Source organism: Pseudomonas sp. 43A, from assembly GCF_013363935.1.
GTDB classification, from domain to species: domain Bacteria; phylum Pseudomonadota; class Gammaproteobacteria; order Pseudomonadales; family Pseudomonadaceae; genus Aquipseudomonas; species Aquipseudomonas crudilactis.
Map to the genome: position 1 here is coordinate 5,501,798 of NZ_CP054880.1, position 56,341 is coordinate 5,558,138.

Consider the following 56,341-nt stretch of genomic DNA (forward strand, 5'->3'; position numbering starts at 1 on the left):
GCTCAACTGCGTGCCCGTCGCCGTGGAACTGGTCGAGGGCGCCCGCCCGCTGCCGGAATACACTCATCCGGATCGTGCCCTGTACATCTTCGGCCCCGAAGACGGCTCGCTGGACAAAGAGATCCGCGACTGGTGCGAAGACGTCGTGTACATCCCGACCACCGGCTGCATGAACCTAGCCGCGACCGTCAACGTCGTACTCTACGACCGCATGGCCAAGGGCTTGAACACCCGCTCCGGGCCAAAATTCCGCTGAAACGCCGCATATTCGATGGAACGAGCTGACCGCTCCGGCAGTCAGCTTGTTTATCGATTACTCATTGCCTGGAGAAAGATCATGACCGAGCTCAAACGCGTCGAACGTATCGAATCCACCCCGTTCCAGAGCCATTCCGAGCAGAACGTCGAAGGCTGGGAGCGCATCGGCTCACTCGCGGGCGGCGTGATCATGGTCGGTAAAGGCCTGCGCCGTGGCGGCGTGTTCGGTTTGATTCAGGTGGCGATTGGCGGCGTGGCGATGGCGCGCGGGATTACCGGGCACAGTTCGGTGAAGAGCCTGTTCGAGAAAAGTCGCCAGGACATGAATAACGTGCGAGCAAAGATCGAGCGGGCCGGGGAAGAGTTGAGCAAGCTCAAAGCCAATGCCGAGGCGGCGACCAAAACCGCTACCGTGACCGGCAATGATTCGGTGAAGTCGCCGAAAGCCGGGGGTTGATAGCTTAAAAGCAAAAGATCGCAGCCTTCGGCAGCTCCTACAGGGAAAACGCATTCCACAGGTAGGAGCTGCCGAAGGCTGCGATCTTTTGATCTTTACTGTAGCAACGCGATATCAAGCACTTTGGACGACTCGCCAAGAACGCTCTCGGCCAGTTGCACAAACTCCTTGGTACTCACCGTCCCCAGATGCATCGCCCCACGCAACACGTCATCCAGCGAACGCTTGTTGCGCGTCTTCAAGCGAATCTCGCGATCCAGTTCCTGCAACACCACCACTGCTTTCGCCACCTGCGCCGGGCTGATCTGCTCGCCGCGCAACGTCGTGACTTTCTGGCTGTCCCTGGCCAGTTTCGTCTGCAAACTCTGATAACGCTCATCGCTCATGCCACCGGCACGGCGCACCAGTTCAATCGCGTAATACTCGGCAAAGCCTTCGCTGATCCAGTCACTGCGCTGCTCGTCGTTGATCCGCCCGAACACCTGCGCCAGCTCACGCACCAGCGCGCTGCTACCGTTTTCGCTGACCAGCGGCAATCGCGTATTCACGTAGATGGATTCATGCGCACCGAGGCTGCCGCGCCACATCGGGTCGTTGGCGCCGACGATCAATAGTTTGCTCGGATGGCGTGGATAAACGGCCTGCACCTGCGGCCAGACGAATGTCAGCAACGTCAGCACATCCATTCGGCGCATGCCCTGCCCTTGCGGCGAGGCCACGGTGACTTCGGTTTCGCCCAAGCGTGTGCGGCGGCTGCCGAGGTGGCCGGCAAGCATCCAGCCGGTCGGGCGGTCGAACAGGCGCGAAGGATTGTCGATGCGGAATTTGTTTTTGCCGATGCGTGGCCACGCGGTTTCGATGCTTTTCCAGCCGTCGGGCAGTTCGAATTGCAAGCGCGCAACCAGTTCAGTGCCGTCCTGCTGATCGAGTTTGGCTGGCGGTACCAATTCGTCGCCACGCATCAACGCCCAGGTCGGGGTCATGCGCGTGTCGAAGCTGCCGTTCTTGCGGCCGTGGCTGATGCGTACGCGGTAGGTCAGGCTGGACTTTTCGCTGGCGGGGTGCCAGACCCCGCGCGCCTGTTTGCCTGGGCTCAGCAGCCACTGACCGTCAGCCTTGAAGTCGCTGTAATGACTGCCGTCGCCAAGATCGAAATCGAGACTGCGCACCGCTTCACCCTTGGCCAGGGTCAGGCGTACTTCGGCCTGATCGCTCTGTGGCAACAGGCGCACGTGATAATCCAGATCGACTTTCTTCGCCGCCCAGACCGGCGCGCTCAACGCCAGCAGCGCGACCATCAACGCTTGCGGCAATCCGACAGCCATACGCACTCCTTGGTAAAGCCTGGAACAGCAGGTGTTTAACCTGCGCGGAAAATCAGGTGATCTTCCCAGTCATCTTCCGGCACGCTGCCTTCGGCAAGCATGCGCCCGGACTGGGAAATACGCTCATGGTGCACCGCGTCGCGATCGCCACACACCAGGTGGTGCCACAACGGCAAATCCTTGCCCTCACTGACCAATCGATAACCGCAGGTCGGCGGCAGCCATTTGAATTCCTCGGCCTGACCCGGGGTGAGCTGGATGCAGTCCGGGACAAATTTGAGGCGATCAGGATAGTCGCTGCACTGGCAGGTTTTCAGGTCCAGCAGTTTGCAGGCGATGCGCGTGTAATAGACGCTGTTGTCTTCTTCATCCTCGAGTTTTTGCAGGCAGCACAGACCACAGCCGTCGCACAGCGATTCCCATTCCTGGTGATCCAGTTGATCGAGGGTTTTGCGTATCCAGAACGGTTCGACTTTGGCGGCCATGATTCAAGCATCAACATCAGGTGGTGAAAAGGCCGCCAGTCTAGTGCCCAAGGCCTTGCGGGCCAAGCGTTGGCGACTGCCGGTTGTGCGGGACTTGTCAGTTTTTGTGGCGGCGCGTAGCTTTGCCTGTCGTCACGAGCCTTGTCCGGAAGCCATTAACGCTCGACCGCGTTGCATTCCGGTGAACAGTCATGGCTCGCCAAACCCCATTGTTCAGCGCACCTGATCCCGCCGGGTTTGCAATCGAATCTCTTACTCAAACGTAGCCAGGAATCTCTTGATGAGTGCCAACCCACGCGTTGCCGATTACGCTATTCACCCGCAATTCACCGACCGCTGGTCGCCGCGCGCCTTCACCGGTGAAGCGATCCCGGAAGAAACCCTGCTGAGCTTCTTCGAAGCCGCGCGCTGGGCGCCTTCGGCGTATAACTCGCAGCCGTGGCGTTTCCTCTATGCGCGTCGCGATACGCCGAACTGGGAGCGTTATCTGGGTCTGCTCAATGAATTCAACCGTAGCTGGGCGCAGCACGCCTCGGCGCTGGTGATCGTGATTTCGAAAACCACCTTCACTGCACCCGGCGCGACGGAAGAAACCCCAGCGTTGTGGCACACCTTCGACACCGGTTCGGCGTGGGGCCATTTGGCGTTGCAAGCAAGCATCAGCGGCTGGCACACCCACGGCATGGCCGGTTTCGATCAGGAGTTGACGCGCAAGGAGCTGAATATTCCTGAAGGCTACGCGCTGCACGCGGCCGTGGCGGTCGGCAAACTCGGTGACAAGGCAACGCTGGCTGAATACCTGCAGGCCCGTGAAGAGCCGAGCCCGCGCCGCCCGCTGAACGAACTGGCGGCAGAAGGCGACTTCACCCTCTAAACCACACCGTAAAACAACTGTAGGAGTGAGCCTGCTCGCGATGAGGCCGTGTCAGTCAACATAAATGCTGTCTGATACACCCCCATCGCGAGCAGGCTCACTCCTACATTTTTTACCGCCGTCAGTAGCCGCGATCGAAATCCACTTCCCCGCGCAACGCTTCGCTCGCCTGATACGCCCTCAGGTTCTCGACAAACAGCTGCACCATCAATGCCGGTGACGTTGGCGCCGAGCTGTGCCCGGTCAGCAGCAAGCCCCACGCGGTCCAGAACGGATGCCGCTGTGGCAGTGGCTCCTGACGGCAAACGTCGATCACCGCCCCCGCCAGATGCCCTTCTTTCAGCGCTTCGACCAGATCAGCGTCGACCACCGCGACACCCCGTCCAGCGTTGATGAACAACCCGGTCGGCTTGAATTGCTTGAACAGCGCCGCATCGTAGATATCGTGGGTGTGCTCGGTGTTCGGCAGCAGGTTTACAACGTAATCCACCTCGCCCACCAGGCGTGGCAGATCGGCCATCGAACCGACCTCGACAAACGGCGCTTGCTCGCGGGCAGTGCTGGCAATGCCGTACAACTCGATGCCGAATGGCAGCAGGAACTGCGCCACGCTCTGGCCGATGTCGCCCGTGCCGACGATCAGCACTTTGCGTCCGACCAGACTCTGGCCGCTGCGGTTGTCCCACTTGCGCTCGACCTGGCTGACCAGTCGCGCCAGCACTTCGCGCTCATGGCCAAGAATGTACGTCAGCACGTATTCAGCCATCACCTGACCGAAAATCCCTACCGCACGGGTCAAGCGATAATCGCGGCGCAAGCCGTCAGCGAGCAGCGGCGTGATGCCGGCCCAGGTCGATTGCAGCCATTGTGGCTGATGCCCTTGGCGCAACAGGGTCGCCAGCAGATCCGGCTGGCCCAGCCACACCGGGCAATCGGCGGCCTGACGGGCCAGTTCGGCGGAGTCGCCACTGGTCAGTACTTCCAGCTCGGGCGCTGCCTGACGCAGCAGCCGGGCGTATATCGCGTGGTCGTGTTCAGCAATCAGAACGCGCATCTTCAAACCTTTCGCAAACCGTGCAGACGGCCGCCGGATTTTGGCCGGCCATCGCGGTAAAAACAGTTCCAGGGTAAACCGAGACTCAGAACAGAGCCTCGCAGATCAGACCGGATCGTTGCGTCGCAGCAACTCTTCGGGCAAGTGCTCGATGTACTCGTCCTCGGCCGGCGGCATTTGCAGGTGGTAGCCCTGCTTGTCGAGGTTTTCCAGGACCACGACGATGTCCTCGCTGGCCAGTTTGCGCTCGGGCGACAGCACCAGATCGAAGGAATGCTTCGGCTTGCCGAACGCCAGCATCAGCGCTTCCGGCACACGCTCCAGCGCGTCGCTCTTGAGCACATAAAGGTACATGCCGCTGCGCTTGGAGCTTTGGTAGATGGAACAAATACGTTTCAAGGCTGTTCTCCGGCGGTGGCCAGGCTGTCGAGCAGCTTCTGGCCCATGAGTTCGCGGCGCCAGCCACGCAGCGACTCAGGCAATTGGTAAGGACCCTCGGGGTAGCCGCTTTTGACCAGGGCTTCGAGGGTTTTCTTGCGCAGCATCAGTTCCGGGGCGATGCCCAGACGCTCGGCCTCAGCCTGGCCCAATGCACGCAGTTGTTTGATCAACGCAGCCGCCTCGATCGGCAATGGCTCCGCTACAGCGGGCGGCCATTGATCAGGCCCCACACTGCCAGAGCGTTTGATCAGATCAAGCAGAAATTGACCGTCCTGACGCACGGTACGCGGGTGCATGTCTTCGATCTTGCCCAGCGCTGCAAGGTTGTCCGGTTGCGTGCGGGCCAGCGGCCATAGCGAATGCTCGCGAACAATGCGGTTGCGCGGCAGATCGCGGGCGCGAGCCTCTTTTTCACGCCAAGCACACAACTCGCGCAATACCGCCAGTTGCGCACGCGAGAGTTTCCACGCCAGTTTGGCCTCGCGATAGACCTCGTAAGGGTCGGTTTCGCGGCGCAGGTTGGCGACCAGTTCGGCACCGTCCTCCAGCACCCAGGCGAATTTGTCGTCAGACAGTTTCGGCCGCAGCTGTACGAAAACCTCCGCCAGATGCACGGCATCTTCGGCGGCGTAGCTGATTTGCGTGTCGGACAACGGGCGCTGCAACCAGTCGGAACGGGTCTCGCCCTTCGGCAGTTCGATGCCGAGCACTTCCTGCACCAGCCGCGAATAGCCCATAGAGAAACCGAGGTTCAGATAAGCCGCGCCCAATTGCGTGTCGAACATCGGTGCCGGCAGGCTGCCGGTCAGGCGCAACAGCACTTCGAGGTCTTCGCTGCAGGCGTGCAGGACTTTCAGCACCGTCGGGTTTTCCAGCAAGGCGGCCAGCGGTTGCCAGGCGTTGATGGTCAACGGGTCGATCAGGTAGGCGCGTTTGCCGTCGCCCACCTGCAGCAGGCCGGCAATCGGGTAGAAGGTGTCGACCCGCATGAATTCGGTGTCGAGGGCAACGAACGGCAGCTGCTGCCACTCGGCGCAAAACTGCGCGAGGCTTTCGTTGTCGCGAATCCAGTGAATATCGATGGCCACACGGCTCTCCCTTGAAGAATGGCGCGCAGTATATATCGCCACCGGCGATTTACGCGCCTGCGAAGGGCAAGAGCTGTGACGAAATGTCCTGCCAAAGAGAAAGAATAGTCTGACAGGTGGAGACGAAAGGCCTGTTATGTAGCGGATGAGGTTCAGTCTTTGGCCAAGACGCCGTCGATCACCGCGCCACGGCAACCGGCGAACATGTCCAGATCCGGCTGATAGACCGAACTCTTCACCTCCAGCAAACCAAGCATCGAGTGGAACAGGTTGTCTTGGCTCAGCGGTTTGTCGCGGCTCATTTGCAGGCAATGGGTATCGACCGAATAGGCCTTTTGATAGCTGTCGCTGAACCACGCCAGCATCGCCACGTGCTTCTGTTGTTCTGGCGCCAGCATGTAAGGCGTGCCATGCAGAAACAAGTTGTACTCACCCAGTGACTCGCCGTGGTCCGACAGATACAACATAGCGGTATCGACTTTGTCCTGATTGCTACGCAATACATCGATCAGGCTCGACAGCACATGGTCGGTGTACACCAGCGTGTTGTCGTAACCGTTGACGATACTTTCGCGGCTGCAATTATTCAGCGCATTACTTTCACACACGGGCGTGAAGTGCTCGTATGCCTTTGGATAACGCTTGAAGTATTCCGGGCCGTGGCTGCCCATCTGGTGCAGGACTAAAACGGTGTCCTTGTCCAAGTGGTCGATAAAACCTTGCAGGCCTTGCAGGAGGATTTCGTCGCGGCATTCGCTGTTGGCGCACAGCGCCGGGTCCTTCAGGTTGCTGACATCTTGCAGCGTGACTCGATCACAAGTGCCTTTGCAGCCCGACTGGTTGTCACGCCAGATCACGTCGATCCCGGCACGCTTGAGCACATCGAGTAAACCTTCTTCATTCTTCGCTTTGCTGGCGTCGTAATCCTTGCGGCCCATGTTGGAGAACATGCACGGAACCGATACGGCCGTTTCTGTCCCACAGGAATGCACATCAGTGAAGGCGATCAGCCCGGCTTCCTTGTCGAGTTGCGGCGTGGTATCGCGGTGGTAGCCAAGAATGCCGAAGTTCTCCGCTCGAGCACTTTCCCCCACCACCAGCACCGTCAGGGATTTACGCGGTTGAAGCTTCACCTCCGGATTGCGCTCGGCGTCCTCACCGATCTTGATGAATGGCTGCCGCGCCGAGGCCACTTGCTCACGTAGATAACCCGCCGAAGCACCGATGTAATTACTGGGCACCAGCATCAGACGAATTTCGTGATGGTTGCGAAACAGTGAAGATAAACCCTGATAGTTGGCCAGCGCCACCCCGCCAATCACCGCCACCGAAGCAACACCGACAATAACTTTGCTGATCAACTCACGGTGCCAACGACGATAGTTGACTGGAACTTTCCACAACAACCAGGACGGTAATACACCGAGCAACAGAATATAAGCAAACAACTTCAGCGAGAGCAGATCACGCACTTCCGTTGCATTGGTTTCGGCAAAGTTGCGAAACATGCCGGCATCGATCATGACGCCATACTGACTCATGAAATAAGCCACCCCGGCGCTGATCAGAAATATCAGCGTCAACAGCGGTTTGAGCAACGGCCGAAAAGCCAGAACCGTCAGCACGATATTGAATGCCGCAAGGATCATCACCCCGAACGCCACGCGCATGGCGATGCCCTTGCCATCGGCGGCGGTGATCTCGAACAGGTGTTGCCAGAGGACAAAATTGCAGCCAATTAAAAGAAAGGCACTGGCAATCAACGTCACCCATTCCGGGCGTACGGCTTTTAACTTCAACATAGAAAGGGCGATTCCTGAAAAGAAGAGCCTCGGTCCATGAAAGAAATTTCAATTGTGAAAATTTCATTAACTAAGGCACGAGAAACTTTAAGCAGGCAACCATCAATTTTTTGTGAAAAAGACGCCAACGATTAGTTGGCTGTTGGCAATCCGATGAAACTTGTGAAGTATTTGAGAATGGTTCAGGTCTGATTCAGAAAAAACAGCACGGCTGTTTATTGTGGGAGCGAGCCTGCTCGCGAAGAGACCGGAACATCCAATATTTTCGGTGGCAGACAATCCGCTTTCGCGAGCAGGCTCGCTCCCACAGGGGATGGCGGTGTTATCGACTTTTTAAATACAGCAGTGGGTTTTCTGGTTTGCCCGGACTAGACCGCTCCGCGCTTAATCATCCGCCCCGCTCAAAGGTCTGATGATGGAAAACTTCCGCGCCACCGCTCGCCCCGCTGTCTGGCTGATGCTCGCGATCATGCTCGTCGCCCTCAATCTACGTCCATCGATGGCGGCGGTCGGACCTTTACTGTCGGCCATGCGCACTGACATCCCGCTGAGCTTCAGCGTCGCGTCACTGCTGACCATGCTGCCAGTGATGGCGATGGGGCTGGCGATGTTTTTCGGCATTGGCATCAGTCAACGGCTGGGTGAGCAACGGACGGTATTGCTGTCCTTGCTGATCATCGCCGTGGCGACGTTGTCACGGCTGTTTATCGACTCTGCTGCCCAATTGATTGCAAGCGCAGTGCTGGCCGGCATCGGCATAGCACTGATTCAGGCGTTGATGCCGGCGCTGATCAAATCGCGCTTCACTGACAACGTCGCGCTGTGCATGGGTCTGTACGTCACGTCGATCATGGGTGGCGCGGCGCTTGCCGCGTCGCTCGCGCCGCTGGTGATGGTGCAAACCGGGAGCTGGCGCAGCGGTTTGAGCATCTGGGCGATCCTGGCGTTGCTGGCGTTAGCGTTCTGGTGGTCGCAACGCCGCCAGTTGTCCTCCAGGGTGACGGCGATAACCGGCAAAGATTCGTTCTTCATCCATTCCCGTGCCTGGTTACTGGCCATCTTCTTTGGTCTGGGAACCGCGTCCTACACCTGTGTGCTGGCCTGGCTCGCGCCGTACTACGTGGAAAAAGGCTGGAGTGAACAAAACGCCGGGCTGCTGTTAGGTTTTCTGACGGCCATGGAGGTAATTTCCGGCCTGGTAGTGCCGGCGATCGCCAATCGCAGCCGGGATCGCAGGGTGATTCTGATGGCGTTACTGATACTGATCATCGCCGGGTTTTGCGGCCTGATCCTCAGCCCGCAAACGTACAGCCTGCTGTGGCCGTGCCTGCTGGGGCTGGGCATTGGCGGTTTGTTTCCGATGAGCCTGATCGTCTCGCTCGATCATCTCGACAACCCGCAACGCGCCGGCGGCCTGACCGCCTTCGTGCAGGGCATTGGCTATCTGATCGCCGGCCTCTCACCGCTAATGGCTGGAGTGATCCGCGACCGACTCGGCAGCTTCGAATGGGCCTGGTGGTCGCTGACGGCTGTGATGGGGGTGATGCTGTTGATGGTGTGGCGCTTCGATCCCAGGCATTACGCCCGACACTTTCCCTCGTCGAGATAAAGGCTTCTGGCCACTTTTCGGCGGTTTTGTCGGCGACGTCGTGTTCGTAAAACTTTCTGTCCCACAACTGACTGTGAAACGTCCTACAGGGCTTTGTCCTGGCACCATCGTTCCGCTAGGATCGTTCGCACACGTTTGCGCGGATTCAGCGCAAGGAGCACAGCGAGACGGAACGGATGCTGAACAGTAACTTGCTACGAAAGCTCGACATGCAGGATCTCATGGTGTTTATCGCTGTTTATGAGCAAAGCAGCGTTACCGACGTGTCAGAAGCCCTGTTCGTCAGCCAGTCCACCGTCAGTTACTGTTTGAAAAAACTGCGCACCAGTTTCGAAGACGAACTGTTCATCAACACTCGCACCGGCATGCGTCCGACCTACAAGGCCAGCACCATGTACGGCCATGTGCAGAAGATCCTCGAAAGCATCAACCTGTGCCACGCCGGTGCCCCCACGTTCGACCCGACCCAACAAGCCGTCACCTTCAACATCTGCGCCCCGGAATACTTCGAGCAACTGATCCTGCCGCGCTTGCTGAAGCGTTTCGATTTCGATGATTTGCCGGTGATGGTCAACATGCACAAATTCGAGACCGACGTCCCGGCGGATGAGCTGCGCGACGGCAGCCTGGATCTGGTGATCAGTTTCGGCCCCAACTTCCACCGCCATCACACCGACCTGAAATCACGGATGTTGCTGGAGGATGATCTGGTCTGCGTCTTCGACAAACGCGCCACGCCACTGGAGCCGCGCCTGAGCCTGCAGGCCTTTACCGAACGTCGACACGTGTTCCCGACGCCGTGGACGTCGACCACCAACATGGTCGACGGCTGGCTGGCGCGACAGGCGCAAAAGCGCCAGATCGTCGCGCGCTCGAACAGCTACAGCGCGGCATTGAAAATGATCACCGGGACCGACTTCATCCTCACCCTGCCCCGCCGCATCCAGCGTTTGCTGACCAACGAGGCGGTGTTCAATCACTGTGAGGCGCCGAACGGCTTGCCGGGCTTTACCCTCGACATGCAGTGGAGCCAGAGCGTGGATCAGGACAGCGCCAACCTCTGGTTGCGCGAGCAGGTGGTCAAGGTCTGCAGCGAACTCGAAGCAGCCTGAGTCCTACGCGCCGATGGCGGTCTTGCTGTAAGACTCGCGATCCATGTCGACCAGCTCGACACACAACTGCACCTCGACACCAGCCGGCCATTCGCACAGATCCTGCAAGACCGCCAACAGACTTTCTGACAACTGCTTCTTGATCTGCGGCGAACGCCCGCTGAGCAGCGCCAGCTTCACATAGACGAAGGCGCGCTCGGCCATGGCGGTACCGACTTTGAAAGTCTCGACTTTCACCGCACGACTTTTGATATCGAACTCCGCCGCGAACTGACCGGAGCCCACCAGCGTGTTGTTGAGCCGGATCAATGCGACGTCGGCGTTCAACTGCGGCAGGTTGGCGGTGTATTCCATGTGCAGGTGTGGCATTACAGGTCCCCGGTGGTTGGCAGAAAGGTCGTACATATAGCACAGCTCTGCCCTACCCTCCCGGGGACTTTCCAATGTGGGAGCGAGCTTGCTCGCGAATGCGGTCGTTCAGCGACACTTAAGGTGCCTGATAACTCGCTCCCACAAGGTATGTGATGATCATCAGGATGCGCTCAGCGGTCGCTCGCTCATGAACTGCTCCAGCCTGGAACGCAACCAGCGCTCGGCCGGATCGCTGTCCACATGACTGAGCCAGACCATGGAAAGATCCAGAGTCGGCGTCTTGAACGGAAACGGTTCCTTGAACAGTAATCCGGAAGTGGCCATGGCCGCCGCGGTGTAATCCGGCAGACTGGCGATCAGGTCCGTACCCGCCAACAGCGCCGGCAACGCGCTGTATTGCGGCACCGACAGCACCACCTGGCGAGTGCGACCGAGCTCCGCCAGCCACTCATCAGCGAAACCACTGACATTGGCCGTGTGCGAAACCAGTACGTGCGGACGCGCGCAATATTCATCCAGCGTCAGCGGCGTATCACTGGCGTCGGCGCGCAGTATGCTCGGTTGGATATGGCGCAACAGTTTGCGCTTGGCGTTGGCCGGCAGACCTCGGGTCTGGCTGATGCCAACAGTAATGTCGCCAGCGGCGAGCAGATCGGGAATCCGCCAGTAATCGACGTGTTGCACCACGAACACCACGTTCGGTGCCTCCTGACGCAGTGCGCGCAATAGCGGCGGCAGCAGGCCGAATTCGACGTCATCGGACAGACCGATACGGAAAGTCATGGTACTGACCGCTGGATCGAAATCACGGGTCAGGCTCAACGCCACTGATAGCGAATCCAGCGCTGGCTTGAGATGGCGAAAGATATCTTCGGCACGGGCCGTCGGTTCCATGCGATGGCCGACGCGGATGAACAGTGGATCGTTGAGCATCGTGCGCAAGCGATTGAGTGCAGAGCTGATGGTCGGCTGGCCGAGAAACAGCTTTTCGGCCGCCCGGGTCACATTGCGTTCAAGCATCAAGGTTTCGAACACCACCATCAGGTTGATGTCGGCCTTGCGTAGTTCATTGCGGTTCATCCATTGCCCCCCTGCTCCCCGGAATACGGGCAGTGTAGAAAGGCCTTGGGCCCGGCGTCCATCAACCTTTGCACGACCGGCCGGGCCTCAGCGAACGGTCAGCGATTTCAGCCCCAGCCCCATCACCCGAGCATCATCGTTCAACCCCAGATTGCGTGGACTGGTGGCATCGGGCAGATGCACCTGGATCGTCACGACCCGGCCATCGACCAGCGTTTCGCGAACAGCCGGGTTGAGCGGAATTTCCAGCAGATTGCCCTGAACCTGGGTCAGGCGAGTCGACAAGACTTCAACGCCATTGACACTGACGATGACCCGTTGCGTCAGTTTGGGCGGCATGACGAAAGCCAGTACGTCAATGACAATCGAGCGGGTATCTGGCGCCACACGCAGCGCGATTTCGGCGTCTTGCCCTTCACTCCAGGTGCCCCACGTTTCCGGAGCGGCCCAGCCTTTGACCAACTGCCGGCTCTTGCGATTGAACGCTTGCACCAGGCCGGGCTGGCTCAACGGAACAGCTGACATCGAGCGCCCCTCATCGACCATCGCCACACATTGATCGCAATGCTTCCAGCCTGGGGCCAGTACGACAAAGTCATCGACCCGGGTCAGCAGATCGGTATCGCTGTGAACATTCTGGATGGCCAGATCCAGCGAATCATCGTCGAGGATGTACAGCGAATCGGCCTCGTATTGTCCGGCACTCAGCCGACGTTGCGCGTCACGCTGAGCCTTGTCGAGCGCCTTGGGGCTCATGCGCCCCATATAAACTGCATCGGTCTTCAATCCATGAGCCGCGGCAAAATCGGCAAGAACCTGCCACTGATCCGACTGGTTTTTGGGGATCAACGCACGGATATTCTTGTAGTGAGCGGCCGCGCTGTTCCAGAACGGATCGTGCATCGGGCTGGCCCAGGCCGAAGTTTGCGGGACCATTTTTGTCGCTCTCAACCCCACCCAGGCAATTCGCGTGTCGACGACCTGGGTCGTCAGCGCCAGCGCCAGCAGCCCCATGGCGAACGCCGGTCGATAGCCACGCACCACCAGAAACGTAATCAGTAAAACGATGGCATAGAACACCGGCCAGAACATCCGGCCCGAGGCACGGAAGATACTCGCCAGCCCCTCAACGGTTTTCGGCAGCGGATAACTGAACGTGTGAGCGCCCAGGCCAATTTGATTGGACAACGCAAATACCGTCAGCCCGAGCATCGCCAACAATAGCCATGGCCAACGACTCAGCAACGCTTTAACGCGAATATTGCTGCGCAGCATGGCAAAACCCGCGGCGGGTACCAGCAGCAGCACCCCGAGGCCCAAATAGTTGAAGCCCTCGTAGTCGCCGCCGCCCGTCGCGAAGCCTGGCAGCACGTATGACCACCCCTCTGCGTCGAACAGGGATATCAGATTCATCCGATACCAACCGAAACCGCCACCACCGGCGCCGTCGACGATGCTGAAATAACCCGCCTGCCAGCAACATACGCTGACCAGGGCGAACAGACCGCCGAACTCCTTCAGCCCCTGCCGACGAGTCAGAGTGCCGAGCATGACTTTGCCAAACAGATCGGCTATCCAGATCAAAGCCACCATGACCAACAGGTAGGCATGCACCAGCGCGGTGGCTGCGAGCAAGGCACCCCATGCCAGTCGCCGTCGCGTCAGCGCCGGATGCAAGGCCAGATACAAAGCAGCCAGAATCAGAAAGTGGCCGGCCAGGGAAAGATGCCCACCGGTACGCACAAACATCGGCGGTGAAAACACCAGCAAACCGGTGCCCAACAGGCGCAGCACGGGGTTGTCGCTGATGAGTCCGAGCAGCTTCCAGGCAAACCACGCTTGCAGGACAAAACAGGCCAGCAACCAAAAGCCGAAATACTGGAACGTTTCCGGTAACCAGCCATTGAACGGTTTGAAAAACAGTGCCAGCAGTGGATTGGAGTCAGAAAAAATGATCGCACTGCCCAACTCCAGTCCATAAGAAGGGTTGAGCCCGAGCGGAAACGTCCAGGGCGAGTGCCGGAAATACACCCAGCCCAAGTAATGCGTCGCCGGGTCACCGTCCTTCAGCCAAGCGATGTTCTGCGGGTCCAGGGCGCGCGGGCCGATCACCAGAAAAAACGCCAGCACACCGAGCAACAACGGCAGCAGCGCGAGGGCCGGATGCTTGTTCAACTCCCTCATCGGTACGTCCAGAAGTTGTGCAGTACGAAGGTGAATGCCGGGATCGTCAGCGCCACCGCGCCGATGCCCAGCAAATAGTGGAGACCGGCCATTTGCGCAGCCCAGGCGACAAACATCGCCAGAAAAAAACCACAGACCGAAACCAGCAGAAACCGCACCAGGGTCCGCCCATGCAACCGGGCCGAGAAGCTCCAGGTAGTGTTGATCACATACGACACCACTGTCGCCACGGCGAACGCCACGCCGTTGGCGAGGGGCGGCGGCGCACTGATGAAATGGATAAACAGCACCGCGACCAACGCATGCAAAGCGGTGACGAACACACCGGTCACGGCAAAACGCAAACCCCGCTGGATCAACGCTGATTTTTCAGCTGAGGTCACGGTTTTTGCGCCAGGACAAAAACGCTCAAACCTGCCAGACGGTTCATACCCATTAACGGCAATTCAAGGCTGCAAAGTGTCTTGAGCAACGTGTTCACCAGCGGATGATGACGCTTGAGTTGCGAACGCGGTGGCTGGGTTTGTGCGCCTTGTGGCAATAATCGGAGCGCCGCGGCAATCGGAAACACCGCGCCGAAATAATACGCACCGCGCTGCACCGACAAGCCGGCAGCGCGCGCCAGTGTTTCGAACTGCGCCAAGGTGTAGCGGCGCTTGTGTTCGAGAAAATCATCGTGCCCGCTCCACAAGAACTGGAACGCCGGCACGGTCATCAGAAAGCGACTGCCCGATGGCACCTTATCGACATACATCTTGAGCAGGCCAAGGTCGTCATCGACATGCTCCAGCACGTCCATCAACAGCACCAGATCGGCCTCGATCGTTTCAATCCCGCGACGGTAGTGCACGGGTTTGCCGGCGGTGGTCGCGCTGGAGTCGGCGCTATAGCTGATATCCACGCACCACGCCTCACTGGCTGCGGTGTGGGTCAGCAGATGATGCGAGAAAAACCCCGAGCCCGCGCCGACATCGAGGATTCGCCTGATTGGCACATCACCCAGCAATCGCGTGGTGGCTGCAGCTTTGGAGCAGTAATACCAATGCTCGTTGATGCTATCGCCGAGGATATCGGTTTCCTTGAGATCCATGTGTCAGTCCTTGGGGTCATAGACGCGACGCACCAGAAAAACCGGTCGGCGTTTGGATTCGATGTAAGTGCGGCCCAGATACTCGCCGAGCACGCCGATACCGATCAATTGCAGGCCTCCGAGAAAAGTCACAGCAACCATCAGCGAGGCATAACCCGGCATGTCGATGCCGTAAATCAACGTACGCAGAACAATGAAAATGGCGAAGGCAAAGGACACAAGCGACACCAGCGCCCCCACATACGTCCAGACCCGCAATGGTTCCGTGCTGAAACTGGTGATGCCTTCCAGGGCGAAATTCCACAGCCGCCAACCGTTGAACTTGCTTTGCCCCGCCACGCGTTCGGGACGTTCGTAATCGACGTGGGTGGTGCGAAACCCGACCCAGGCGAACAGGCCTTTCATGAAACGTCGAGATTCGGGAAGGGTCAGCAAGGCATCGACCACACAGCGGTCCATCAGGCGAAAATCGCCGACGTTTTCGGGTAAAGGCTGCTCGGCAATCCTGTTGTGCAGGCGGTAGAACCAGTGGGCCGACGTCTGCTTGGCCCAGGTATCGCTGCGGCGGCTGATGCGGTGACCGAGCACCACTTCATAACCCTCACGCCAGCGCTCGATCATGTGCAGAATGATTTCCGGTGGATCCTGCAGGTCCGCATCGATCGGCACCACGATTTGTCCGGTCGCGACCTGCAAGCCTGCTGACAATGCCGCCTCTTTACCGAAGTTGCGGCTCAGGTCGACGATACGCAGACGCACATCGTGTCGCTGATGCCCGAGCAGGCGCTCAAGCGTGGTATCGGTGCTGCCGTCATTGACGAAGACCAGTTCAAGATCGATCGACGCTTGCGCCTGAAAGACTTCATTGATGCGTAGCAAAAACGTGTCGAGGCTGTCCTCTTCGTTAAAAACGGGGACCACCAGCGATAACGTCACCTGCCCGGCCTGTTGCGTTCCGTGCTCAGTCAAAGGAGTGCTCTTTTTATAGTGTTTGTCGGTCGTCGAACGATTGTCGACGCCATGAGCCGTCCCGTATTAAGCAGTAGCGCCGGCGGCGTTGCAAGGGTCAAACGGCGTCATATTGGCCAATCCAGAGGCCTATTGATGCGCTCTAGCCCGCGCCCTTCAGAAACATTCACGAACGATTGGAAACAAATGTCCGATAGCCAAAAAAACCCTCTGCGCTAGGCTTGCGACCATGCGCCACACAGGCTGACGCACAAATGAATCGCATGGAGCGAAACGAATGTATTTCGAGATTTACAGGCAATCCAGAGGCACCCCGAGCACCGGTAAAGGGCAATGGCGCTGGAGATTGAGGGCGGGTAACCACGAGACTATCGCCAGTGGTGAGTCTTATGTAAACAAGGCGGATTGTTTACACGTGATCGGGTTGATCAAGGCTGTGCAGGGGGAGACCCCAGTCAAGGAGATTTAACGACAAAGTGCACGCGCAACCGTGCTAAAGGCTTTTTTGTCAGAACAATTCAAGCCCCTGCGCTTATTTGGTGTAGGGGCAATCCGGCCTGGTTCAGCACCTGGGAATTGACCGAGCTAAATAATAAGCGCAAGACAAACAGTCGCCTCGCCAGGCGCCACTGACGTTGATCCCGGACGATTTTAGTCCCGAATAACGCGGGGCAATTTTCAGTATTACGTAAAGCGTTTTCCAGACAGGAATACATAACGAGTAAGAATATAGGTAATCGGGAGCATGACAATCACTACAACCAGCGGTGCGGCGACTTGATTTAATCCTAGCACTTCGACCCAGACCCACAAGATCACAACACCGCCCAGATACTGGGCCAGGTAAATCAGTGGAAAACGCAACAGGGAGCGAATACCCTGATGAGTCTTGAACACAAACTGCGAGTTCATGAAAAAAGCAAAGAGAATACCTATCATGTATGAAACCGCGTAACTAATCTGATAGGAAAATTTCAAAAGCAGAAGCATATAAATAGCATAAGTTACAACCGTATTTGCAACACCAGACAGCAAAAACCTGGCGAATCTGAGCTGACTCAGATTCTGCACAAAACGTCGAAACCCAAATCGGCCCATATTAACCCCTGACCAATCCTATAAACTCGTCGTAATCGCGTATGTAATCATCTGCATCATAATAATCAGAGGCAAATACCATGAGCATGGCATCGGCGGAATATCGATATTGTATGCTCCAAGTCATCGGAGGCAGATAAATCCCTACGGTAGCGCTATCCAGTACGATTTCTTCGCGATTGACTCCGTCATCCGCTACTACGTGCACGACCCCCTTCACCGCTACCAAAAACTGATGACAGTTAAGATGAGCATGTTCGCCACGAGTCTCAGCAGTCGGGACGTCATATACCAAAAAGTACCGCAATGGCTTGAACGGCACCGAACGTTCGAACTCCCCAGCAGACAAGCGACCGCGGATGTCCGTCACCTCCTTCAGGGAGTGCAATGTAACTCCGTTGACTGAAGTTGCACTGACTTCTTCCGGGAGTGGTTTGCCATGGTTCTCACTCCCAAGTGTGGTTTCCTTGGTGTCGACATAACCGATAATCTTTGCAGGGTTGCCCACTACTATCGCGTTGGGGGGCACAGAACGAGTCACTACCGCACCGGCACCGACCATCGCGTTCATATTGATAACAATGCCTGGAAGAATTGTAGAGTTCGCACCCAACGAAGCGCCTTTGCGAATTATGGTGCGAGTAAACGCCGCAGGGTATTGTTTACTTCTTGGAAAAATATCATTGGTAAAGGTCACATTAGGACCCACAAAAACATCGTCCTCGATTGTTATACCGTCCCATACTTGAACGCCGCACTTTAGCGTTACGCGATCGCCTATGACCACATCATTCTCGATGAAAACGTTATCGCAGACGTTGCATTCACTGCCAATTTTCGCCTGCGGTAAAACGTGAGCAAACGCCCATATTCGAGTACCCTTGCCAATATCGGAGGACTCGCACAGGGCATGGCTATGAACGAAATACTCTCTTTGCTCACTCATTTTCCGATCCAAAACTCTCGATTCTCATAGGGATAGCCAACGGCCTGTTTTTGGTATTCTCATAAGCACGCCAGGCATACGAGCCAACAATGCCTATTCCCAGCAAATTTAGACTGCCGAGAAAACTGATAATCAAAATTGTCATGGCATAACCTGGAACGCTGATCATTCCAGAGATCTTGGCAATCAATACAACGACACCGAGGAGCATGGCGACAAGTGACCCCGTCATACCCAACCGAACAAGAATCCGGACAGGTAAATCGGTGAACGAAAAAACACTATCCATCAAGTAATTCAGTTTCTTTCGAAACGTCCAGGCCGACTTTCCATGCTCACGTTTACGCCTTGAATAGGTAACTATCTCCCGGCGAAATCCGAGCCAGAAAATTTGAGCAACAAGCGAGCTATGGCCTTCGTTCAAAGTTAATAAACTATCACGAAACGCCTTATTGCAACCGAACATATCCACCCCGCCAGGAGGCAGATCAGTAATAACATACCGTCTGTAAACCCACCAAAAAATACTCGAAGCCATACGAGAAAGCATTGGATCTTCCCGTGACTCACGTACACCAACCACCACATCGACATCTTTGGTAGCCAGTATTGCGGACATCTGCAACACCAACTCGGGCGGTTCTTGCAAGTCGGCAGCCATCACAGCAAATCGATCACCTTTGCCCGCCTGAAGCCCAGTGCGAATTGCCATGAAAGAACCGAAGTTTTTCGACAGCAAGATTAATTGCGATCGAAATGAACGCTGGCTCAATGCATCACGCAATATTTCATAGCAGCGATCCGGACTGCCATCTACGACAAACACAGCTTCAAAATCATGTTCAAGTTTCAGATCAAGATCACCGACTGCTTCCAACAACGAGCCCAGTGAGTCTTCATTAAGATATACAGGAATAATCAAGCTTAACAAGGCTATTACCCTCTACCAAAACAGGAAGTAACTGCATTGATAACTCGTTGAACTTCCTCTTCAGTCAGGCCTGGAAAACACGGCAACGACATGACTGTATTGCAACATAACTCAGTCTCTGGCAATACCGGTTTCACACCTTCAACTTTATACCCAGGTTGCTGGTGATCAGGTATAGGATAATGAATATCGGTGCCGATATTCTTTTCTTTCAGAAAACCAGTAAGCCTTGCTCTGTCTTCGGTTCGAATCACGTACAAATGCGCAACGTACTCCTCACCCCTCATTATCGGCAGCTTTATATTCAGCGTTGAGAACGCGTCATTATAACGAGCCGCGATCGAACGTCGCTGTTGATTCCACTGATCAAGGTGAGGTAACTTTTCACGCAGTACCGCTGCCTGGATTTCATCCAACCGGCTATTTCGACCGCCGGATATAGCCACTTCATATTTCTTGGCCCACCCATACTGCCTCAGACTCTGAACACGTGACGCCAGTTTTTGATCATTCGTAACAAGCGCCCCGCCATCACCCAGAGCACCAAGATTTTTGGTTGGGTAAAAGCTGTAACACCCGATGTCTGCGAAACTCCCCGCCCGTTTTTTGCCCCGCATCGCTCCATGAGCTTGAGCGCAGTCCTCAATGACAGGAACGTCATAGAATTTCGCTATCCTCACCAACTCTTCTATCTCAGCCAGTTGACCGTAGAGATGAGTAACGATAACGGCTGCTGGCTTGCAAAGCATTGCGTCAGCAAGTGCTTTCGGGCAAAGCGTTAATGTTTCCGGATCAACATCGACATAAACAGGACTGGCACCGAGCAAATGAATGGCTCCACTACTGTAGAAACCAGCATTGGCAACGGTAATTACCTTATCGCCAGGCTTGACATCCAATGCACGCAAGGCAAGTTCCAGGGCGTCAGATCCATTTGCTACGCTGATGCAATGGTCGACGCCGATATACTTGGAAAACTCAGACTCAAAACCTGCGACTTCCTCACCAAGCACATACCAATTACTGTCCAGAACACGGCCGGTGATTTTTTTTAAGTCCAGAGACTGGTTGGCCTTTTTGGTAGAGAAAAATAAAACAGGATCAAGGCGTTCCATACAGTTCCCCGCTAATGCTATTAGTACTATTTTACAAACTTGGCATGAACAGTATCGGGTGCTTTACCCAGTCGTACCAAGTAGTAATCACCCACCTTCTTGACTGCACCTGCGCTTGGCCAAACAGGCATTTCTTCAAAAATTGGCGTCAAAGGAATCCTTTCAGATTGCTCCAGAAAAGGTAACTTTCCATAGCCCATCACCTCAAAATAGTAAAGCATGCGTCGCAGATTCCCTCCATCCCAGGCAAAGAAAGACCCCTGCATGGTCGAAGACCAACCGTTCGCATAGACGTTAGAGGATACCCTCCCCCCATAAACGTCGATCTTCGGAGCGGGGATTTGATCAAAGCTCCCACCTAAACTACCAATACGCTGATATATCTCTTCGGCCAGCATTCTGTCTTTGCTCTGCGTTATGGTTGCCGAAGCAATGTACTGGGAGTTGACACCGACGAGCTGAATTTCATAGATCACAACCAGCGCGCCCGCCAATATCGTCAGTAATGCACGACGGTGAGAAAGCAAGATCATGCATGCCAGCCAATAGACATAAGCAAGTGCTATCATCGTGCGCAAAGGCAAAGGATGCCCGCCCGACATAAAGATCAGTGCAAACGGAGCGGCCAATACACCGACCCACAGAGGCAATATCAATACTGCTCTACGGCGGCCATAGCCAATCAGGAATATCGTCGCCACCAAAATGACGGCAATTGAAAAGGATATATCCGCACCGTAGCGATCGGCACTACCGGAATAGATCAAGTTCGCTTCTACGAATACGCCACGCAAAACTCCGACGGGATCTGCCACTATCGCCGCGAGATCAACAAAATTACTCGTGTAACCACTATCTGCTGCAATATAATATTGAGCGACGGAATTAATTAAAAAATACAAGACTACCGAAGAAAGCGCCACTGCAAATACAATAAGACACCTGACTGCTACATATTTGAAACTCATATTAAGCGCTTTATCACCGTCTAAAACCCGCGTCACCAGCACGCCAAACGCCATGGTGGCAAACACTAGAATAAAGGATTGATAAGTCGCTATAGCGCAGGCTAAAAGAGTCACCACACATGCGTAGTCAAGAGCGCGCCCACGGAAACCAAGGCGTACTTTTCCATCCGCAGAAAACAATAAATATATACTCAGGCAAACAAATAAAAGACCAAACGCCAGCGATGGGATGTTGGACGCAAACTCCGCGATAAACCACCAGACGGGGAAGGCACAAAAAACAGGGAAAGCAAGATACGCTTTCCATCCCGGCGTGTAACGGTGAGCCCTGAGCAACAATGAATAGGACAGCGCCATTGAAACGATCAATAGCAGATAGGGAGCGAACGGAACGGACGCCTGAGGAAAAATAAACCGTTCAATTAAATAAACGAACCAGCGACCTTGAGACACCCATACGCTTTGATCCTGACGAAGCGCAGCCATTTCATCGTCAATTGAAAATGAGAACGTCGACAAAAAATAAACATAAAGCACTGCACCATAGAGAATTAAAGCGCCTGTCTCCCGCAAACTGAAATCATCTCTACGAAACCTCAAATACACTCTCGAAAGAGCATCATCCAACCATAGAAAAAAAGACCGTAGATTGATTAAAATTTTAAAGAATACAATTATGCAACCTGCGGCAATCGCCCCCACCAACAAACTGCCAATAAGCAGATACCGATGCACTCTAGAAAAATCCATTTCCAGATTTGCCTGAGGATCATCCACCGATTCCCTCATGACAACTACAAAGCCTTCGCCTTCAGAGTCAACGCTCTTTACCACATCATTCATCGGCGAAATCTTTATCTTGCCAACGCCTACCTTAAAACCATATACGGTTACAAAAACTCTTGAAACATCGACATCAGAACCAATAGACAAAGGATCCCAACGTAACGACGACACCCGATGCGGGAGCAAAAACTTTAACTTATTCTCCCCAACCACAACTGGCTCACGGGCACTGTTTTCCTGAGAATACGCGCCATCAATGCCATAAAATATCTCAGAATTATCTGCAATACTGGATTGCATTTCGATATTCAGCGACGCACGCCCCAGCGACGAAAAATACACAAGCCCACTGACCGCAACAGTCAAAACAATAAACAATATAATAAAGCCCATCCATACAGACCGCAGGGACAGACTGTAATTTTCCGGAAACTTCAAATCCATTTATCCTTTTACCGAACAACACAATAAATATATAAGAGCATAAAAACAAAGTACTTTTCGGGGCGGCATTATAGAGATTAAATCAGCAGAAATCTACGGCGGTTTCGCCCGCAAAACTAACCTGATTATTTATTTTTGAGCGCCCGCCCCTTCGGTAAAGGCCAACTTTTATAGCCTTATCGCAGGGCATGCACACTGCATTTTCACGACCAAACCGCTCGCGTGACGGCCCTTTGCCCAGCGACAAACGTGCTGGAAGCGTAGACCACGATCGGAAGCGAGCCCGCTCGTACCGAGGTAAATTTGCTCTCGCACAGAATGTCCGCGATCAAACGAGCAATGGCCTCAATGCGGCCACGACTCGGCCTACCCTCAGCGATCAGGGCCCGCCCCGCGCACACAAAATGCCGTAGAGCAGCACCCTCAGACACACAGCACCCCGAATTCGACTTCCCGGTCGAATGAGAAATATCTTTTTACATAAGGGGTCTGCGGTTACGCTACACCACTTCGCATCGAAGCTATGTACTGGGGATTAACGGGGCGATGACGTCACTGATTTCTGAGCAGCACCTGAAAACACCTGCAATCCATAAAAACATTGCGTATCGCCGAGACATTGACGGACTTCGCGCAATTGCTGTGATTGCCGTCGTTCTATATCACGCTTTTCCTTCCCTTATCCAGGGAGGCTTTATAGGCGTCGATATATTCTTTGTCATCTCGGGCTTTCTTATTTCGTCGATTCTCTTGAGAGAGTTGCAATCCGGCACATTCTCAATTGCAAAGTTCTATGCAAGGCGAATCATTCGAATATTCCCGGCACTGATTGTCGTGCTTGCTGCCTGCCTGGCATTTGGCTGGTTCGCATTACTCGGCGAGGAATACAGATCGCTGGCCAAACATACATTGGCCGGAGCCGGCTTCGTATCCAACCTGGTATTTTGGAGTGAAACCAGCTACTTCGATGTAGCCTCTGAAGCAAAACCCCTTCTGCACTTATGGAGCCTCGGTGTTGAGGAGCAGTTCTACCTGCTATGGCCCCTGCTGCTGCTATTGTTTACCCGTGCTCGCACCCATGTTCCAGTGGCAATTTGCGCGACCATCGTTCTTTCGTTCGCACTGAATCTGTTCCAGGCAACACACAACCCTACCGCAGACTTCTATTCACCATTGACGCGTGTCTGGGAGCTATCAGCCGGTGCTTTACTGGCTTGCAAGCCAAACCACTGGAAGCCGTCTTCCAGGTTAGCCAACGCACTTTCCATCCTCGGCGCCGCACTGATTATCGCCGGATTCGTGACTATCACCAGCAACCACGTATTTCCCGGGGTACTTGCCTTGGTACCGGTGACCGGAGCCACCCTACTGATCGCCGCCGGCCCTCAGGGCGTTATTAACCGACTGATACTTTCCAACCGCATGATGGTCGGCATCGGCCTGATCAGCTTCCCGCTGTACCTCTGGCATTGGCCACTCCTGTCATTCCCGCGAATCATCGAAAGCGCTACCGCCTCTGCAAGCATCAGAATTGCAGCGGTACTGCTTGCACTGACCCTTTCGTGGCTGACGTACAAATTCATCGAAACACCTATAAGAACCGGCGCCATCTCCAGAACAAAGTCAGTCAGACTGTTATGGTGCTCGATGCTGGCAATTGCAGTAGCCGCTACCTTTGTTTTCAGCAAAGATGGACTGCCTGAAAGAACGGGCGCCAACCCGATAGCGAAGTACCCAAACGATCTCGGCCGAGATCCTTATTTGACTTATATAAGCAAACACTTGAGCAGATGTTCAGACATTGAACTTCGCGAGCTCTCTTCTTTGGATACGAGTTATGGTTACCGTTGCTATCAGTCGAAGCCAGACACCCCTATCAAAATTCTCTTGATTGGCGATAGCCATGCCGAACACTGGCTGCCAGGCTTTGCCGCGCAATTTAGCGACACCAACGTTGGCTCGTTTATCCAGCCGCAACTTCCATCACTGGCAAGCCCGGCGTTCACGGCACCCTTGCAGCGGGTTGCAAGAGACAGCAACATCGACAGCATCTTCATCAGCGCCATGTGGATAGATAAAATTGCCCCGGGATTGATTGAACCTGAAAAACAATTGGATCAAACGCTAAAGATGCTGGTTAATACGGGCAAGCATATCTATGTAATGGATGATATTCCCGCATTCCCGTTCGACCCCGAAAAATGCAAGTACGGGCGTCGCTTCAGTAGCGGTACGAGCACGTGCGAGATGAGTGTTTCCGATTATCAGAATCAGAAAAAATACTACTCGACCATACTTTCCTCGGCGCTCAAAGAAAACCCCGAAGTAAAATTTCTGCACATCGACGATCTGCTGTGCGATACGCAGCTTTGCAAAATGACGGCAGATGGAAAATTGCTTTATCGCGACACTAACCACCTCAATATTGAGGGCTCAAAGTATCTGGCTGAGAAACTATTCAGTCTTGGCAGGCTTTCGAGATAGCTCGCACACAACGGTAGAGCCCGGCTGATCAGAGTGCGCACCGACCCTTGCACTCTGACCAGCCCTCCAGCTTCCTTGCGCCCGCATAAAAACTCGGGCATTGCACACCGATGACTCAGAAGCACTGCCGAGGCCGCGCCCCGTCTAGCAGAAAGCATTTTCGCAGGGGATCGCTGCAGCCAGCCCGGTCAGTTGAACCGCCTGTAGGACTTTTCCGTTTCCCGAAACGCTCAGTTCTGGTAGCTTCCCTGCCGCCCCGATACCTACCAATCTACGACAGCCTTAGCTGAATACCGGACATTACGCGCATGACCACAAGGATATTTGACGCCTCATATCAGGCGTCAAGCATGAAGCCTGTACACCTTGCCTATCGACCCGATATCGACGGCCTCAGGGCTTTTGCAGTACTTATCGTGGTGCTGTTCCACGCCTTCGAGAAGTCACTGCCTGGCGGGTTCATTGGTGTAGACGTGTTCTTTGTTATCTCGGGCTTTTTGATCAGTTCGATTATTTTCAAAAACCTCGAACGCGGTACATTCAGCTTTATTGATTTTTACGTGCGCAGGATCAAGCGAATCCTGCCCGTACTGATTCTTGTGTTGGTTGCGTGCTACCTGTATGGCTGGTTCAAGATGTTTCCCGCCGAGTTCATGGCACTGGGCAAACACATTGCTGCCGGCGCAGTCTTTGGCTCGAACTTCGCGTTATGGCACGAAGCGGGGTACTTCGATGCAGCCTCTACGACCAAACCCTTACTGCATCTTTGGTCGCTTGCCATTGAAGAGCAATTCTATTTGCTATGGCCGATTCTCGCCCTGATAGCGTTCAGGGCTCGCATCAACTTCATGTGGTTCAACGCAACGATAGTTCTCGCTTCATTTGCCACAGGCATCTATCTGATCAATCACGACATGACGGCGGCCTTCTATTCTCCCGCCTCACGCTTTTGGGAGATAGGCATAGGAAGCCTGATTGCCTGGCTGACATTCAAGCACGCGGACGGCTACCGTCTGGTGGCCGACAGATTACGACTGGAAAACATTCTATCGGTAGCTGGCGCTGCGCTTCTCATATTCTCCCTGTGCTATTTCGATGGCTCCTTGCACTTCCCTGGCTACTGGGCAGTGATACCCGCAGTGGGTACTGCAATGCTGATCCTTGCAGGCCCTAATGGCGTTGTGAACCGATGGGTGCTGGCAAGCAAGCCAGCGGTGTGGGTGGGACTGATCAGCTATCCGGTTTACCTTTGGCATTGGCCTTTGCTGACGGCAATCAACCTGGAATCCAATCCTCTTGTAGTTGAGTACCCGGACCTGATCAGAGCGCTTGCCGTCGGGGCAAGTATCCTGCTCGGCTGGTTGAGCTTCATGCTGGTGGAAAAGCCAGTGAAGCGAATGCAGCCAGAGACCCCCGCGGCTGCGCTGATTTTCAGCACTTTGCTTGCCGTGGGCGCAGTAGGGTTATTCACCAACCTGAAAGACGGTATTGCCTCAAGAGTGCCGGAAAATCTCAGAGAGCTTGGCGCTATAACCAATGTATATGCCTACTTTCAGTTCGGCGAAGGCGTACGAGTGCACACTTGCCACATCAGTATGCCGATGCCTGAGAACTTCAAGCGCCCTGCTGCTTGTTTCAGCGACCAGCGCCCGCTGTTGATGTTGTGGGGAGATTCATACGCAGCCGCGCTTTACCCTGGGATACGGGCGCTTTCCGAGAGCGGCGAGTTCGGAATCGAGCAAGTCACAGTGGGCAATGCGCCTCCGTTTCTGGACGAAAGCAAACTTGCCGCAGATAACAAGACGGTGCTTGCTGATAACCTTTATGCCATTTCGCTGGCCGCATCAAGCAAACCCGACGTGATTGTCATGAGCTGGATGGTATCGGGAGCAAACGCACCTTCAACGCCAGATGAATCAGTGAGAGCCTTTGCCAGTACGGTCGAACGAATTCGAAAGGCATCCCCTCACAGCAGAATTGTCTTGATTGGTCCCGTCCCACAATGGGAGAACACCCTGTCTCAGACAGTCGTCAACTATCTCAAGACGCAACCAATGGGTTCGTTGATGGAGAAGTATACGAGCACCGGGCTCAGACCCGAGCCCAAGTTATGGGATCAATATTTTGCAGAGCACATTCCGAAACTCGGCGTTCGCTATGTCTCAGCCTATGAGGCCATGTGCAACCAAAACGGATGCCTGACCAATGTCGGACCAAAAAACAGCGATCTGACTGCCGTAGATACCGGGCATCTGACGAAGTCCGGGTCTGAGTACCTGATCAGCCGGATCCGTCAGTCCATCCTCAGCGAGTTTTCGCCAGAGGATAGCAGCGGAGTCACTCACCGATAAAACTGTTGGCCTGTCCGGCAGACGCCCCCGGATAGGCCGCTCTGCGCACGCAAGCCCATCTGCCCCGATGCGCAACGGGATGATGGCCAGAGCAGCCGCCTGGCTTTGTGAGGCCTTGAGCCGTGCCGTTGGACGGTTGGCATGATCCGTGGACGACGACAGCAGCGTCGAGCAGGAGCGTCAGGCGCACAACGCTGCTTAAGAAGCGCACAAGGCACGGCCGGCCACCTCCAATCGCTCCGTGACGGCTACCCGACCGCAAATACCCAGACGTACCGCTCAACTCGCTGAACACGCCCCTGGCCGAAAGCCCGGAAACGAAAAAGCCCCCGTAATCAGCAATGATTACGGGGGCTTCGTCTTGTTCAATAATGGCGGAGAGATAGGGATTCGAACCCTAGGTACCGGTGAAGGTACAACGGATTTCGAATCCGTCCCATTCGGCCACTCTGGCATCTCTCCAACGGCGCGCATCATAACAACACTTTTACCGAAAGCAAACCCTCTTTCGAAAATTTCTTCGTGCTATCAGATGCTTGCGTCGATTAAAGCGGTACACCCAGACGATTGGCGACTTCTTCGTAGGCTTCGATGACGTCACCGAGGCCCTGACGGAAGCGGTCTTTGTCCATCTTCTTCTTGGTGTCCTTGTCCCACAGACGGCAGCCGTCCGGGCTGAACTCGTCACCGAGGACGATAGAGCCGTCGCTGAACACGCCGAATTCAAGCTTGAAGTCGACCAGCAGCAGGCCGGCGTCGTCAAACAGCTTGGTCAGCACTTCGTTGACCTTGAGCGACAGTTCTTTCATGCGAACCAGTTGCTCGGCAGTGCCCCAACCGAACGCCACGACGTGGGATTCGTTGATGAACGGGTCGCCCTTGGCATCGTCCTTCAGGAACAGTTCGAAGGTGTAAGGGTTGAGCTTCAGGCCTTCTTCCACACCCAGACGCTTGACCAGGCTGCCGGCGGCGTAGTTACGCACGACGCACTCGACCGGGATCATGTCCAGCTTCTTGACCAGGACTTCGTTGTCGGCCAGCAGTTTGTCGAATTGGGTCGGGATGCCGGCCGCTTCGAGTTTCTGCATGATGAAGGCGTTGAACTTGTTGTTGACCATGCCTTTGCGGTCGAGCTGCTCGATGCGCTTGCCGTCGAACGCCGAGGTGTCGTTGCGAAACAGCAGGATCAAGCGGTCAGCGTCGTCGGTCTTGTAAACCGATTTGGCTTTGCCGCGGTAGAGTTCTTCACGTTTTTCCATGATGGGCTCCGCTTGCTAAGTAGGTGGGCTAGGCGATGTGGCGCCAGTCGAGCCCTGAATCTTGATCGGCCAGTTGCAGCCAGTCCGGGTCGCACCCGAGGGTGTCGACAAAACATTGCCGGGCCAGCTGCGGCAGGTTGTTCTTGCTGCTCAGATGGGCCAGGACCAGGTGTTGCAAGCCCTGCCAGCCCAACTCCGACACCAGGAATGCCGCCTGATGGTTGTTCAAATGTCCCAGCTCGCCGCCCACCCGCTGCTTGAGAAAGTACGGGTAATGACCACGGGCCAGCATGTCGCGACAATGATTGGACTCGATCATCAACGCATCGAGGTCCCGATAACCGTCCAGCACCCGCTCGCAGTAGGAACCCAGGTCGGTCAGCAGGCCGAAGCGCCGCTGCTCGTGATCACTGAAGACATACTGGGTCGGTTCCTGTGCATCATGAGCCACGGCAATGACCCCGATGTTCAGTGCACCGATCTGCAGTTGCTCGCCGCCGGCCAGGAAGCCTGCGGGTTCAATCGGTTTGCGCATCCCGCGCAGTGTGCCGCGACTGAGGTAGACCGGTAGATTGTAGCGCCGAGACAGCAAACCCACGCCATGCACGTGGTCGGCATGTTCGTGGGTTACGAGTATCGCGCTCAGTTGCGCCGGGTTCACACCCAGACGCAACAGGCGTTTTTCGGTTTCCCGCAGGGAAAAACCACAATCCACCAGCACGTACGTATCAGCACTGGCGATCAGCGTGCCGTTCCCTTGGCTACCGCTGCCGAGAACGGCAAAACGCATGGTTGATCAGCCCAGGTTGTCCTGAATCACGCTCAACACTTTGCGTGCCACTTCAGCCGGCGCGACGGTGTTGATGTTTTTCTCGACGGTCACCTGAATGTTCTCGCCAACCTTGCTCAGGCGAACCTGATAACGCTCGGCACGGGCTTCAACTTCTTCCTTGCTCGGCGCACTGCCGAACAGGCTGCTGAAGAAACCAGGTTTGTCGTCTTTCTTCTCGGCTTTTTCGGCCAGGTTGATGTAGTACAGGCCGAGGCTGCGGTTGATGTCTTCAACGCGCCATTCGCCTTGTTCCAGTGCACGGCCAACGCTCGACCAGGCGCGGTCCAGGTCGGTACCGACGTTCAACACCGGGTTACCGCTGCCGTCTTCGCTGAGGCTGACACGGCTTGGCGTGTCGAAATCACGCGAGGCCAGCATCGACACCGAACCGCCCTTCTCGGAGATCCGGCTCATGCTGGCGAGCATGTCGTCGACCAGTGCTGCGTCCAGGCCAGTGTTGACCGAACGGTTGGTAAAGGCGACGTCGGCGGTGCTGCCGGCAGGACGCTCGGCGCTGACCACGTAGATTTCACTGGTGTTGCGCTGCACGCCCGGCTCGATACGCACACGCACACGGGTTTCGCTGTCGCTGGCAATGCCGGCTGCGCTCAGGCGCTTGGCCATGGACGCGGACAGTTCATCGGAATGCTGCCAGGTGGTGGTGAATTCGCCGGTTTGCGGGCGCTGCTCGTCCAGACGGAAACCGTTGTCCTGGAAGAACTGCACCGCCACTGGCCAGACTTCGGCCGGCGGATGCTGGGCCACGACCCAACGCGAATCACCGCTCTTCTGCAGCGAGTAATCGCTGGCATCGGCAACGGCCGACAGCGGCTGAGGACGCGGCACAATGTATTCGCCCTTCTCGGTGTCATCAGCAACGTTACGCGGGATCGGCAACAGCGGATCCAGACGCTTGGAAGTGCTGACTTCCGGCGGCAGTTGCATCGGTGCAGTCTGTTGCGCTTGCAGGTAATCGCTACCACGGTCGCGGAAATAACCTTCCGGCCCCCAGACCCATCCGCAGCCGCTGGTGCTGGAGATAATCAAGGCAAGTGCGGAAAGTCCGGCCATTCGCTTCATGCGTTGTACTTCCTCAATTAAACCAGGACGCTGCACTGGCGCAGGGCCGAGCGAAGCGTTTCGTGACAAGGTGTGCTCAGCCAGGTCAGTGGCAGGCGGATGCCTTCGTGCATCAGGCCCATTTCAACCAAAGCCCACTTCACCGGAATCGGGTTGGCTTCGATGAACAGGTCTTTGTGCAGTGGCATCAGTTTTTCGTTGATTGCCCGTGCGGTGTCGGCGTCGCCTTTCAGCGCGGCCTCGCACAGGTCGGCCATTTCGCGCGGCGCGACGTTGGCGGTCACGGAGATGTTGCCTTTACCGCCCAGCAGGATCAGCTCAACGGCGGTCGGATCATCGCCGGACAGCACGATGAAATCCTTGCTCACACCATCGATGATCGCCTTGGCGCGTTTCAGGTCGCCGGTGGCTTCCTTGATGCCGATGATGTTCGGCACGGTGGACAGGCGAATCACGGTCTCGGCCTGCATGTCACACGATGTGCGGCCAGGAACGTTGTAGAGAATCTGCGGAATGTCGACAGACTCGGCGATGTGTTTGAAATGCTGGTACAGGCCTTCCTGAGTCGGCTTGTTGTAGTACGGAACGACCAGCAGGCAGGCATCGGCGCCGGCTTCTTTGGCGTTGCGGGTCAGCTCGACGGCTTCGCGGGTCGAGTTGGCGCCAGTGCCGGCGATGACCGGAATACGCCCGGCAACCTGTTTGACCACGGCCTTGATGACGGCGATGTGCTCTTCTACATCAAGGGTTGCCGACTCGCCGGTAGTACCGACCGCGACAATGGCATGGGTGCCGTTCTTGAGATGGAAGTCCACGAGTTTGCTGAGGCTGTCCCAGTCAAGACGCCCTTGTGCATCCATGGGAGTGACCAGTGCCACCATACTGCCCGCAATCATGAAACCGCTCCTGCCGGAAAAAGAGAGCGGTAATGGTACTGGCGCCAAGATGCTTGCACAAGCGAAGTACTGCGCTGCCGCCATTCCCCTTGGCGCCGCTTTTCGCTACCCTTCAGACTTTGATCGGTACCGATCAGCTTGTACGTCGGGTTCCAGCCTCCCTTTTCGGCCTCCCAGACCCCGTTCCTGCGTCGCATCGACGCGCTCCCGCTATAGTGGAGCGAGCCGCGAGCGCTTGCCGGGTCTATCGCAATGGACAGCCAGAACAGGCAGGCCCCGGCCGCCAGCGTCCGTAACCTACCGACCGCTCATCGCTTTAGGAATGCTGCATGTCCACCCCCACAGTTCGCGAACAATTCCTTGTCATCAGTGCCCTCGGCGCCAACCCCATGGAGCTGACTAACGTCCTGTGCCGCGCCAGCCATGAAAATCGCTGCGCCGTGGTTACGTCCCGCCTGACCCGCCACGGCGAGTGCAGCGCGCTGATCCTCGAGATCTCTGGCAGCTGGGACGCTCTTGCGCGCCTGGAAGGCAGCCTGTCGGGTCTTGCCAAGAAGCACGCCTTCACCGTCAACGTCGTGCGTAGTGCGGCACTGGAAAATCGTCCGCAGGCGTTGCCTTACGTGGCTTACGTCAGTTCGGCTTATCGTCCGGACATCATCAATGAGCTGTGCCAGTTCTTCATGGATCACAACGTCGAACTGGAAAACCTGACCTGCGACACCTATCAGGCGCCACAGACCGGCGGCACCATGCTCAACGCCACGTTCACCGTGACGCTGCCGGCCGGCACCCAGATCAGCTGGCTGCGTGATCAGTTCCTCGATTTTGCTGACGCGATGAACCTGGATGCCCTGATCGAGCCTTGGCGCCCACAGAACCCAATGTAAGGAAGCTTTCATGGCCGTTGTCATCGACCAACCTGTTGCGGATTTCGAAGCACCTGCCACTAGCGGGCAAACCATCAGCCTGTCTGCCTTGAAGGGCAAGCAAGTGGTGATTTACTTCTACCCGAAGGACAGCACCCCGGGCTGCACCACCGAAGGCCAGGGTTTTCGCGATCAATACACCGCGTTCAAGGCTGCCAACACGGAGATTTTCGGTATCTCACGCGACAGCCTGAAGTCCCACGAGAACTTCAAGTGCAAGCAGGAGTTTCCGTTCGAGCTGATCAGCGACAAGGACGAGGCCGTTTGCCAGCTGTTCGACGTGATCAAGCTGAAGAAGCTGTACGGCAAGGAATACCTGGGCGTTGATCGCAGCACGTTCCTGATTGATAAGGACGGAGTGCTGCGTCAGGAATGGCGCGGTGTGAAAGTGCCCGGGCATGTGGATGCTGTTTTGGCAGCTGCGCAGGACTTGAATAAAGCCTGATGGCTTTGCGTCGCCCTCATTGACGCCTTCGCGAGCAAGCTCGCTCCCACATTGGACTTGTGAACGCCACAGATCCAGTGTGGGAGCGAGCTTGCTCGCGAATGGGCCCTGACTTCACCGAATAATCTGGATCAACCACTAGAGCAGCGGCGCCACCACCGGCTCCTTGCGCGGCCACGCATCCAGCACTGCCTTGAACAGGGTCGCCAGCGGGATCGCAAAGAACACGCCCCAAAATCCCCACAACCCGCCAAACAACAGCACCGCACAGATGATTGCCACCGGGTGCAAATTGACCGCCTCCGAGAACAACAGCGGCACCAGCACATTGCCATCCAGTGTCTGGATGATCCCGTAGACCGCCATCAGATAGATGAACTGATCACTCCAGCCCCACTGAAACAGCGCGATCAACAGCACCGGCACGGTCACCACCACCGCGCCAACGTACGGCACCACCACCGACACACCGACCAGCAACGCCAGCAGCGCCGCATAATTCAATCCGAGCGCCACAAATGCGATGTAAGTCACGCCACCACAAATCACGATCTCGATGACCTTGCCGCGAATGTAGTTGGCAATCTGCCGGTTCATTTCCTGCGCAACCCGGGTGATCAACGCACGCTCACGCGGCAAGTAGCCACGCACCCATTCGCCGATCATGACCCGGTCCTTGAGGAAGAAAAACACCAGAATCGGCACCAGCACCAGATAGATCATGATGTTCACCAGCAGCGGCAGACTCGACAGCGAGAACGTCAGCGCCCACTGGCCGAACTTGCCGATCTCGCCACGCGCCGCCTCGATCGCCTGCAACACCTGCTCATCGGACACCAGATGCGGATAACGTTCCGGCAGCAACAGCAGCAGCGATTGCCACTTGGCGAGCATGCCCGGCAGTTCATTGAACAGGGTGATGAACTGATGCCAGAGCAACGGCAGCACCACGACTATAAACAGCATCAACACGCCCATGAACAGTGCAAACACCAGCCCCACCGCCACACCACCCGGCACGCGCAGGCGTTCCAGCGTGACCACCAGCCCCTGCATCAGATACGCCAGCACCATCCCCGCCAGCACCGGCGCGAGCATACCGCCGAGGGTGAGAACCGCGGTGAAGGCGAGAAACAGCAGCACCGCCAGCACTACAGCTTCTTCATCGGAGAAGTAGCGCTGAATCCAGTCGCGTAACACTTTGAACATCAATAATCCTTAGGTCTTTTACGCTGTCGGTTTCAGGCCTTTTTCAACCAGTAACGGTAAACGCCTGCTTCGTCTTCTTCGCGCAGCAGGGTATGACCGGCCAACCTGGCAAAGGTGCGAAAGTCGCGCTGCGAGCCCGCGTCGGTAGCGATCACCTTGAGAACGGCGCCACTCTCGAGCTTGTTGAGTTCCATTTTTGCCTTGAGCAACGGCAACGGACAATTCAGGCCACTGGCGTCCAGTTCCGCGTCATGGGCTACAGCGTCAGTCATTGCGTCACTCCGGTTCGGGTCGTCGAGCTGCCTAGAATATCTGGTCGCGGCTCCGGTGTCCGGCTACAGTAAGGTCTTTGTCTTCTAAGGCTTTGTGCATGACTTTTCTGCGCCCTACCCTGCTGACGCTCGCTTGCCTGCTCGCCTCACCAGGCTTTGCCGACGATCTGCCGTCACTCGGCGACGCCAGTTCTGCCATTGTCTCGCCGCAACAGGAATATCAGCTCGGCCGCGCATGGCTGGCCATGTTGCGTAGCCAGGTTTCACAGCTCAACGATCCGCAACTCAAAGACTATGTCGAATCCAGCGTGTACAAGTTGGTGGAGACCAGCCAGGTCACCGACCGGCGTCTTGAGTTCATTCTGATCAACAGCCCGCAACTCAACGCCTTCGCGGCGCCGGGCGGTGTGGTCGGGGTCAACGGCGGTCTGTTTCTCAATGCGCAGACCGAAGGTGAATACGCTTCGGTACTCGCGCACGAATTGGCGCATTTGTCGCAACGCCACTTCGCTCGCGGTGTAGAGGCTTCGCAGCGGATGCAGGTGCCGATGATGGCGGCCTTGTTGGCCGGGATCGTTATTGCCGCGGCCGGCGGCGGCGACGCCGGAATCGCGACCATCGCCGGTACCCAGGCGGCGGCGATTCAGTCGCAACGGACCTTCTCCCGGCAAAATGAGCAGGAAGCCGACCGCATTGGCATCCTCAATCTGGAAAAGGCCGGGTACGACCCACGCTCAATGCCGACCATGTTCGAACGTCTGATGCGTCAGTATCGTTTCGACGCCAAGCCCCCGGAATTCCTGCTGACTCACCCGGTCACCGAATCGCGTATTGCCGACACCCGCAACCGTGCCGAGCAGGCCAAACCTGGCGGTATCGAAGACTCCAAGCGCTATCAGTTGATCCGCGCACGCGTGCAACTGATTTACGAAGAAACTCCCGGCCTGGGCGCCAAGCGCTTCCGTGCGCAACTGGATGAAAATCCGAAAAACGACGTGGCGCGCTACGGTCTGGCGATTGCGCAGATCAAGGGCGGCCAATTGAATGAGGCGCGTGAGAACCTCAAGCAATTGTTGGCAACGTCACCAAACGAAATCATCTACAACCTTGCTCAGGTCGATCTGGACATCACCAATAATCGCCTGCCGGATGCGCAATCGCGTGTTGACCGGATGCTCACGCAGTATCCGGGCAACTATCCGCTGAATCAGGTGCGCGTGGATCTGTTGCTCAAACAGAATCGCGCACCTGATGCCGAAAAGGCGTTGGAAGCATTGCTCAAGTCACGTCCGGATGATCCGGATGTCTGGTATCAAGTCGCCGAAACCCGTGGTCTGTCGGGCAACATCATCGGCCTGCACCAGGCGCGTGCCGAGTATTTCGCGTTGGTTGGCGATTATCGACAGGCGATCCAGCAGCTCGACTTTGCCAAGCGCAAGGCTGGCAGCAACTTCCCGTTGTCTTCACGCATCGATGCCCGCCAGCGTGAGCTGATGGAGCAGGAGCGCATGATCAAGGACATGATGGGCTGAGCCTTGCCCCCTCACAAAAGCTTCAGGCATAAAAAAACCGCCTCTTTCGAGGCGGTTTCTTTTTACCTTAGCGCTGGGTTATTCAGCGAGCTTGAAGGTGATGAAGCTGGCACGACCTTGACGCAGTACGCGCATCGACACCGAACGATTCTTCGGCAGCGCTTTGGCGATCTCGCCGAACTCCTTGCTGGAACCGATGGCCTGGTTGTTCAGGTGCGTGATCACGTCACCTGGCTGCAGACCGATCAACGCCGCAGGACCGTCCTGCACTTCCTTGATCACCACACCACCTTTGAGGTCGTAGGTTTTCTTCTGCTCGGCAGTCAGTTCGCCTACCGAAACACCGAGGCGATTGCTGGTGCTTTCAGTACCGGACTTCGGCAGTGCATCCAGCTCTTTGTCTTCGTCCGGGATCGCGCCGACGGTCAGCTCGACGTTCTTGCGCTTGCCTTCACGAATCACTTCCAGATTGGCTTTGGCGCCAGCTTTCAGTGCGCCGACCAGATGTGGCAGGTCAGCAGACATGACGATCGGCTGGCCGTTCATGCTCAGGATCACGTCACCGACTTGCAGGCCACCCTTCGCTGCCGGGCCGTCATCCTGAATCTGCGCAACCAGCGCGCCGGCCGGTTTATCCAGACCGAACGACTCGGCGAGATCCTTGTTCACTTCCTGGATGACTACGCCCAGCCAGCCACGACTGACCTTGCCACCGCTCTTCAACTGATTGGAAACGTCCATCGCCACATCGATCGGGATCGCGAACGACACGCCCATGAAGCCGCCGGAACGGGTGTAGATCTGTGAATTGATACCGACCACTTCGCCGTTCAGGTTAAACAGCGGGCCACCGGAGTTACCCGGGTTGATCGGCACGTCAGTCTGGATGAACGGCACGTAGTTTTCGTTTGGCAGACTGCGGCCGACAGCACTGACGATGCCCTGAGTCACGGTATGGTCAAAACCGAATGGCGAACCGATTGCCACGACCCACTGACCGGCTTTCAGGTCCTGGGATTTGCCGAGTTTGAGCACCGGCAGATCTTTGCCTTCAATTTTCAGCAAAGCCACGTCGGAGCGCGGGTCGGTGCCGATCAGTTTGGCTTTCATTTCGCTGCGGTCGGCGAGGCGGACGAGGATTTCGTCGGCATCGGCAATCACATGATTGTTGGTGAGGATGTAACCGTCCGGAGAAATGATGAAGCCCGAACCCAGCGACTGCGCTTCACGCTGCCGACCACCACCGCCCGGCGAGCGCTGTTGAGGCGGCATGCCACGTTCGAAGAACTCGCGCAGCATCGGCGGCAGGCCTTCCAGGTCAGGCATCTGCTGGTTCACTTTGCGATCCGGCAGTTTCTGCGTGGTACTGATGTTCACCACGGCTGGCGAAGCTTGTTCGACCAATTGGGTGAAGTCAGGCAGATCGGCCGCTTGCGCAGCAGGCACCGCCTGACCGAGCAACAGCACAGTGGCGAAAATGGAGAGATAAGATTTCAAACTTGGTATCGACATACAGCTCCCGTTACGACGAGCAGGGTTAAGCGATATGGAGCAAGGAACACCGTAAACCACCGACCGGCATTTTTGTTCCGGCAACAACAAACAAGGCCAGAGCCGTGAGGCTCTGACCTATAAAAAATTTTCGGGGTATTTGCAAATGAAAATGCTCAGCAAACATTTCATCTACGTCTCGACGAAGAAGTGGTAATGACTGAAATCAGCTCACTGCTTGCTGGTTGCAGCGCCATCGGTATTACGCATCGACAGAGCAATTCGTTCGGCGGTGCCAATCGGGATCTCGCCAACCACCGTGACCATCATTTCGCCGTCGGGGGTAGTCAGGCGACGAGAAACGGCAACGGTCGGGCCAAGTTGAGTCCGCGTATCGGTCACTGTTGCACCGTTCAACGGCTCGAGGAACACCGAGAAACGCGCCAGACCATCGTCATACAGCAAGCTGTTGACCTGAGTCTTGGTTTCCGGATCTTTGTGCGAGGTGCTGCTGGTCAATTCAAAACCCGGCGGCAGCCATTCAGAATGCCAGACCTGAGCGGTCTTGACGGCCGAAGCCTTGTCGCTGTCGAGCGTAATCGCTTTACAGTCGGCATCGGCCTGCAAATCTTTGTCCGACGGGACTTCGTCAGTATCGAGACTGGTGAACTGGAAGCGTTCGAGCAACTGCCCCTTGTCGTTCAACAGTAATGACTTCAAAGGCAAGCCCGTTTTCTTGTCCAGGTGCAGCTCAAAACCGTAGCGATGCTGGTCGCGAGGCGTCAGCGATACAATCACCGCGTCTCGCCCAGCCACGCGCGATTTGCCAATGACGGCAAGGTCATACCAGTTTTTCAGCTTTTGCGGATCGAGAGGACGAGCGGCTGAGTTGGGAGAATCCCCCAGCCCGGCAATCAGGGTGCCGCTGACGCATTGAGTGTGTCCATCAATGCGCACGACTTCCTGCGCAGAGCCGTCGAGCTGGAGTAAACGCTCGCGGACCTGGCCATTCTGGACGCGATGCCAGATGTTATGGGTAGAAAAGCTACCGTTACGCTCGTAAACGAATGTGCCGTGAAAGCTTTGCTGCTGCTCGGCCTGGCCCAGACGGGTCAACCAGTCCTGGGCCTCATCAGCGTGGGCTGGAACAATGAACCAGCCGCTTAGCAGAAGCGAAAGTAGAGGTATGGCGCGCATGATCCTCCTTAACGGTTTTCCAGACTTGCAGCACGTGCGTAAGGCAGCGCGCTTTCAGTACCTTTCAGTGCAGCCTGTTGAGCATGCTGGCGCAAGTAACCTGGCAGACGCTGATCGTGCCAGCCTGGCTGACCTTGCAGTACGCCGTTAGCCATCGGGCCAGTGGCTTCCGAACTCTCGCTATAGCCTGCCAGAACAGCCGGACCTTTGACCTGAGGGGTCGCCAAGGTTGGCTGATTGGATTGCTGAGCCAGTTCGACGCCAGCGATTTCGTCCTGGTTGTACAGGCGAACACCAGCCAGCACGGCAACAGTCACCGAGGCTGCAACAGCCAGACGACCAAGGTTGCGCCATGGGCTGCGAGATACTTTGGCCGGAGCCGTTTCGTCTTCCAGTGCAGCAGACACTGCCGCAGCGATATCCAGACGCGGAAGCAGCAGATCCTTGTGCATGGCTGCCCGAGCGATCTGGTAACGAGCCCAGGTCTCACGGGTATCAACATCATCCAGTGCATTGAGCACTCGACGCAATTCCAGTTCGTCCGCTTCGTTATCCATCACTGCGGACAGCGATTCCTGCAGGGCTTCACGACTCATGGCGTTCCTCTCTTGGCTGTCGCCGCTGTCTCAGTTTTCCTGCAACAACGGCTGCAGGGCTTTATCGATGGCCTCCCGAGCGCGGAAAATCCGGGAGCGCACGGTACCCACCGGACATTGCATGACGCTCGCAATGTCCTCGTAACTCAGACCATCGAATTCACGTAAAGTTAAAGCCGTACGCAAATCCTCTGGCAGTTGCTGAATGGTTCGATGGACGGTGCCTTCGATCTCATCCCGCAGCAATGCACGTTCTGGCGACTCGAGATCCTTGAGGCCGTGATCGCCATCGTAGAACTCTGCATCCTCGGAACTAACATCGCTATCCGGCGGCCGGCGGCCGCGTGAAACCAGGTAATTCTTTGCCGTGTTAATGGCAATACGGTACAGCCACGTATAAAACGCACTGTCGCCGCGAAAGTTTCCAAGTGCTCGATACGCCTTGATAAAGGCTTCCTGAGCCACGTCCTGGGCTTCATGGGTGTCGTGCACAAAACGCACGATCAACCCGAGAATCTTGTGCTGATACTTCAGCACCAACAGATCGAAAGCTCGCTTGTCGCCGCGTTGAACGCGCTCGACCAGCTGCTGATCCTCTTCCTGGGTTAGCATGAACACTCCTCGATAAGCCCGAAGGAGACTTGCATAACTAAACGACCAGACTTGCAAACATAGACTCGGGCTTTTCGCAAAAGTTCTCCCCCTCCAGGCAAGTTTCCTGCGGGCTCTGATTTGGCACGCACGAAAAACGCAGCGCGGGATAAACCGGCTGCGCGAATAATCTTGTTATCGGTTTCGCCGGGCAGGAATCCAACCGCAGATTCCGCACTGAAGCCGACACGTCCCTTGTTTCTGGCACCGACTATTGATCTTGGGCCTTTGGCAAAAGTTCCAATTATTTATAGCCGCACCGCCCGGACATTGGGCAACCATGGGCAGAAAATTCCTGTTTCAGCGCCGATACAGTCGTGTTCTTCCCAAAAGGGTGAAAAAAACTTCCGACGAAGCACGCGGTTTTTTCCTTCACAGTAGTTTCACAATGCCATGTCGGCTCGGCTATTGTGCCGCCCCACCCCTCTATATACTAGTGGGCTGTGTGGCTGTCTTGACTCGCCGAACCAGCTGTCTTGCGCCACCCCCGACCCGGGTCGCTTTGAGCGGAATCCTGTAATGAGCCAACAATTCCAACATGATGTTCTGGTCATAGGCAGCGGTGCTGCCGGTTTGAGTCTCGCGCTGACCCTGCCGGGTCATTTGCGCATTGCCGTTTTGAGTAAAGGCGATCTGGCCAACGGTTCGACCTTCTGGGCCCAGGGTGGCGTCGCCGCCGTGCTCGACGACACTGATACTGTCGAATCCCATGTAGAGGACACCCTCAACGCCGGTGGCGGGCTGTGCCATGAAGACGCCGTGCGTTTCACCGTGGAGCACAGCCGTGAAGCCATCCAGTGGCTGATCGACCAAGGCGTACCCTTCACCCGCGACGATCAGTCAGGCACTGAAGACGGCGGGTTCGAATTCCATTTGACCCGAGAAGGCGGCCACAGCCATCGGCGCATCATCCACGCCGCTGATGCTACCGGCGCAGCGATTTTCAAAACCCTGTTGGCCCAGGCCAAAGAGCGTTCGAACATCGAATTGCTGGAGCAGCGGGTTGCCGTTGATCTGATTACCGAACGCCGTTTAGGCATGGAAGGCGAGCGCTGCCTCGGCGCCTACGTACTCAACCGCAAAACCGGCGAGGTCGACACCTACGGCGCACGCTTCGTGATTCTGGCCTCCGGCGGCGCGGCCAAGGTTTACCTCTACACCAGCAACCCCGACGGCGCCTGCGGTGATGGCATCGCCATGGCCTGGCGCTCCGGCTGCCGGGTGGCGAACCTGGAATTCAACCAGTTCCACCCGACCTGCCTGTACCACCCACAAGCGAAAAGCTTCCTTATTACCGAAGCTCTGCGCGGCGAAGGCGCACACCTGAAGCTGCCGAACGGCGAGCGCTTCATGTATCGCTTCGACAAACGCGCCGAACTGGCACCGCGCGACATCGTCGCCCGGGCGATCGACCATGAAATGAAGCGCCTGGGTGTCGACTGCGTCTATCTCGACATCAGTCACAAGCCCGAAGACTTCATCAAGACGCACTTCCCCACTGTTTATGAGCGCTGCCTCGGTTTCGGTATCGACATCACCAAACAACCTATTCCGGTCGTACCCGCCGCGCACTACACCTGCGGTGGCGTGATGGTCGATCAACAAGGTCGCACCGATGTGCCGGGCTTGTATGCCATCGGCGAAACCAGCTTCACCGGCCTGCACGGCGCCAACCGCATGGCCAGCAACTCGCTGCTGGAATGTTTCGTCTATGCCCGTTCGGCAGCAGCCGACATCCTCGCGCAACTGGACGACGTCGCCGCGCCAAGCGCCCTGCCCGCCTGGGACGCCAGCCAGGTCACCGACTCCGACGAAGACGTGATCATCGCGCACAACTGGGATGAGTTACGGCGGTTCATGTGGGACTACGTCGGCATCGTGCGCACCAACAAGCGCCTGCAACGGGCGCAGCACCGCGTGCGTCTGCTGCTGGACGAGATCGACGAGTTCTACAGCAACTACCGAGTAAGCAGAGACCTGATTGAGTTGAGGAACCTTGCTCAAGTAGCGGAACTGATGATCAGGTCTGCCATGGAACGTAAGGAATCTCGGGGTCTGCACTACACGCTGGACTATCCAGGGATGCTGCCAGAGGCGAAGGATACGATCCTTACACCGACCTAATGAGGCACGTTAGGAGCCCATAGCGTAGCACCGTAGGACCCGATTTTGTAACAGCTTTGACGCACATTTGTCCCAACGCTGGGGTCCTTATCGCCTGCCCGCAAGGGTCCTTATTGTGCGCCTGAGCGAGCGTGCGAGGCCTACGGGGGTAAGCGCGCAGGTTAGCTATGACAGGTGGTCTCACAGAAATTTGTGTCATTTTCGTTAGGTGCTGCGCCTTAACGTACACGGGAGTCACTGAAACGGGCCACGGTGGAACCCTCAACGACCGAGTCAACGTGCATACGGTCAGGCATGGCGAAACGGTCACGGGCGTCACGGTGGTCAGTGTTGCGGTTAATGGTGCCGGTTGCTTGGTTCAGGTTGACTTTAGACATGTGGGAATCTCCTTTAGGGAATCAACAGGGTCCTCATCTGGTGAGGGGTTTTAATCCCAGTCCCTAAAGTGAGCCTTACGGCCAGCCCTCAGCGGGACCCATTACGGCCTCAAGCGGGAGCTGACAGTAGAAGCTGGTCACGTTGGCGAACTCGCCATGCTCCTCAAGGATTGCCTCAAGGGCAGCACGACACATTGCGTTGAGCTGTGCGCCGTCATGGTCACGGTCAAGCATGAAACTTTTGCGCAGGCTGTAGCCCTCGACACAGCCAGTCACGCGCCCGGTCTTGGCGTTGAGGTAGACCCCTTTAGGGAAGAACCCTCCACGGCCTGGGGTGTTGCGTGCGTTCTGGCGATTGGTGCAGGCCCGTAGGTTGCTGGCCTTGTTGTTGCCTGGGTCACCGTCCTTATGGTCGATGTACAGGCCTTGGGGATCAGTGCCGGTGGTCAGTGCATACACGACCCGGTGAACTGCCAGCCCTTGGAATGACCAATAGCCATCAGGGCGCTGTGTGCCCACGGGTTGACCTTCAAGGGTCGCAAGGCCCGAAGGGCTCAGGGAGTCGGCCTTGTAGGAAGCGGAAAGGGTCTTAACGTCGATCTGAATGTTTTGCATGTGGTGGTACTCCTTGTGGTCTCTTGGTTGGTGGTTCTCCTGGGTGACCCGTGGTGTGGGTCTTATAGGTGCGTGTAGTTGCTCAGTGATCCCCTAAAGGTTGCTCAGTGACGTTGGTCAGTATGTGGTCGGTAGACCCAGGCTTTAAGCCCAGAGGGTCTAAAGGTCTCTCTCTGAGATGGGATTGCTTATCAGCAAATAATCCACATCACAAAAGGTCTCTTAGAGGGTCTTTAGTCTTGTGTCCTCATTGAGTCAGCGCCTCTTAGAGGTCGGTCCATAGGGTTCTTCATCTTGTGTCCGCATTAAATGAGGAACGCATCAGCTCCCAGGTCCAGGCGTAGCTGTGCCATCTGGTCAGGTGCCGATTGAATGGCCGAGATGGTCTCGCGCTGGTGACCTTCAAGGCCTCCCATAGCAGCCCTCAGCCACTTAGGCCGGGACCTCATAAGCGGTTGCAAGGCGACCTCAAGGGCGCTGAGATAGCGGCGAGCCATCCGGGAGGACAGGCCCAGATGTGCCCCAATGGTCTCTGTAGAGAACACCTCAAGGGACTCAAGCAATTCATAGAGGGTCTTAACGGGGAGCTGCTTGGTTCCGCCGTGGTCCAGCTTTGCGACTCCTGAAAGAATGTCTTCAGACCATCGGTCATACCGGTCCTGAAAATCCAGATGACTACAGAAAGGATTCTCAATGATTGTCGGAACGGTTCCTCGCTTGGGTTTCTCAGGGACAAGACGCAGGCTTGTAAGATAGTCGGCCCGGTCGAAGTCATCGGCCAAGGTGTGGAGTGGAACGGGTGTGAGGTGGATCATGGTGGTGGTCTCCTATAGTTCTCCTTATCGACGGGCAGCGTTGAGCCTCCCGTGGTGCAGGGTGATTGGTGATGCCCTCTTGTCGGGGGAGGTGTTTTAATCCGAGGTGTCTAAACGAGCCCACCTTGAGACCCATTGAGGGAATCGCAGCGGGAGACGTTAGGAGGAAACTGTGTTGTCCGTGTTCTTGTGAGGGTATCTGTTCCTAAGTATCAGAACGTGGCCCACACAGGCAGCCAGTTACTTGGCGACAGGCGCCTATCTCTCAATGGGTGAGGGGTTTTGATCCGAGGTGTCAACTCGTAGCCTTAGTGAGGGTTTCTACGCGCACAGTCAGGCGGTCAGCAGAGGAAACTGTTCGGGCCTTCCCGCGTTAGTGAGGGTTTACTCAGGGCTATGCGGCAGGCTAAGGCTATAATTTACAGGGAGCCCAGCAGGCCCTCATAAACGATGTAGCCCAGCAGTTAAGCCAGGGTTCTATCAATACCGTGTCGCCATGCAATTTGTGCAGACCCACACATCAGCTCACTCCTTACATTTTGTAGAGCTGCGCGCTAAGTGAGTTTTGAAGGATTCAATAAAGACCGCCGCGCCGTTTGGTCGTCTATAGCGCTACCTATGGAGACCGTCAGAAAATAACAAAGCCCGGTGTGACCCACGGCGCTCCAATTTGTTGAATCGCTCTTTATTATCTGGCTTAGTGGTAGCGGCGCGTTCTGAGCGCCCGGTCGCTGAGTCACGCACGCCCGAACCTAAGCAAGGAGCATTCGCATGGAATGGCAACCGGTTTTGAGAGAATTGCATCTATACGGTGGCGGACGCATTCTGAATGGGATGGATCAAAAAGCTGATCTTCGGCCCAGTGCAATGAATGGAAAGTCCGCAACATTAACTATAAAAAGCTATGGTAGTTTTTATGCTGATGTTAAAGCTTTAGGATTCCAGATAGTCGGATGTGATTTTTTTCACACAGAAGAGCAAGCGAAAAGTTTCGTACCTCCCGAGTGGAGGTCAATTAATCCCGCAGCCTCTCCAACGTGGATATGCACAGACCAAGGTCATAATTGGTCCTTCATAGCCAATGCCGCATTTCTAAAAAAAAATGGACTATTTTACGATATAGCTTCTCGAATCTCCCATCAAATAAGAGCATGTGAATGGAGATTGAGGCAGTTATCGGAAGCATATTCAGATCAACTGAACGGAAGATTACACTCGAAATCTTTTAAACCCAACGAACGCTTTCTTGATGGTCATACCTCGTTATGTTACTTGGCCCTACAGTCGTTTCTGGTAGATTCTTGCACTTTAAGAGATTATCTTTCAGAGTTCTACTCAGAGGCAACAATAAGAAAAAATGATCCGGCCGCTCCCAAAATCACCGCTTTAAGTGGCCTATTAAAGATCTGGCGATCTCAGCCACCTCAGGATAAAGCGGGCAAGGAGTTGAAAGCCTCATCGTCGCCCGACAATTGGCTCTACGAACTCGGCGCATACCGAGACTTAGTCGTCCATGTCGCCCCTTTAGCAAATGCTGCGAAGACCCTACTGGCCTTCACGAGGACAATAGACTTTCATGGCCAGCAGTTGCCAGCCATACAGCTACCAATTCCATTAAAACCTGCTCAAGTAACTAAAAATCGAACTACTGGACAATACTTTGAAGACCCCAACGTAGACTTTGCTCGCGGCTTGAACTTTATTGAGAATATGGACTCCTCAAGAGACGCACTCGAATACGCTCATATTTCTATGCAGCAGCTTGGCGCACTTTGCAATTCAATTTCGAGCATCTCCCCCTTTGCACCTGAGGTTCCGTTCATCACACCAATAGACTTAAAGATCACAAAAACCCCATAAGCTTACTGCAATAAATCGAACGTTTTTTATTACCTTGGTGAAGGATAGAGCATTGAGAGACAACCAACTTAAGGTTACCCTCAATGCCCTTCCTCCCTGGCGAACCTCTTCAAATCCGTTAAGGTCCAGCTTCCAGGCTTCCTACGATTCTCATCAGTGATGGCTCTCATACGTAAGGCTTCTGCATCAAGCTCTGATAGAACTTCAAGGACCTCCTTAACCAAGGGGTCCTCTTCAGGTCCTCTTAGGGTCAGGTTGTACCACTGATACAGGAGCCGTGTGGCATCAATTGCAGCCTCATAGCGAACACCTAAAAGATAGGTCTCCTGGGCAGTGTCGCGATGCTTTTTTTATAATCCGTCCAGACCCAGCCTGAACCCTCCTGATAGTCAGGACACTTAATACACTAACCGTAATAGCAACACTCATTGAGAGCTTCCAAGTGCGTCAGTGATGGGCCTCACAGCTCCCACGATATTTCGTAATTTAAGTCGTGACGGACCTTAAAGGTGGTAGTCCGAGGTGCAGCTAAACCGCTGCTCAGGAAAAGAGTTTGTATAAACCGAATAAGCCGAGGGCTACGAAGATATAGAAGGCTATCTGCACACCCTTTTTGGTGACCTTGCGATTAATGACGCCAAGCTCATCGAAAAAGTACGAAACAAACGCATTTGAGTCTACGTCCATCTCGTCGCCGGTCTCCCAAAAAGCAGCGATAGCCTCTCCGTGTTTAATTCGCGCAAGGTTCGAAGTTCGCTCGTTGCTGTCGTCTAAATTTACCTGGTCTTGAATGAAACATTGCCAAGCCATAATTCGAGCTGTTTTTTCACCAAGAGAGGGAATTCGATCCACTAATATCGCGCGCGCCTGTAGTTCGCTGTTGACCTTAGCAATTCCGTATAGATCAAGATTTCTCATAGCTGACTCCATTCAAATTTCAGCAATATCATAAGGCCATACGGAACGCGTTCACCAGAGCTTCAGCCATACGGCCCACCTCAACGGCACTCCCTGCCCCATACAGGTCATAACTGATAGACCCTGAAGCGTGCCCCAAGATGGACTCAGCGGTTCCCACAGGCACCTCAGCGGCCTTCAAGGCACCGGCCAGCGAGTGACGCAACGAGTGGAAGGTTAGGGTCCGATCAGCGTTCAAGCTCAAGACATCCCTAAGGGCGCCATTAAGCACGCTGGAGTACTGACCAGCCCCCAACGTGAACAGTCGGGAGTCGGAGCTATCTACAAACTCACGGAAGGCCTGGAGGTCGAAGCCGTAAGCGCCATCGGTCAACGGGATGACCCTCAAAGCATTCTTGGTCTTGGCCGTCTTGCCATCGTTCCTATTGATGTCTATGACCCACACGCCCCCAACTTGCTTAACGTCAGCCTTGGTCAACTGCCTCAGTTCCTCAATACGCGCCCCGGTGATGACCCCAAGTGACAACGCCCAACGCTGCCATGCGTCCGCTGGTAGTGAGTTAGCGTGAGTCATTAGGGCCTTTAGTTGACCCGTAGAGAACGCTTCACGCGAGCTGTCAGCATCCTTGGAAAGCTTCAGCCCCTTGTCAAAACTCTTGTCGAGGTAGCCGTTATTCACAGCCCAATCCATCACCGTTGATAGCCGGGTCATCAGCTTGTTCACAGTGGACCCTTTACGGCCCTTAAGGAGCTTGTCCCGAAGGTTCTTCATGTCCTCACGAGTGTGCCCCCTCATGTCCAAGTCGCCAAGGATCACGCCGATAGCCTCACACGATGACTTCACGTCACGCATGGTGCTGGCCTCAATGCTGTCCTTGCGTTCCTCCATGTACAGCGCAGAGAGGGACTTGAAGGGCAGACTTGGGGAAGCGTTTACAGATATAGGCAGGGAGAGAGCCAAAGGCACGCCACAAGACTCATCATTGAGGTCCTTAACGATCTCGACCAATTTCCCTGAACGGCCACGCATACGTTCCTGTGAGGCCTCAATGATCTCAAGTGCCTTACTCACTGCCCGTTGCTGGTTAACGCTGAGGGGCAGCTTTGCGGAGGCCATACGCAACGCCAAATGATGCTCATCGTTGATCATCTCGTAAGCGACCAGAGAGCTGTCACCGTGCGCCATCGTCAAGTTGTACTCTGCGATGTCTATAAGACGCTCACGGAGTTCGTCCCATGACGCCTCAGGGTTGTCTAAGTGGTAAGCCTTGAGGGTCGAGAGGATGTCGTCGGAGATGGTCATTGCGGAGGCCTTGTCGGTAGTCCTGAGTGACAGCGTGAAGAAGCCCTTAACGGTTCCTTGGGGGCGAAGGCGAAGGTAATAGCGACCAGAACGGCGATAGTGGTACGGCTTGGCGAGCGCAGTTTGTAACAGGTTTGTCCCACTTTGGGAGCGGTGGTTGGCGGTCATCGGCTGAAACCCCTGTATCCATTGGGTTTAGCCTCATAGGGTCGAGTTCTACAGCAACTATAAAGTCAGCCGCGACCTGATCGAGTTGCGCAACCTGGCGCAGGTCGCCGAACTGATGATCTGCTCAGCCATGGAGCGCAAGGAAAGTCGCGGTTTGCATTACACCCTCGACTATCCGGACATGCTGCCCGAGGCGCTCGACACTATTCTGGTGCCGCCCACCTACGCCGGCTGAACTTGAGTCGTACTCGCAGACGTCGGTGCAGATCCGCCGTTTGCGAGTCCCGTGGCACGCAGATCGATCTGACCCGCCATTCGCCGCGCAATCTGAATCTCAGCACCACAATCAGCGGTAACGCGAGACTGTCCGGGCACAGCTGTACCGCCTGCCAGCCGTCCGCCTGATTCCACAACTGCCAGCCATCGGCGTCCCGGCGCAATCCGCAAAAGGCCCGACGGTGATTGAGCAGAATCTGCCGAGGTAGCACCCAAATCCCGTGAAGCAGGCACGCGAACGCCCCAAGCAAACTGGCCCAGAGTGGAATCGACAGCAGAAACAATGCACCCAGCGCGAACGCCTGGGCCAACAGATACGCCGCCAGCAACTGCCACGAGGCATGCCAGCGGCATTCGAACGTGTTACTTGGGCTGGACACGGTCCAGGATCATGCGAACCATGCGCTGCAGTTCCGGATCTTCAGACTCGCTGCGCTCCATGAACCAGCCGAACATGTCCTGATCCTCGCACGTCAGCAGACGCACATACAGATCGCGATCCACCTGGTTCAACGTCGCGTAAACCTCCTGCACGAACGGCACCAGCAACACGTCAAGCTCAAGCATGCCGCGACGGCTGTGCCAAAACAGGCGATTCAGTTCAACTTGTTCGACCATGGGGCCCTCCTCAAATTTGCCGGCAAGTATACAGCCCCCACGCGGGCCGCACAGTCGGCTTTGGTCGGGCACCACCGATCCTTTATCAACTACCCATTTCACCGACGCACCCTTATGATGTGCCCCAGTCTATTTACCCTGCGATGACCCATGGCCGATTCTGCTTTTTTCTGCACCCTGTCTCATGAAGGCGTTCTCGCGGTTCGCGGCGCGGATGCCGGAAAATTCCTGCAAGGCCAGTTGACCTGCAACCTTAATTACCTGAGCGACAGCCGTGCCAGCCTTGGCGCACGTTGCACGCAGAAAGGCCGGATGCAGTCGAGCTTCCGCATTCTGCTCGAAGGTGACGGCGTGGTGCTGGCGATGGCCAGCGAGCTGCTGGAGCCGCAACTGGCGGACCTGAAAAAGTACGCGGTGTTCTCCAAGTCGAAACTGACCGACGAAAGCGCCGCCTGGGTGCGCTTCGGCCTGGCACATGGCGACAGTGCCTTGACCAGCCTCGGTCTGGACCTGCCGGCAGAAACCGACAGCGTCGTGCGCAGCGAAGGCCTGATCGCCATTCGCGTCTCGCCGGATCGCGCCGAACTCTGGGCGCCGGCCGATCAGGCTGACGCGATCAAAGCCAAATTGTCCGCAGTCCTGTCTGAAGCCGAGCTGAATCAATGGCTGCTGGGCCAGATCCGTGCCGGTATCGGCCAGGTCATGCCGAGCACCCGCGAGCTGTTCATCCCACAGATGCTCAACCTGCAAGCCGTCGGCGGCGTGAGCTTCAAGAAAGGCTGCTACACCGGCCAGGAAATCGTCGCGCGCATGCAGTACCTGGGCAAACTCAAGCGTCGTCTGTATCACCTGAGCCTGGACGCTGCCGAGTTGCCGGAGCCTGGCACGCAATTGTTCGCGCCAAGCCACAACAGCTCCATCGGCGAAGTGGTGCTGGCCGCCAAGGCCGGGCAAAACATTGAACTCCTGGCGGTGCTGCAGGCCGAAGCAGCCGAAGCCGGTGATTTGCATCTGGGCACCCTCGAAGGTCCCGCGCTGCATCTGCTCGACCTGCCTTACGAACTGGATCGCGACCGCGAAATCCAGCGCTGATCGCAGCATTTGTTGCAACACCCTAGAGAGTTTAAATGAGCGAACTGGCGGAAAAAGTCCAACAGGATTTGGTTGAGGCCATCGATAACGATGACCTGGTTCTGCCCACGTTGCCGGAAGTGGCCCTGCAGATTCGCAAGGCCGCTGAAGACCCGGAAATCAGCGTCAGCGACCTGAGTAAAGTGATCGGCCGTGACACGGCGCTGTCGGCGCGCCTGATCAAAGTGGTCAACAGCCCGCTGCTGCGCGCCGCGCAGGAAGTCACCGACCTGCACACTGCCATCACCCGGCTGGGCATCAACTACAGCAGCAACCTGGCGATTGGTCTGGTGATGGAGCAGATCTTCCACGCCCGCTCAGAAGTGGTCGAACAGAAGATGCGCGAAGTCTGGCGCAAGAGCCTGGAGATTGCCGGGGTCAGTTATGCATTGTGCCGCCGCTACACACAGCTAAAACCTGATCAGGCCGCGCTCGGTGGGCTGGTGCATCAGATCGGCGTGCTGCCGATTCTGACTTACGCCGAGGATCACTACGAACTGTTGTCGGATCCGGTCAGCCTCAATCATGTAATCGACCATATTCACCCGCTGCTTGGCGACAAGTTGCTGCGGGTCTGGGAGTTCCCTGAGCGGCTGGTGGAACTGCCGGGGCGCTATCAAGACTTCAAGCGCGATTCGACTGCCATCGACTATGTCGATCTGGTGCAAGTGGCCAGTCTGTACTGCCACAAGGACACTGATCATCCGTTTGCGCGGATTGATCCAATGACTGTTCCGGCGTTCAGAAAGCTTGGGATTGATCCGGAGAACAAAGCGCTGTGTGAAGATCTGGAAGAGTCGCGGACGATGTTTTACTGATCCGAGACCGAGGCGCGCCCTTCGCGAGCAAGCTCGCTCCCACAGGAAAATGCATTCCAGAGTGGGGGCGAGCCTGCTCGCGAAGGGGCCGGCAAGAACACCGCAGAATCACCCGGCGATAAAACTGACCCGCACCTTCAACCCCGCCTGCTCACCATCATGCAGACTGATCTGGGCCAGATGCGCCCGACAGATCTCGCCGACAATCGCCAAGCCCAGGCCAGAACCCGCCACCTGCTGATTACGCCGGTAGAACCGCTCAAACACCCGGTCGCGCTCCTCCAACGGAATGCCCGGCCCGTCATCTTCAACCTCAAGCACCGCTGGCGCCGTCACCCGCAATATCACGTTACCGCCCGGTGGCGTATGCGCCAAAGCGTTGTCCACCAGATTGCTCAGCAGTTCGTTCAGCAGCGTCGGCTCACCGCGCAACCACACCGGTTCGTCCGCCTCCAGCGCCAGCGCTACCCCGCGCTTGTGCGCCAGTGGTGCCATGGCCATGCCCAGCTCTCGGGCCAACTGGCTCAGATCGAGCAACTGCGCACCACCCTCGGCAATCGCCCGCGCGCCGTTTTCGACGCGCGCCAGTGACAACAATTGATTGGCCAGATGGGTCAGGCGGTCGGTACTTTGCGCAGAGGACTCCAATGTCGTGCGCCACGTCTCGGGCTCGTTCGAACGCAGGCCCAACTCAAGCCTAGCCTTCAGCGCTGCCAAGGGCGTACGTAACTCATGCGCCGCATCGGCAATGAACTGCGCCTGCCGTTCAAACTGACCGCGCAGACGCTCGGTGAAATGATTGAGCCCGCGCACCAGCGGCCACAGTTCATGCTGCACTTCAACCAATGGCAGCGGGCGCAAGTCGTCGGGCTGACGTTCTTCCACCGCCGTGCGTAAACGCTCCAGCGGTCGTAATGCGGCACTGACCGCAAACCACACCAACAACAACGCGCCGATCGCCAACATGCCCAAACGCAGCAACGTATCCGCCGCCAGACTGCGCGCCATGCTCACCCGCGCCTCGTCAGTTTCGGCCACGCGGATTTCCGCCATGCCGTTCATGTTCGGTTCGGTCACTGCTTTCAGCAGGCTGACCACGCGCACGTTCTGCCCGTTGTAGGTGGCGTTGTAGAAACGCGCCAACGCGGGATAGCTGTCGGTGCGCGGTGTCCCCGGCGGCGGCCCAGGCAGGTTCTCATAGCCGGAAATCAGCTTCTGATGAATGTCATTAACCTGATAGTAAATCCGCCCGGCGCTGTCATAAGCGAAGGTGTCGAGTGCGACATAGGGCACATCGGCGCTCAATGTACCGTCACGTTGCGACAGGCCTGCGGCGATGGTTCGCGCCGAGGCCAGCAGCGTGCGGTCGTAGGCGGTGTCGGCAGCTTCGCGGCCATTCCAGTACGCACTCAAACCACTGGCGAGCATCAACACCACCAGCAGTAATGCGAGGTTCCACAGCAAGCGCCAGCGCAGGCTGCTGGGCTTATGCATCGCGGCTTTCCAGCAGATAACCGAGGCCGCGGAAGGTCACGATCGCCACCGGTTGGCCGTCGAGTTTCTTGCGTAAGCGATGCACGTAGATTTCGATCGCGTCGGGGCTGGCTTCTTCGTCGAGGCCAAACACCTGCGCGGCCAGTTGCTCCTTGCTCATCACCCGCCCCGGTCGGGCGATCAGTGCTTCCAGCACCGCTTGTTCGCGGGACGTCAGCGTCAGCAATTCCTCGCCGAGGGTGAAGCGCCGGGTGTCGAGGTCGTAGGCCAGCACGCCGCAGCGCTGCTGGCGTTCGCCGCCCAGTACACTGCGGCGCAGCAAGGCTTTGACCCGTGCTTCCAGTTCAGTCAGCTCGAAAGGCTTGGCGAGGTAATCGTCGGCGCCGAGATTGAGGCCATGGACGCGATCCTTCACATCGCTGCGCGCCGTCAGCATCAACACCGGCAGATTCTTGCCGCGTGCGCGCAAGCGCGCGAGCACCTCGAAACCGTCCATGCGCGGCAAGCCGACATCGAGGATCGCCACGGCGTATTCCTCGCTGCTCAAGGCCAGATCGGCGGCCACGCCATCGTGCAACACATCCACGGTCAGACCGGTGCTCTTGAGCGCCTGAGCGACACTTTCGGCCAGTTGCAGATGGTCTTCGACGAGCAGAACACGCATGGATTTTTACCTCGTTCAGGGATGGCCGGCGCCACGCTTTGCCGCGGAGTTTACAGCCGCAACCGCCGCTGTGAAGCCCGAAAGCCGTGAAAGTCTGCTGAAAGGTTAGCGAAAGGTTAGCCCGTTAGAGTCGGCCCACGGACAGTTCCGACTGCCGTCGCTGATGCCACACAGCGTAAAGAAAAACGCCACGAAGCGTTTTCGACCAATAAGAACAATAAACGGAGTACCCCGCATGCCGTCCATGCAGACCAAGGCACCTGTGCCTGCTCGCCCTTCCCGTTTCAGCCACACCGCCCTTGCCAGTGCCGCCGCTCTTGCCGGTTTTTCGCCGTTGAGTTTTGCCGACTTCATCGAAGACAGCAGCGCCACTTTCGAAACCCGCAACATGTATTTCAACCGCGACTTTCGCGATGGCACCAGCGCCCAGCAATCCAAGCGTGATGAATGGGCCCAGGGCTTCATGCTCAATCTGCAATCGGGTTACACCGACGGCACCGTGGGGTTCGGTGTCGATGCGTTAGGCATGCTCGGCGTCAAACTCGATTCAAGCCCGGACCGTACCGGCACCGGCCTGCTGCCGACCCACGACGATGGGCGCGCGGCAGACGAGTACTCGAAAGTCGGCCTGACCGGCAAAGTAAAAATTTCCGCCACCGAGCTGAAAATCGGCAGCCTGATTCCTGAACTGCCGATCCTCAAGCCCAACGACGGGCGCATCCTGCCGCAGACCTTTGAAGGTGGCTTGCTGACCTCCAAAGAGATCAAAAACCTGACCTTCACCGGTGGTCGACTGGAGAAAGCCAAGGATCGCGACAGCACCGATTTCGAGGACATCGCCCTCAACAACAAGAACAGCCGTTTTGCTGGCACCGCTGCCGGCAAGCACTTTGATTTTGGCGGCGTGGACTACAAGTTCACCGACAAGATCACCGGCAGTTACCACTTCGCCCAGCTCGACGAAGTCTACAACCAGCACTTCTTCGGTCTCGTGGCCTCACGTCCGATGGGCCCAGGCACGTTTGCCACCGACCTGCGTTTTGCCGTCAGTGATGACCAGGGCGCAGCCCGTGGCGGCGAGATCGACAACCGCTCGCTCAACGGTCTGGTCAGCTACGCGCTGAGCGGCCACAAGTTCAGCGCCGGTTATCAGCACATGTCTGGCGACAGCGCTTTCCCTTACGTCGATGGCAGCGACCCGTATCTGGTCAACTTCGTGCAGATCAACGATTTTGCCGGCGCTGAAGAACGCTCCTGGCAGGCTCGTTACGACTTCGACTTCGCCAAACTCGGCATCCCCGGCCTGAGCTTCATGAGCCGCTACTTGAGCGGTGACAACATCAAGCTCAAGAACGGTGAAGAAGGCAAAGAGTGGGAACGCAACACCGAGATCAAATATGTAGTACAAAGCGGCGCCTTGAAGGATGTCGCCGTGCGTTTGCGTAATGCCACCTACCGCTCCAACTACTCGGCTCGCGATGCAGACGAAGTGCGTTTGCTGGTGAGCTACAGCGTTGCGCTCTGGTAATGGCCTGCTGAAGAAAAACACGTCGAATAACAACAATGCCCGTGGAGAATCGAATGAACCTGTCACTGCGTAAAGTTGCACTGGCCGCCAGTTGCATCCTGTTTGCCGGCCAACTGATGGCCGAACCGAAACGTCCGGAATGTATCGCCCCGGCCTCGCCCGGCGGTGGTTTCGACCTGACCTGCAAACTGGTGCAGAGCGCACTGGTCAACCAGAAACTGCTGAGCAAACCGATGCGCGTGACTTACATGCCCGGTGGTGTCGGCGCGGTGGCCTACAACGCCGTGGTCGCGCAACGTCCGGCCGATGCCGGCACACTGGTGGCGTGGTCGAGTGGTTCGCTGTTGAACCTGGCCCAGGGCAAGTTCGGTCGTTTTGATGAAACCAACGTGCGCTGGCTGGCAGCGGTCGGCACCAGCTACGGCGCCATCGCGGTGAAAAGCGATTCGCCCTACAAGACCCTCGACGATCTCGTTCAGGCACTGAAGAAAGATCCTAGCTCGGTGGTGATCGGTTCCGGCGGCACCGTCGGCAGCCAGGACTGGATGCAAACTGCACTGATCGCCAAAGCTGCCGGGATCAACCCGCGTGACCTGCGTTACGTGGCGCTCGAAGGTGGCGGCGAAATCGCCACGGCCCTGCTCGGCGGGCACATCCAGGTCGGCAGCACCGACATCTCCGACTCCATGCCGCACATCCAGAGCGGTGACATGCGCCTGCTCGCGGTGTTCGCCGACAAACGTCTCGACGAGCCGGAGATGAAAGACATCCCGACCGCTCGCGAGCAAGGCTATGACATTGTCTGGCCAGTGGTACGCGGCTTCTACCTCGGGCCAAAAGTCAGCGATGAAGACTACGCCTGGTGGAAAGACGCGTTCGACAAACTGCTGGCCTCCGAGGATTTCGCCAAGCTGCGCGATCAGCGTGAACTGTTCCCGTTCGCCATGACCGGCCCGGAACTGGACACCTACGTGAAGAAGCAGGTGGCGGACTACAAAGTGCTGGCCAAAGAGTTCGGCCTGATCCAGTGATCGCCTCTGTCTAGCGGCTGCGTTCCCGATGACGGGGACGCGGCACAGGAGCTCCCATGCTTATTCAACGCATTTTCGCCTCAGTGCTGTTGCTGGTCTGTGCCGGCCTGGCACTGATGGCGTGGCCGTACCAAGCGGCTTTTTCCTACGAACCGGTGGGCCCGCGCGCCTTCCCTCTGCTGATGCTCGGCCTGATGGGCGCGGCGCTGCTGTACATGGTGTTCCGCCCGGCACCGATCAAACACAGCGATGACGAGCCGCCACTGGATCGCGAAACCCTGATCAAGATCGCCGCTTGCGTCGTCCTGCTGCTGGTATTCGCCGGCACGTTCGAACCCCTGGGTTTCATCATCGCCAGCATCATCACCGGCGTTCCGATGGCTCGCCTGTACGGCGGCCGCTGGCTACCGAGTGTGGTGATCATCAGCCTGATGGCGATCGGTCTTTACCTGCTGTTCGACCGTGTAATGGACGTTCCGCTGCCTCTCGGCCTGCTCAGCGTTCTGGAGAACTGATATGGATACTCTTGGCTATTTGGGTCAGGGTTTCGGCGTCGCGCTGAGCCCGTACAACCTGGTGACCGCGCTGTGCGGCACACTGATCGGCACCGTCGTCGGCCTGTTGCCGGGCCTGGGCCCGATCAACGGCGTAGCATTGCTGATCCCGATCGCATTTGCCCTCGGCCTGCCACCGGAGTCGGCGTTGATCCTGCTGGCAGCGGTGTATCTGGGCTGCGAATACGGCGGCCGGATCAGTTCGATCCTGCTGAACATTCCAGGCGAAGCCTCCACCGTGATGACCACCCTCGACGGTTACCCGATGGCCCGCAAAGGCCTTGCCGGTGTGGCGCTGTCGCTGTCGGCGTGGAGTTCGTTCATAGGCGCGTTCA

General features: G+C 56.5%; 55 protein-coding genes, 1 tRNA gene and 1 pseudogene (2 of these 57 cut by a window edge). 20 read left to right on the top strand and 37 right to left on the bottom strand.

Translation table 11 applies throughout. The features are described from left to right. Positions 1-256: the 3' portion of an RNA methyltransferase gene (locus HUW52_RS24065; protein WP_007911337.1), read on the top strand. 215 nt of this gene lie to the left of the window's left edge; the window shows 256 of its 471 coding nt (coding positions 216-471); its start codon lies off the left edge, out of view; it ends in the stop codon at positions 254-256. A gap of 81 nt (positions 257-337) precedes the next feature. After that, the gene (locus tag HUW52_RS24070) at positions 338-715 is read left to right on the top strand and encodes a DUF2892 domain-containing protein (protein ID WP_175555081.1); all 378 of its coding nucleotides are present in this window, start codon (positions 338-340) and stop codon (positions 713-715) included. A gap of 95 nt (positions 716-810) precedes the next feature. Here the strand turns inward: HUW52_RS24070 and HUW52_RS24075 are convergent, their stop codons facing one another. Continuing rightward, positions 811-2,040, bottom strand: a complete 1,230-nt coding sequence (locus HUW52_RS24075) for a hypothetical protein (RefSeq protein WP_175555082.1) — start codon at positions 2,038-2,040, stop codon at positions 811-813. Positions 2,041-2,075: 35 nt separating this feature from the next. Further along, a complete protein-coding gene (locus HUW52_RS24080) occupies positions 2,076-2,525 on the bottom strand; it encodes a YcgN family cysteine cluster protein (RefSeq protein WP_016984673.1) in 450 nt (149 codons plus the stop codon). Between the two features lie 280 nt (positions 2,526-2,805). Between HUW52_RS24080 and HUW52_RS24085 the strand changes: the two genes are divergently transcribed. Next, positions 2,806-3,399 carry a nitroreductase family protein gene (locus HUW52_RS24085; protein WP_116028869.1) on the top strand — a complete coding sequence of 198 codons (594 nt, stop codon included), beginning with the start codon at positions 2,806-2,808 and terminating at the stop codon, positions 3,397-3,399. A gap of 121 nt (positions 3,400-3,520) precedes the next feature. Here the strand turns inward: HUW52_RS24085 and HUW52_RS24090 are convergent, their stop codons facing one another. The 4 genes from HUW52_RS24090 to HUW52_RS24105 all read right to left on the bottom strand — a co-directional run bounded on the left by HUW52_RS24090 (position 3,521) and on the right by HUW52_RS24105 (position 7,784). Next, positions 3,521-4,453 carry a D-2-hydroxyacid dehydrogenase gene (locus tag HUW52_RS24090; protein ID WP_175555083.1) on the bottom strand — a complete coding sequence of 311 codons (933 nt, stop codon included), beginning with the start codon at positions 4,451-4,453 and terminating at the stop codon, positions 3,521-3,523. Positions 4,454-4,558: 105 nt separating this feature from the next. Then, entirely contained in the window at positions 4,559-4,852 is a 294-nt protein-coding gene (locus HUW52_RS24095; RefSeq protein ID WP_007911350.1) for a YcgL domain-containing protein, read from the bottom strand. Next, positions 4,849-5,982 (bottom strand): ribonuclease D, encoded by a 1,134-nt coding sequence (gene rnd / locus HUW52_RS24100; RefSeq protein WP_016984676.1) that lies wholly within the window; start codon positions 5,980-5,982, stop codon positions 4,849-4,851. Before rnd ends, HUW52_RS24095 begins: the two co-directional genes overlap by 4 nt. A 152-nt stretch (positions 5,983-6,134) precedes the next feature. Beyond that, positions 6,135-7,784, bottom strand: a complete 1,650-nt coding sequence (locus HUW52_RS24105; protein ID WP_175555084.1) for a phosphoethanolamine transferase — start codon at positions 7,782-7,784, stop codon at positions 6,135-6,137. Positions 7,785-8,199: 415 nt separating this feature from the next. Between HUW52_RS24105 and HUW52_RS24110 the strand changes: the two genes are divergently transcribed. After that, a complete protein-coding gene (locus tag HUW52_RS24110; RefSeq protein WP_175555085.1) occupies positions 8,200-9,393 on the top strand; it encodes a cyanate transporter in 1,194 nt (397 codons plus the stop codon). Positions 9,394-9,569: 176 nt separating this feature from the next. Further along, a complete protein-coding gene (locus tag HUW52_RS24115) occupies positions 9,570-10,505 on the top strand; it encodes a LysR family transcriptional regulator (RefSeq protein ID WP_175555086.1) in 936 nt (311 codons plus the stop codon). 3 nt (positions 10,506-10,508) lie between these two features. Here the strand turns inward: HUW52_RS24115 and HUW52_RS24120 are convergent, their stop codons facing one another. From HUW52_RS24120 to HUW52_RS24145, 6 genes are all read right to left on the bottom strand, one after another. Continuing rightward, positions 10,509-10,874 carry a 5-carboxymethyl-2-hydroxymuconate Delta-isomerase gene (locus HUW52_RS24120; protein ID WP_016984679.1) on the bottom strand — a complete coding sequence of 122 codons (366 nt, stop codon included), beginning with the start codon at positions 10,872-10,874 and terminating at the stop codon, positions 10,509-10,511. Between the two features lie 162 nt (positions 10,875-11,036). Beyond that, entirely contained in the window at positions 11,037-11,957 is a 921-nt protein-coding gene (locus HUW52_RS24125) for a LysR substrate-binding domain-containing protein (protein WP_016984680.1), read from the bottom strand. 87 nt (positions 11,958-12,044) lie between these two features. Next, positions 12,045-14,141, bottom strand: coding sequence for a DUF6311 domain-containing protein (locus HUW52_RS24130; RefSeq protein ID WP_175555087.1), 2,097 nt, complete (start codon positions 14,139-14,141; stop codon positions 12,045-12,047). Further along, positions 14,138-14,524, bottom strand: a complete 387-nt coding sequence (locus HUW52_RS24135) for a GtrA family protein (RefSeq protein ID WP_175555088.1) — start codon at positions 14,522-14,524, stop codon at positions 14,138-14,140. The genes HUW52_RS24130 and HUW52_RS24135 overlap by 4 nt, the downstream gene beginning before the upstream one ends. After that, positions 14,521-15,231, bottom strand: a complete 711-nt coding sequence (locus HUW52_RS24140; protein ID WP_016984682.1) for a bifunctional 2-polyprenyl-6-hydroxyphenol methylase/3-demethylubiquinol 3-O-methyltransferase UbiG — start codon at positions 15,229-15,231, stop codon at positions 14,521-14,523. Before HUW52_RS24140 ends, HUW52_RS24135 begins: the two co-directional genes overlap by 4 nt. A gap of 3 nt (positions 15,232-15,234) precedes the next feature. Next, positions 15,235-16,200 (bottom strand): glycosyltransferase family 2 protein, encoded by a 966-nt coding sequence (locus HUW52_RS24145; protein ID WP_175555089.1) that lies wholly within the window; start codon positions 16,198-16,200, stop codon positions 15,235-15,237. Between the two features lie 277 nt (positions 16,201-16,477). Here HUW52_RS24145 and HUW52_RS24150 point away from each other — a divergent pair, with 277 nt between their 5' ends. Further along, positions 16,478-16,669, top strand: a complete 192-nt coding sequence (locus HUW52_RS24150) for a DUF1508 domain-containing protein (protein WP_016984684.1) — start codon at positions 16,478-16,480, stop codon at positions 16,667-16,669. A 215-nt stretch (positions 16,670-16,884) separates the two neighbouring features. Here the strand turns inward: HUW52_RS24150 and HUW52_RS24155 are convergent, their stop codons facing one another. Genes HUW52_RS24155 through HUW52_RS24175 form a run of 5 tightly spaced genes read right to left on the bottom strand, consistent with a single transcriptional unit; the run spans position 16,885 to position 22,482 of the window. Further along, positions 16,885-17,298, bottom strand: a complete 414-nt coding sequence (locus HUW52_RS24155) for a GtrA family protein (RefSeq protein ID WP_016984685.1) — start codon at positions 17,296-17,298, stop codon at positions 16,885-16,887. A gap of 1 nt (position 17,299) precedes the next feature. Then, positions 17,300-18,244: a WxcM-like domain-containing protein gene (locus HUW52_RS24160; RefSeq protein ID WP_016984686.1), complete on the bottom strand. Its 945-nt coding sequence runs from the start codon at positions 18,242-18,244 to the stop codon at positions 17,300-17,302. Then, entirely contained in the window at positions 18,237-19,181 is a 945-nt protein-coding gene (locus HUW52_RS24165; RefSeq protein WP_175555728.1) for a glycosyltransferase family 2 protein, read from the bottom strand. Before HUW52_RS24165 ends, HUW52_RS24160 begins: the two co-directional genes overlap by 8 nt. Next, on the bottom strand, positions 19,181-20,290 hold the full coding sequence (locus HUW52_RS24170) for a DegT/DnrJ/EryC1/StrS aminotransferase family protein (RefSeq protein WP_175555090.1): 1,110 nt from the start codon (positions 20,288-20,290) through the stop codon (positions 19,181-19,183). The genes HUW52_RS24165 and HUW52_RS24170 overlap by 1 nt, the downstream gene beginning before the upstream one ends. A gap of 26 nt (positions 20,291-20,316) precedes the next feature. Continuing rightward, entirely contained in the window at positions 20,317-22,482 is a 2,166-nt protein-coding gene (locus HUW52_RS24175; RefSeq protein ID WP_182349867.1) for a glucosyltransferase domain-containing protein, read from the bottom strand. 552 nt (positions 22,483-23,034) lie between these two features. On the opposite strand from HUW52_RS24175, the gene HUW52_RS24180 reads away from it, so the two are divergent. Together HUW52_RS24180 and HUW52_RS24185 are read left to right on the top strand one after the other, a co-directional pair. Continuing rightward, positions 23,035-24,972 carry an acyltransferase family protein gene (locus HUW52_RS24180; RefSeq protein ID WP_175555092.1) on the top strand — a complete coding sequence of 646 codons (1,938 nt, stop codon included), beginning with the start codon at positions 23,035-23,037 and terminating at the stop codon, positions 24,970-24,972. 350 nt (positions 24,973-25,322) lie between these two features. After that, complete coding sequence (locus HUW52_RS24185) at positions 25,323-27,323, top strand: acyltransferase family protein (RefSeq protein WP_246376070.1); 2,001 nt, start codon at positions 25,323-25,325, stop codon at positions 27,321-27,323. Between the two features lie 372 nt (positions 27,324-27,695). Here HUW52_RS24185 and HUW52_RS24190 read toward each other — a convergent pair. From HUW52_RS24190 to dapA, 5 genes are all read right to left on the bottom strand, one after another. Next, a tRNA-Ser gene (locus tag HUW52_RS24190) sits at positions 27,696-27,785 on the bottom strand. A gap of 83 nt (positions 27,786-27,868) precedes the next feature. Next, positions 27,869-28,582, bottom strand: coding sequence for a phosphoribosylaminoimidazolesuccinocarboxamide synthase (gene purC, locus HUW52_RS24195; protein WP_008077821.1), 714 nt, complete (start codon positions 28,580-28,582; stop codon positions 27,869-27,871). A 28-nt stretch (positions 28,583-28,610) separates the two neighbouring features. Beyond that, positions 28,611-29,372, bottom strand: a complete 762-nt coding sequence (locus HUW52_RS24200; RefSeq protein ID WP_007911390.1) for an MBL fold metallo-hydrolase — start codon at positions 29,370-29,372, stop codon at positions 28,611-28,613. A 6-nt stretch (positions 29,373-29,378) separates the two neighbouring features. Beyond that, the gene (gene bamC / locus HUW52_RS24205; protein ID WP_016984692.1) at positions 29,379-30,494 is read right to left on the bottom strand and encodes an outer membrane protein assembly factor BamC; all 1,116 of its coding nucleotides are present in this window, start codon (positions 30,492-30,494) and stop codon (positions 29,379-29,381) included. A 17-nt stretch (positions 30,495-30,511) separates the two neighbouring features. Then, the gene (dapA, locus tag HUW52_RS24210) at positions 30,512-31,390 is read right to left on the bottom strand and encodes a 4-hydroxy-tetrahydrodipicolinate synthase (RefSeq protein WP_007911392.1); all 879 of its coding nucleotides are present in this window, start codon (positions 31,388-31,390) and stop codon (positions 30,512-30,514) included. 329 nt (positions 31,391-31,719) lie between these two features. Here dapA and HUW52_RS24215 point away from each other — a divergent pair, with 329 nt between their 5' ends. Together HUW52_RS24215 and HUW52_RS24220 are read left to right on the top strand one after the other, a co-directional pair. After that, positions 31,720-32,280, top strand: a complete 561-nt coding sequence (locus tag HUW52_RS24215) for a glycine cleavage system protein R (protein WP_016984694.1) — start codon at positions 31,720-31,722, stop codon at positions 32,278-32,280. 10 nt (positions 32,281-32,290) lie between these two features. After that, positions 32,291-32,764, top strand: a complete 474-nt coding sequence (locus HUW52_RS24220) for a peroxiredoxin (protein WP_016984695.1) — start codon at positions 32,291-32,293, stop codon at positions 32,762-32,764. A 138-nt stretch (positions 32,765-32,902) separates the two neighbouring features. Here HUW52_RS24220 and HUW52_RS24225 read toward each other — a convergent pair whose 3' ends face one another. Then, a complete protein-coding gene (locus HUW52_RS24225; RefSeq protein ID WP_175555093.1) occupies positions 32,903-33,973 on the bottom strand; it encodes an AI-2E family transporter in 1,071 nt (356 codons plus the stop codon). 32 nt (positions 33,974-34,005) lie between these two features. Further along, positions 34,006-34,245, bottom strand: coding sequence for a sulfurtransferase TusA family protein (locus HUW52_RS24230; protein ID WP_016984697.1), 240 nt, complete (start codon positions 34,243-34,245; stop codon positions 34,006-34,008). Positions 34,246-34,343: 98 nt separating this feature from the next. Between HUW52_RS24230 and HUW52_RS24235 the strand changes: the two genes are divergently transcribed. After that, entirely contained in the window at positions 34,344-35,777 is a 1,434-nt protein-coding gene (locus HUW52_RS24235; protein ID WP_016984698.1) for a M48 family metalloprotease, read from the top strand. A gap of 78 nt (positions 35,778-35,855) precedes the next feature. Here HUW52_RS24235 and HUW52_RS24240 read toward each other — a convergent pair whose 3' ends face one another. From HUW52_RS24240 to rpoE, 4 genes are all read right to left on the bottom strand, one after another. Continuing rightward, on the bottom strand, positions 35,856-37,289 hold the full coding sequence (locus tag HUW52_RS24240; protein ID WP_016984699.1) for a DegQ family serine endoprotease: 1,434 nt from the start codon (positions 37,287-37,289) through the stop codon (positions 35,856-35,858). A gap of 210 nt (positions 37,290-37,499) precedes the next feature. Further along, the gene (locus tag HUW52_RS24245; protein ID WP_016984700.1) at positions 37,500-38,465 is read right to left on the bottom strand and encodes a MucB/RseB C-terminal domain-containing protein; all 966 of its coding nucleotides are present in this window, start codon (positions 38,463-38,465) and stop codon (positions 37,500-37,502) included. An 8-nt stretch (positions 38,466-38,473) separates the two neighbouring features. Beyond that, the gene (locus HUW52_RS24250) at positions 38,474-39,061 is read right to left on the bottom strand and encodes a sigma-E factor negative regulatory protein (protein WP_034153146.1); all 588 of its coding nucleotides are present in this window, start codon (positions 39,059-39,061) and stop codon (positions 38,474-38,476) included. 30 nt (positions 39,062-39,091) lie between these two features. Continuing rightward, positions 39,092-39,673 (bottom strand): RNA polymerase sigma factor RpoE, encoded by a 582-nt coding sequence (gene rpoE / locus HUW52_RS24255; RefSeq protein WP_003172477.1) that lies wholly within the window; start codon positions 39,671-39,673, stop codon positions 39,092-39,094. A 558-nt stretch (positions 39,674-40,231) separates the two neighbouring features. Between rpoE and nadB the strand changes: the two genes are divergently transcribed. Beyond that, positions 40,232-41,836, top strand: a complete 1,605-nt coding sequence (gene nadB / locus HUW52_RS24260) for an L-aspartate oxidase (RefSeq protein WP_175555094.1) — start codon at positions 40,232-40,234, stop codon at positions 41,834-41,836. Positions 41,837-42,054: 218 nt separating this feature from the next. On the opposite strand, the gene HUW52_RS24265 is transcribed toward nadB, so the two are convergent. From HUW52_RS24265 to HUW52_RS24275, 3 genes are all read right to left on the bottom strand, one after another. Then, positions 42,055-42,213 carry a hypothetical protein gene (locus tag HUW52_RS24265; RefSeq protein WP_175555095.1) on the bottom strand — a complete coding sequence of 53 codons (159 nt, stop codon included), beginning with the start codon at positions 42,211-42,213 and terminating at the stop codon, positions 42,055-42,057. A gap of 75 nt (positions 42,214-42,288) precedes the next feature. After that, the gene (locus HUW52_RS24270; RefSeq protein WP_169907986.1) at positions 42,289-42,828 is read right to left on the bottom strand and encodes an HNH endonuclease; all 540 of its coding nucleotides are present in this window, start codon (positions 42,826-42,828) and stop codon (positions 42,289-42,291) included. 305 nt (positions 42,829-43,133) lie between these two features. Further along, positions 43,134-43,643: a hypothetical protein gene (locus HUW52_RS24275; protein ID WP_175555096.1), complete on the bottom strand. Its 510-nt coding sequence runs from the start codon at positions 43,641-43,643 to the stop codon at positions 43,134-43,136. A 771-nt stretch (positions 43,644-44,414) separates the two neighbouring features. On the opposite strand from HUW52_RS24275, the gene HUW52_RS24280 reads away from it, so the two are divergent. Then, a complete protein-coding gene (locus HUW52_RS24280) occupies positions 44,415-45,503 on the top strand; it encodes a hypothetical protein (RefSeq protein WP_175555097.1) in 1,089 nt (362 codons plus the stop codon). A 540-nt stretch (positions 45,504-46,043) separates the two neighbouring features. Here the strand turns inward: HUW52_RS24280 and HUW52_RS24285 are convergent. Further along, positions 46,044-46,421: a hypothetical protein gene (locus HUW52_RS24285; protein WP_175555098.1), complete on the bottom strand. Its 378-nt coding sequence runs from the start codon at positions 46,419-46,421 to the stop codon at positions 46,044-46,046. Positions 46,422-46,449: 28 nt separating this feature from the next. Next, on the bottom strand, positions 46,450-47,892 hold the full coding sequence (locus HUW52_RS24290; RefSeq protein ID WP_175555099.1) for a tyrosine-type recombinase/integrase: 1,443 nt from the start codon (positions 47,890-47,892) through the stop codon (positions 46,450-46,452). 43 nt (positions 47,893-47,935) lie between these two features. On the opposite strand from HUW52_RS24290, the pseudogene HUW52_RS24295 reads away from it, so the two are divergent. Further along, positions 47,936-48,127: pseudogene (locus HUW52_RS24295) on the top strand (L-aspartate oxidase); the annotation flags it as partial. Here HUW52_RS24295 and HUW52_RS24300 read toward each other — a convergent pair. Together HUW52_RS24300 and HUW52_RS24305 are read right to left on the bottom strand one after the other, a co-directional pair. Further along, positions 48,096-48,548 carry a protein YgfX gene (locus tag HUW52_RS24300; RefSeq protein WP_175555100.1) on the bottom strand — a complete coding sequence of 151 codons (453 nt, stop codon included), beginning with the start codon at positions 48,546-48,548 and terminating at the stop codon, positions 48,096-48,098. The pseudogene HUW52_RS24295 and the gene HUW52_RS24300 sit on opposite strands and share 32 nt — an antisense overlap. Continuing rightward, positions 48,532-48,786 (bottom strand): succinate dehydrogenase assembly factor 2, encoded by a 255-nt coding sequence (locus tag HUW52_RS24305; protein WP_007911418.1) that lies wholly within the window; start codon positions 48,784-48,786, stop codon positions 48,532-48,534. The genes HUW52_RS24300 and HUW52_RS24305 overlap by 17 nt, the downstream gene beginning before the upstream one ends. A 150-nt stretch (positions 48,787-48,936) precedes the next feature. On the opposite strand from HUW52_RS24305, the gene HUW52_RS24310 reads away from it, so the two are divergent. Further along, positions 48,937-49,878, top strand: coding sequence for a folate-binding protein YgfZ (locus HUW52_RS24310; RefSeq protein WP_175555101.1), 942 nt, complete (start codon positions 48,937-48,939; stop codon positions 49,876-49,878). 35 nt (positions 49,879-49,913) lie between these two features. Beyond that, entirely contained in the window at positions 49,914-50,735 is an 822-nt protein-coding gene (locus HUW52_RS24315; RefSeq protein ID WP_016984704.1) for an HDOD domain-containing protein, read from the top strand. Between the two features lie 108 nt (positions 50,736-50,843). Here HUW52_RS24315 and HUW52_RS24320 read toward each other — a convergent pair whose 3' ends face one another. Both HUW52_RS24320 and HUW52_RS24325 read right to left on the bottom strand, forming a co-directional pair. Beyond that, positions 50,844-52,229: a sensor histidine kinase gene (locus tag HUW52_RS24320; RefSeq protein ID WP_175555102.1), complete on the bottom strand. Its 1,386-nt coding sequence runs from the start codon at positions 52,227-52,229 to the stop codon at positions 50,844-50,846. Further along, a complete protein-coding gene (locus HUW52_RS24325) occupies positions 52,222-52,893 on the bottom strand; it encodes a response regulator (protein ID WP_007898613.1) in 672 nt (223 codons plus the stop codon). Before HUW52_RS24325 ends, HUW52_RS24320 begins: the two co-directional genes overlap by 8 nt. 235 nt (positions 52,894-53,128) lie before the next feature. On the opposite strand from HUW52_RS24325, the gene HUW52_RS24330 reads away from it, so the two are divergent. The 4 genes in view from HUW52_RS24330 to HUW52_RS24345 are tightly spaced (at most 56 nt apart) and all read left to right on the top strand, a layout consistent with a single transcriptional unit that may run on beyond the window. Further along, the gene (locus HUW52_RS24330) at positions 53,129-54,421 is read left to right on the top strand and encodes an OprD family porin (RefSeq protein WP_175555103.1); all 1,293 of its coding nucleotides are present in this window, start codon (positions 53,129-53,131) and stop codon (positions 54,419-54,421) included. Between the two features lie 53 nt (positions 54,422-54,474). Further along, positions 54,475-55,452, top strand: a complete 978-nt coding sequence (locus HUW52_RS24335) for a tripartite tricarboxylate transporter substrate binding protein (protein WP_175555104.1) — start codon at positions 54,475-54,477, stop codon at positions 55,450-55,452. Between the two features lie 56 nt (positions 55,453-55,508). Next, entirely contained in the window at positions 55,509-55,967 is a 459-nt protein-coding gene (locus tag HUW52_RS24340; RefSeq protein WP_016984708.1) for a tripartite tricarboxylate transporter TctB family protein, read from the top strand. A 1-nt stretch (position 55,968) separates the two neighbouring features. Beyond that, positions 55,969-56,341: the start of a tripartite tricarboxylate transporter permease gene (locus HUW52_RS24345; protein WP_016984709.1), read on the top strand. Its footprint extends 1,142 nt past the window's final position; only the first 373 of its 1,515 coding nucleotides appear in the window; its start codon is at positions 55,969-55,971; the stop codon falls past the right edge of the window.

What these genes read in the sequence shown, in the direction of transcription:
- HUW52_RS24070 (WP_175555081.1), top strand. Translation starts at nt 338, where the DNA reads ATGACCGAGCTCAAACGCGTCGAACGTATCGAATCCACCCCGTTCCAG.
- HUW52_RS24075 (WP_175555082.1), bottom strand. Translation starts at nt 2,040, where the DNA reads ATGGCTGTCGGATTGCCGCAAGCGTTGATGGTCGCGCTGCTGGCGTTG.
- HUW52_RS24080 (WP_016984673.1), bottom strand. Translation starts at nt 2,525, where the DNA reads ATGGCCGCCAAAGTCGAACCGTTCTGGATACGCAAAACCCTCGATCAA.
- HUW52_RS24085 (WP_116028869.1), top strand. Translation starts at nt 2,806, where the DNA reads ATGAGTGCCAACCCACGCGTTGCCGATTACGCTATTCACCCGCAATTC.
- HUW52_RS24090 (WP_175555083.1), bottom strand. Translation starts at nt 4,453, where the DNA reads ATGCGCGTTCTGATTGCTGAACACGACCACGCGATATACGCCCGGCTG.
- HUW52_RS24105 (WP_175555084.1), bottom strand. Translation starts at nt 7,784, where the DNA reads ATGTTGAAGTTAAAAGCCGTACGCCCGGAATGGGTGACGTTGATTGCC.
- HUW52_RS24110 (WP_175555085.1), top strand. Translation starts at nt 8,200, where the DNA reads ATGGAAAACTTCCGCGCCACCGCTCGCCCCGCTGTCTGGCTGATGCTC.
- HUW52_RS24115 (WP_175555086.1), top strand. Translation starts at nt 9,570, where the DNA reads ATGCTGAACAGTAACTTGCTACGAAAGCTCGACATGCAGGATCTCATG.
- HUW52_RS24120 (WP_016984679.1), bottom strand. Translation starts at nt 10,874, where the DNA reads ATGCCACACCTGCACATGGAATACACCGCCAACCTGCCGCAGTTGAAC.
- HUW52_RS24125 (WP_016984680.1), bottom strand. Translation starts at nt 11,957, where the DNA reads ATGAACCGCAATGAACTACGCAAGGCCGACATCAACCTGATGGTGGTG.
- HUW52_RS24130 (WP_175555087.1), bottom strand. Translation starts at nt 14,141, where the DNA reads ATGAGGGAGTTGAACAAGCATCCGGCCCTCGCGCTGCTGCCGTTGTTG.
- HUW52_RS24140 (WP_016984682.1), bottom strand. Translation starts at nt 15,231, where the DNA reads ATGGATCTCAAGGAAACCGATATCCTCGGCGATAGCATCAACGAGCAT.
- HUW52_RS24150 (WP_016984684.1), top strand. Translation starts at nt 16,478, where the DNA reads ATGTATTTCGAGATTTACAGGCAATCCAGAGGCACCCCGAGCACCGGT.
- HUW52_RS24155 (WP_016984685.1), bottom strand. Translation starts at nt 17,298, where the DNA reads ATGGGCCGATTTGGGTTTCGACGTTTTGTGCAGAATCTGAGTCAGCTC.
- HUW52_RS24160 (WP_016984686.1), bottom strand. Translation starts at nt 18,244, where the DNA reads ATGAGTGAGCAAAGAGAGTATTTCGTTCATAGCCATGCCCTGTGCGAG.
- HUW52_RS24170 (WP_175555090.1), bottom strand. Translation starts at nt 20,290, where the DNA reads ATGGAACGCCTTGATCCTGTTTTATTTTTCTCTACCAAAAAGGCCAAC.
- HUW52_RS24180 (WP_175555092.1), top strand. Translation starts at nt 23,035, where the DNA reads ATGACGTCACTGATTTCTGAGCAGCACCTGAAAACACCTGCAATCCAT.
- HUW52_RS24185 (WP_246376070.1), top strand. Translation starts at nt 25,323, where the DNA reads ATGAAGCCTGTACACCTTGCCTATCGACCCGATATCGACGGCCTCAGG.
- purC (WP_008077821.1), bottom strand. Translation starts at nt 28,582, where the DNA reads ATGGAAAAACGTGAAGAACTCTACCGCGGCAAAGCCAAATCGGTTTAC.
- HUW52_RS24200 (WP_007911390.1), bottom strand. Translation starts at nt 29,372, where the DNA reads ATGCGTTTTGCCGTTCTCGGCAGCGGTAGCCAAGGGAACGGCACGCTG.
- bamC (WP_016984692.1), bottom strand. Translation starts at nt 30,494, where the DNA reads ATGAAGCGAATGGCCGGACTTTCCGCACTTGCCTTGATTATCTCCAGC.
- dapA (WP_007911392.1), bottom strand. Translation starts at nt 31,390, where the DNA reads ATGATTGCGGGCAGTATGGTGGCACTGGTCACTCCCATGGATGCACAA.
- HUW52_RS24215 (WP_016984694.1), top strand. Translation starts at nt 31,720, where the DNA reads ATGTCCACCCCCACAGTTCGCGAACAATTCCTTGTCATCAGTGCCCTC.
- HUW52_RS24220 (WP_016984695.1), top strand. Translation starts at nt 32,291, where the DNA reads ATGGCCGTTGTCATCGACCAACCTGTTGCGGATTTCGAAGCACCTGCC.
- HUW52_RS24225 (WP_175555093.1), bottom strand. Translation starts at nt 33,973, where the DNA reads ATGTTCAAAGTGTTACGCGACTGGATTCAGCGCTACTTCTCCGATGAA.
- HUW52_RS24230 (WP_016984697.1), bottom strand. Translation starts at nt 34,245, where the DNA reads ATGACTGACGCTGTAGCCCATGACGCGGAACTGGACGCCAGTGGCCTG.
- HUW52_RS24235 (WP_016984698.1), top strand. Translation starts at nt 34,344, where the DNA reads ATGACTTTTCTGCGCCCTACCCTGCTGACGCTCGCTTGCCTGCTCGCC.
- HUW52_RS24240 (WP_016984699.1), bottom strand. Translation starts at nt 37,289, where the DNA reads ATGTCGATACCAAGTTTGAAATCTTATCTCTCCATTTTCGCCACTGTG.
- HUW52_RS24245 (WP_016984700.1), bottom strand. Translation starts at nt 38,465, where the DNA reads ATGCGCGCCATACCTCTACTTTCGCTTCTGCTAAGCGGCTGGTTCATT.
- HUW52_RS24250 (WP_034153146.1), bottom strand. Translation starts at nt 39,061, where the DNA reads ATGAGTCGTGAAGCCCTGCAGGAATCGCTGTCCGCAGTGATGGATAAC.
- rpoE (WP_003172477.1), bottom strand. Translation starts at nt 39,673, where the DNA reads ATGCTAACCCAGGAAGAGGATCAGCAGCTGGTCGAGCGCGTTCAACGC.
- nadB (WP_175555094.1), top strand. Translation starts at nt 40,232, where the DNA reads ATGAGCCAACAATTCCAACATGATGTTCTGGTCATAGGCAGCGGTGCT.
- HUW52_RS24265 (WP_175555095.1), bottom strand. Translation starts at nt 42,213, where the DNA reads ATGTCTAAAGTCAACCTGAACCAAGCAACCGGCACCATTAACCGCAAC.
- HUW52_RS24270 (WP_169907986.1), bottom strand. Translation starts at nt 42,828, where the DNA reads ATGCAAAACATTCAGATCGACGTTAAGACCCTTTCCGCTTCCTACAAG.
- HUW52_RS24275 (WP_175555096.1), bottom strand. Translation starts at nt 43,643, where the DNA reads ATGATCCACCTCACACCCGTTCCACTCCACACCTTGGCCGATGACTTC.
- HUW52_RS24280 (WP_175555097.1), top strand. Translation starts at nt 44,415, where the DNA reads ATGGAATGGCAACCGGTTTTGAGAGAATTGCATCTATACGGTGGCGGA.
- HUW52_RS24285 (WP_175555098.1), bottom strand. Translation starts at nt 46,421, where the DNA reads ATGAGAAATCTTGATCTATACGGAATTGCTAAGGTCAACAGCGAACTA.
- HUW52_RS24290 (WP_175555099.1), bottom strand. Translation starts at nt 47,892, where the DNA reads ATGACCGCCAACCACCGCTCCCAAAGTGGGACAAACCTGTTACAAACT.
- HUW52_RS24305 (WP_007911418.1), bottom strand. Translation starts at nt 48,786, where the DNA reads ATGGTCGAACAAGTTGAACTGAATCGCCTGTTTTGGCACAGCCGTCGC.
- HUW52_RS24310 (WP_175555101.1), top strand. Translation starts at nt 48,937, where the DNA reads ATGGCCGATTCTGCTTTTTTCTGCACCCTGTCTCATGAAGGCGTTCTC.
- HUW52_RS24315 (WP_016984704.1), top strand. Translation starts at nt 49,914, where the DNA reads ATGAGCGAACTGGCGGAAAAAGTCCAACAGGATTTGGTTGAGGCCATC.
- HUW52_RS24320 (WP_175555102.1), bottom strand. Translation starts at nt 52,229, where the DNA reads ATGCATAAGCCCAGCAGCCTGCGCTGGCGCTTGCTGTGGAACCTCGCA.
- HUW52_RS24325 (WP_007898613.1), bottom strand. Translation starts at nt 52,893, where the DNA reads ATGCGTGTTCTGCTCGTCGAAGACCATCTGCAACTGGCCGAAAGTGTC.
- HUW52_RS24330 (WP_175555103.1), top strand. Translation starts at nt 53,129, where the DNA reads ATGCCGTCCATGCAGACCAAGGCACCTGTGCCTGCTCGCCCTTCCCGT.
- HUW52_RS24335 (WP_175555104.1), top strand. Translation starts at nt 54,475, where the DNA reads ATGAACCTGTCACTGCGTAAAGTTGCACTGGCCGCCAGTTGCATCCTG.
- HUW52_RS24340 (WP_016984708.1), top strand. Translation starts at nt 55,509, where the DNA reads ATGCTTATTCAACGCATTTTCGCCTCAGTGCTGTTGCTGGTCTGTGCC.